Genomic DNA, 53,979 nt, shown 5'->3' on the forward strand with positions numbered 1-53,979 from the left:
AAAACATTCTTCTGCAATGGATTTCCGGACGGCATGGAGCATCCGGATGACCACAAGACCATTTCGACGATCGCGTCCGCTATCCGGTCCCCAACCCATCACGGGAACCATCCCCCACACCAACGCGTGTGGGACGTCTAATTGAAGATTTGCGGCGGTCATGGCCCAGGAGAGACGCCCGGCATCCATTCCGAACCCGGAAGCTAAGGCCTGGCACGGCGATGGTACTGCACCCGAGAGGATGTGGGAGAGTAGCACACCGCCGCATCACACGTTAACAAGAGAGCCCCGATGGAAACAATCCACCGGGGCTCCACTCATACCCACACACTTGACACGGAACCCACAACAACAAGAAACCCAACAAACAATCCACACCGTCTCCATGCCGGGACTGTCCTTTCCGGCTCCGCCCAACTGGAATTCATCGGGTTACCTTAGGTGCATTTATCGTTTCCAGGGTGGGTTCCGGAGGACGGGATGGCGCAACAAGGCGGGTATGCGCGCAAGGTGTCGATGAATATGCACCTAGGAAACGTCGAATATACCTAAGCAATGAAAACGCATGGCCTTTACACACAAAAATCGGAAGAGTCTGATAATCCATCATGATTGCGGTTGGTCCGATCTCCCAAAGAAACCCCAAAAAGATCAGCCCATTCCAGAACCAACGGTCATTGAATTATCAATGAAACTTCGTCGCATACCATAATCCCGCTACAATAAGACCAAAACTGAGAATTTGGACAGGAGCAGCGTATGGGTGCACAGAGCCGAGACGACCGGAGCGTTGAGGCGCTGGTCAAGTCAAAAGCGGTTTTGAACGTACTTGCTGATCATGGGTCTTGCGCCGTCCGCACTATCAGCGAGCTTACCGGTGAACCCATCAGTTCCACCTATCGTCTTTTGGACAATCTGTCTGCCGTTGGCTGGGTGGAGCGTGGTAAGCGTCGTGGCGAGTACCGGCTTGGCATTAATTGTGTTCGCATCGGCGGGCAAGTGGAAAGCCGATTGGACATCCAGCAAATCACGCGCCGGGCTTTCCGCGCGCATCGAGCCCAATTCGGTGTCTGGGCGTTGTTCGTCCGCCGACGCCTACGGTCCGTATGCATTGAAACCCGCACGCGTGAGGAACTGCAAAGCTACAGCCAGCTGGTGGGCAATAGTCTGCCCCTAAGCATGGGTGCGCCATCGCATGTACTGACCGCATGGCTGCCATCCGACCGATATGAACAGCTGCTTGAGCACTACGCCTACAACAACGAGCTTGGTGGCACGTTCTCCACGATGCGAGCCACTGCAGTGGACTGCGCCCGGACCATTCGTGAGTGTGGATTCGCCTACGATGTGGGCCAGACGATGGCTGGTTCGGTGACCATCAGCGTGCCGGTGTTCAACCATGCCGGGGAGATTCAGGCCGCAATCGCACTCGGTGGTCTTTCGCGTTCGCTGATAATCGATCTTGAAGAAGCCGGACACGTCGCCGGACAGCCAGATCACAACAATCAGGCCCCCGGCAGCAGCATGATTGAACTGGTCAGGTCGGTGGGCGCGGAAGTGTCGCGTGGATTGGGCTTCACCGGCGTCTACGCGAATCGGAAGGAGGCCTGACGATGGCTGACAAGCAACACGGACCCCGAGAACAGCGTGACCAGAAAGAACCTACCCGCGCCTTGGATAAGGCCAGCCGCGTCATTGAGGCGTTGGCCGCTGAAAGTGGTCTTGCCCCGGCGGATATTGCCGACGCTTGCGATATTCCACGTTCGTCTGTGTACCGAGTCCTTGACGGCCTTGTGGATGTGGGCTGGGCAACCGCCGATGATGACGGCAACTATACGCTGTCCCTCGATTGGCTTCGTCTGGCGGATGCCGCACGCGCATCACGCACCGAATGGGACGGGGTGTTGCCGGTGATGCGGTCAATCACCGCGCGAACTGGCATGACTTCGTTCCTTACCGTTGCGTCCGGCGACGAAACCGTGTGCGTGGAGTGTGCGCAGGGCCATGCCATCGATTCAGTGATTCTGCGTCCAGGTCGAGTACTGCCGTTGCACGCAGGTGCTGCAGGCCGTGTCACGCTCGCCTATTTCGATGACGATGCGATTGAACGGTACTTGGCTCGCGCTCCATTCCCGGCATACAACGAAAACACCCTGGTGACGGTCGAGCAGCTGCGCGACGACATCGCCGAGACGCGGTCTCACGGGTATGCGCTGTCCGACGAAGACGTGACGCTCGGCATCGGCGCCGTCGGCGTGCCGATTCTGGACCCGGCAGACGGTCATGTAATCGCTGCCCTGTCCGCCGGTGGATTTGTGGATGAAGTGCTCGCCATGCAGGAATCCTTTGCCGAACTGTTGCGAGAGGGTGTCAAGGCCATACAGGACGCGCAACATCACTGAACTGATTCGCTGAAGTTGGACGCACGCCGGGCTGCTCCGGTGTTATTCCGTCATGCGGCCGAGGGCGATGGCGGTGGTGAGCACGTACGCCTCGCGCGGGTCGGTGGCGTCCCAGCCGGTGGATTCGGCCGCACGCTTGAGACGGTATCGAATGGTGTTGGGATGGACGTTGAGCTCCTTGGCGGTCGATTCCAACGACCCACCGAATCGCAGGAACGTGGAGACGGTGAGCAGCGTGGGATCGTCCGGTCCGGCGGCGGCCAGACTGCCGTAGACCACGCGGACAAGCTCGTCGCGGGCATCCTCGTCGCCGATGAGCGCGCGCTCGGGCAGGGCATCGTCGGTACGCAGCGGGCGCGGAATCTGCCGTACCGTGGCGGCCAGCGCCGGCGCGGCCTTGAGACAGTACAAGGCGGCGCGCAACGTATGCATCGCCCCTGAGGCTGCAGCGCGGGACGGGCCCAACGCCAGCGGACGGTCGTCGGCGAACGCTGCCGAGACGGTGTTGCAGATAACCTCGGGGGTCGCGGCGCCGCTCTGACGTACCAGTGCCACGACTGCGGATGGGGATGTTCCGTCAGCGGCATACTCGGCGGTCAGACAGTCGCCGCCGAAATCGGCCACGATCTTCTCGACATCGCGGCGCGTACGGGCGGCCGAATGCGCCGGATACCCGGCAATGGCGTAACAATCGAATTCGCCGGTGAACCCAAGAATCGTGAATAGGGAGGTTACGCGCTCGTCGGCGATATCGTGGAACAGGCACTCGAACAACACAGTGCGTACGCGGTCAAGGGCGGTTTCGGCATCATCGCCCGTGCGGGCGTCGGTGGCGAGCAGTTCGAGAAAATCGGAAGACATGCCACCAAGTGTAGTCATGGGCTTCCATCCGGCGCCAGACGGGCTATGCGGCTTTCCGGGAGTACCCCCGGGAGCCCAACCACCGCCACCACCTGCGCGGACCGCCGTCACCTGTGCGACCGGCGCAGCTCGCGCCGGGAATCACGCCAGTATGTGAGGGCCACGAACCCGAACACGAAGGCCACCGGCAGCATATGCCGCTCGAAGTTGTTGGCCGGCGCGGTGATCATCACGCCCATCAGCAGCAGCAGCGGAATATGCGTCATCAGCGTGAGCCAACGACGGCGAATCACCTCGGCCGCGCCGATGAGCAGGGTCAGCACCACGTAGAAGTTGCCGTGCGTGAACCAGCCGATCACCGGGATACGGCCCCAGCGTTGGGTGAATTTGGCCACCTTCTCACGCCATTGGTGGTTATAGGACTTGATCCATGTGGAGTTTTTCTGCACGTAATCGCTGGTCACGTAATAATCCATGGAGACATACGGCAGATCGGTGACGTTGAAGTAGCCGAAGCACTTGGCGAGCAGCGCATCCAGGGCGATGACCGGATTGTCCTTGACGATTTCGAGCCATGCCTTGTTGAATCCGTTCATGTCCTCGGGGGTGACGGTGCGCCACTTGTAGCTCACTTTCTTGGCCTGGATGCCGGAGGACTTCACCGGGTCCGCGTCCTGCTGGAAGTAGGCGTCGGCCATCTGGTCCAGATTGAAGACGGGGGAGAGGTTCTTCTTGGCTTCGGCCGAGATGCCGTCGGGATTGCGCTTGGCCACGCGGGCGATCTGCTGCAGCTGCACGCCGCGGCTCTCGATCGGGTCGCCGCCAATGATGGCGCCGGATGAGATGGCGAACGAGATGCCGCCGTGGATCAGCACGGTGGGGATGAGCAGAGCCGCCACGTACGTGGCCCAGCGGCGTCGGTCGGCGATGAGCGCCAGCACGATCTGCAGGGCGATGATGTACCAGGCGTACTTAGCGGAAATCAGCATCACCGATGTGGAGACGACGAAGGCGATGAGGCTGTGCGGCGGCAGATTGAGAACGGCGCTGCGGACGTGGACGCTCGGGTTCCGTCGCTTCGACTGCTTCGATCGCTTCGACGGGCGCCACGTCTGGATGAGCTCGTACCACACGCCGAACCACCACACAAACGCGAAAGCGAACAGTGGCGACTTGGTGATGGAAATCGTGGCGAACACTGCCAGCGGGCAGGTCAGGAAGAACACGATGATGAGGAGGCGGGCCAGCGCGCCGGCGGGAGCGGAGTGGCAGCGGGCCGCGTTGATGGCGACTGCGTTGATCGAGTCCGCGCCGGAGGCAGGCGCTGCGGCTCGTGCGGCGGCCTGATCGGGCTCGGTGGGTCGCCGAAGCCACGGCAGGTTGAGGAAACGGTTCGCGGTGGCGGCGCAACAGAATACGGCGAACAGCATCTGCACGGCGGCCAGCACCACGATGCCGGCGTCGTTCGAGCCGGTCAGGGACCGGGAGAGAGCGGCGGTCGCGCCGTACACAACCGTGAGAACCACGTTGTGCTGGTCGGTCAGGTATGTCGGGTCGGACGGCCACATGTAGTGCGCGGTGGGGTAGATATCCATCGGCACGAAGGAGAAGAAGCCGATGTACGGCTGTTTGAGTCCCGTCCATTGGTTCCAGGCCCAGCTGAACTCGCGGATCTGCGAGCGGATGTCCGCGCCGAACGCGGCGAGCAGGGTGGTGGGTGCCCAGAGCCAGCCAAGGAACAGGATCAGTGCGATCTTCCAGAACCGATTCGTGCCGCGTACGATCCAATGACCGAGCGACGTGAGCCCGCGGGAGAGGGCGGCGGCGATGGTGCCGATGATTGTGCGGAACAGGGGAGCGATGGCATCGGCACCATCGACCGCGTCGTGGTGGGCGTTCGGTGCCTGGGAGGGCTTCGGCAACATGGTGCTCAGGCGCGCGGCGACCAAGGGTAGTACGCGCCCGGTTGCGGCGAAGCGGACCAGCAATCCGATGATGCCGAGATAGATGATGAACGAACCCGCGAAAATGGCGGTATTGGCCCAATTCCAGTGGGCGATGGTGCCGTTGTCGAAATCCCAGTACAGCGGCCCCACAGCGGTGCACAGAGCCAGCCACAGACAGGCCAGTACCGCCAAGGTCCAACGCGCGACCGCCCCCATCCGCCGTGCGATGGGATGGTTGGGCGTTGGACGGGATACGGCGGCAGGTTGCGGGGTGGCTGGTGACGTCATGTATGCCAATGGTAGCCGCACTCGCCAACTGCCGACGTGACTGACGTGACTGATTGCGACTGATGCCGTTGCCGATGGTGCCGATGGTGCTGATGCAGCGTCGCGGTGGGATTCGCCCGGATGAGTCGTATCCGGTGCGATTGTTCCGATGAGAATCCGGTGAGGTGCAGGAGTGGTGGATTCTCGCGATGCGACGTCACCGGTTTCGCGGAAAGTCGCTATCGGTTTCGCGGAAAGTCGCTGGCGGGACACCGGTTGACCCACGCGACCACCCAGTCCTCGGCCGGACCGAGATCGGGGAAGGCGTGGTGGATCACCACATGATTACCCACCGGTTCGGCTTCGACATCGGCCGGCACGCGGTCGGCGGGCATCGCGACCATGGCGTCGAACGGCAGATCCGGGGCTATGCGTACCACGCGCGCCTCGACGCCTTCCGGGACGCCCTCCAATCGTTCCACGTAATCGAACGGGTGGCTGTTGTCTTCGATAAAGCTGAGCATGAAAGGTACCTGCTCTCCTTGAGATGGTGATTCCCGGAGGTATTGCCCGGGGTAATCCGATTGATTGCCAAGCCGTCGTGCGGCTCAGATCCTTCCCGATAAGACACGACCGATAGTGCAAACCATGCATCGCATTGACTGTGACACCGTAGTAGTCGCAGCATGTTTCGGCTGGTGGGTTGCGCTTTGGATGAACAACGACTGTGAAGTTCGGCGGACAAGGCGGTATCGCCCGACCGCTCAATACCTAGCGTACACGCATATAGTGAGATGTGATTTACCTCACTTGTGAGCGCTCACACAATATCGATGGTGCGAAATGATTGGTTTTGTGCGGTTTTCGATGGGATAAGGGGTGATGATTCGCGGTATCGGGGGTAATGTGACTCACATGATTATTGCTTTGAACGCTGCAACGCCGCAGCTGACGAAAACGAATGATGCCGCCGATCAGGTGGTGGCCGTGGCCGAGACGGATTCGACCAACGCTCTGGCAGGCCGCCTGATTGCGGAAGGCACGTTGACATTGCCGCCGACGGAGGTGGGCGGACGGCTCGCCGTGGCCGTGGTGGCCGCGGACCGCCAGACCGCGGGTCGTGGCCGCAACGGACATACCTGGGTGAGTCAGCCCGGCCGCTCGTCGACGGTATCGTATGCCGTGCGTCTGCCGCGTGCCATCGCCACGGATGAGACGTTGAACGGGTGGTTGCAGATGATTGCCGGGCTGGTCACCCTGGATGCGCTCAATGGCGCGATTCGGGAGTTCGGCGCCGAAGCCGATCAGCCGGAGTCGCTGCTGGAGCTCAAGTGGCCCAACGATATCTACTGCCACGGTCTGAAGCTGGGCGGCCTGCTATCCGAATTGGTGATGCTGCCGGCGAATGGCGATGCGAGCGAGGCGGGCGGGGCCGACGATGTGGCGATCGTCTTCGGCGTCGGGCTCAACCTGATGCTGGGTGCCTGCCGTCTTCCCACGCCGCAGTCCACGTCGTTGCAGCTGCATGTGCATGACCTGCCCCCGTTCGAGGAGCTGCGTGACGCGGTGGCCGCGCGTGAGGTGGAGGGATTCCGTACCCGTCTGACCGCATTCGTTGCCGATCCGCACGGTCAGGCCAAGGAACTGCGCGAGGAGATGAAGACCGTCTGCTGGGCGCGCGGGCGTCAGGTCGAGGCGCACTTCACGGATGGCTCGACGCTGACCGGCGAGGCGATTGGTCTGAACGATGATGCTTCGCTGATTCTGCGCACGTCGGATGGCGTGGAGCATACGGTGCGTACGGCCGACGTGGGTGTGCTGTAGGCGCGACGCCGATTGTTGAATCGTCGGGTGACGCGACAGTCGATTAGCGCGACCGTCGGGTGACAACAGACGTCGCCGGTGCCACTGACGTTGCCGGCGGCCGGAAGAAAGAAAGATAGAGAGACGGGCGGTCCGTCGGTGTGATGCCGGCGGACCGCCCGTTATTTGTTGAGTCCGGGTGTGATTCCGGAATCCGTCTAGTGGTCTGTCTCTCCCCCAGTCAGCTTCGCTATCAGGCCCCTCGTCAGAGGGGGGGCGATACCACTCAGACAATTACGAGACAGATGCGTGTCCCCGGGTGTGTTCCGGTGGTCGGCTCAGCGGCCGAGCTTGCTCAGGCCGGAGGCGGCCAGTGCGGCCACGACGGCCTTGATGACGTCGCCCACGACGAAGCCCATGGAGGCGAGCGTCACGGTGAACACCGGCACGCCGGTGAGCGTGGACTGTACGGTCACGCCGAAGAAGTAGATCACCACGATGCCGCCCAGCAGCGCGGCCAGCAGGTAGCGGCCGGCGGTCAGCGCGGCGGCTCCCGGCGTCGAAAGATCGGCCTTGCCGCGCAGCAGCGCGATGACGATGATGCCCGGCACCCAGCCGAACAGGAAGCCCGCGCTCGGTCCGACCAGCGCCATCGTGGAGGCGCCTCCGGCGAACACCGGCAGGCCAAGCGCGCCCGCGGCCAGGTACAGCAGCACGGAAGAGGCGGCCTGGCGCCATGTCAGCATGAGGCCGGCCAGCATCACCACGAAGGTCTGCAATGTGATCGGCACCGGCGTGCCGGGGACCGGAATCTCACCCGCCGCCGCGGCCAGGTACAGCAGCACGGCGAAGAGTACGGGCTTCCAGGACGCGGCGGCGATGCGGCGCGGAACGGAGACGGCGGAAACGGCGGATGCCGCGGTGTGCGAAGACTGCATGATGTGATTCCCCCTACTGTGAACGGCTCGATGTGAGTCTCGATATGCGTGTCGATGGATGCGATCCGCCATGGCGGATGTAATCCGGGAGCCTTCCTCCAACTACGGTTGCCATCGTAGGGATGTGAGGTTTCGTTCGTTTTCGTGTCAAGTTACAAAATTATTGACTCCGGTTTGTCGGGAATTGACGAATCGACCGCAAGCGTCAATGGTCGGGGATGGTGAATGGCATGTGGCAAAACGTTGCAACCGTGCGGTTTTGGAGCCATCGCCCACCGTGGCTACGCCTGCGAAACCTACGGATGCGTTTGTTGGTAGCCTACAAAACGGCGTGAGCTGTTTTGTGCGAACGGGCCTTGCTGCATGATGGCGAACGCACCACAATTTGACGCTATGGCTCATACTGTCAAAAAACTGCTGATCGCGAACCGCGGTGAGATCGCGTTGCGCGTGGTGCGTACGGCCAAAGAGATGGGGATCAAGACCGTAGCGGTCTACGCCGAACAGGACCGCGATAGCCGCTATGTGGACATGGCCGACGAGGCGTACCTGCTTTCCGGCGACACCTACAAGGACACGTACCTCAACGAGGACCTGCTCATCGACATCCTGCACCGCACCGGTGCGGACGCCGTGCATCCTGGTTACGGGTTCCTTTCCGAGGTGCCGAGCTTCGCGCAGAAGGTCGAGGAGGCCGGCGCGGTCTGGGTCGGCCCGCATCACACCGCACTCGTGGACCTCGGCGACAAGATCACCGCGCGCCGCGTGGCCATGCGCGCCAAGGTGCCGCCGGTGCCGGGCCTGTCCGAGCCGGTGGAGGACATGCGCACGCTGCTTGACTTCGCGCACACCCACGGCTATCCGATCATGATGAAGCGCACGGATGGCGGCGGCGGCCATGGCATCACCGTGGTCCACGACGACGAGGAGCTGCGCCGCTTCTATATGAACCACGACGCGCTGCAGGGCGGCGACCTCAAGGAATACTTCATCGAGAAGTTCATCGACAAGGCCCGTCATGTGGAGACCCAGTCCGGCCGTGACTCGCACGGCAACTTCACCGTCTATTCCACCCGCGACTGCTCGCTGCAGCGCCGCAACCAGAAGCTCGTGGAGGAGGCGCCCGCGCCCTTCCTGCCCAAGCAGATCACCGACACGCTTGTGGAGTACTCCCGCCGCCTGTTCACCACCGTGGGCTACGAGGGCCTGGGCACCTGCGAGTTCATGGTGACGCCCAACGGCAAGGTGTACTTCCTCGAGGTCAACCCGCGCCTGCAGGTCGAGCACACGGTCTCCGAGGAGGTGTCCGGACTCGACTTGGTGCGCGAACAGCTCACCATCGCCGCCGGCGGGGAGCTCACGCCGGCCCCCGAGCCGCGCGGTCACAGCTTCGAGCTGCGCATCACCAGCGAGGACCCCGCCACCAACCTGACGCCCGGTTCCGGCACGCTCGAGCGCATCCAATGGCCGGCCGGCCCCGGCGTGCGCATCGACACCGGTGTGGAACAGGGCGACACCATCTCGCCGAAGTTCGATTCGATGATGGGCAAGGTGATCGTCACCGCCCAGAACCGTCTCGATGCCGTGGCCCGTGTGTGCCGCGTGCTCGACGAGCTCGTGATCGAGGGCGTGCCCACGCCTATCCCGCTGTTCAAGGAGATCTTCCGCAACGACGACTTCACCGCCGAGCATGGGCATCCGTTCGACGTGTCCACCAAATGGCTGGAACGCACGTATCTCAACCGCGAGCCCGACTCCGCCCGCGCCGGACAGCCCGCATCGCTCGCCGGCGCGGCGGCCGGTGGCGCGGCGGAGGGCGGCGATAAGGACCGCAGCGAGACGTTCGTCATCGAGATGAACGACCGTCGCGTCAAACTCACCGTGCCGCTCGACATCGTCGAGAACCTCACCGGCTCGGCCCGCGCCCGCGGCGCCCGCCGCCCCACCCAGCCGTTGCGCGGCGCCGGGTTGCACAACGTATCGTCCGCGAACAAGGCCGCGAACGACGGCGCCAAGTCCGGCATCATCGCCTCGCCGATGCAGGCAGTGGTCACGCGCATCAACGTGTCCGAAGGGCAGCAGGTGGCCAAGGGCGACCTGCTGGTGGTGCTCGAATCCATGAAGATGGAGAACTACGTGTACGCGCCGGCCGCCGGCGAGGTGAAGAAGATCTTCGTCGGGCCCGCCGATGGCGTGGAGGCCGGAGACACGCTCGTCACGCTTGACGTGACCAAGAAGGAGGCCGCCAAATGACCGACATCATGGATTCTCCGGCGGTGAAGGCCGCGCAGGCCGCAGCAGTGGCCGCCGGAGCCGGAGCCGCGACCGGCAACGTCGGCGTGGGGGATGCCGCCGGAGCCGCCGTGGCGTCCGTGGCGCAGCCGTCCGGCCACCAGCCGTTGCGCGCCGCAGTGGTCAAAGCCGCCGAACTGGCCCGCGCCGCCGAGGAGCGCGCCCGCGACAAGCAGCACGCCAAAGGTAAGAAGACCGCGCGCGAACGCCTCGATCTGCTCTTCGACACCGGCACCTTCGAGGAGATCGGCCGCTTCCAGGGCGGCAACATCGCCGGCGGCAACGCGGGCGCGGCCGTCATCACCGGCTTCGGTCTGGTTTATGGCCGTAAGGTGGCCGTCTATGCGCAGGACTTCTCGGTCAAGGGCGGCACGCTCGGCACCGCGGAGGGCGAGAAGATCTGCCGCCTCATGGGCATGGCCATCACCCTGAAGGTGCCGATCGTGGCCATCGTGGACTCCGGTGGCGCGCGCATCCAGGAGGGTGTCGCGGCCCTGACCCAGTACGGGCGCATCTTCCGCAAGACCTGCGAGGCCAGCGGCTTCGTGCCGCAGCTGAGCCTCATCCTCGGCCCGTGCGCGGGCGGCGCGGTCTACTGCCCGGCCCTGACGGACCTCATCATCATGACCCGCGAGAACTCGAACATGTTCGTCACCGGCCCGGACGTGGTCAAGGCGGCCACCGGCGAGACCATCTCGATGGCCGACCTCGGCGGCGGCGAGGTCCACAACCGGGTCTCCGGCGTGGCCCACTACCTCGGCGAGGACGAGTCGGACGCCATCGACTACGCGCGTACGGTCCTCGCCTACCTGCCGTCCAACGCCGAAAGCCAGCCGCCCGTCTACGCCTACGCCGCCACCCGTTCCGAACGGGACACGGCCAAGCGGCTCGCCACCATCGTGCCCGCCAACGAACGCCAGCCGTACGACATGCTCGATGTGATCCGCTGCATCACCGACTACGGCGAATTCGTGCAGGTGCAGGAGCTCTTCGGCGCCTCGGCGCTCGTGGGCTTCGCCTGCATCGAGGGCAAGCCGGTGGGCATCGTGGCGAACCAGCCGAACGTGCGGGCCGGCATTCTGGACGTCGATTCGTCCGAGAAGGTGGCCCGGTTCGTACGTCTGTGCGACGCCTTCAACCTTCCCGTGGTCACCCTCGTGGACGTGCCCGGTTACAAGCCCGGCTCCGACCAGGAGCACGCCGGCATCATCCGCCGCGGCGCCAAGGTGATCTACGCCTACGCCAACGCGCAGGTGCCGCTGGTGACCGTGGTGCTGCGCAAGGCGTTCGGCGGCGCGTACATCGTGATGGGATCGAAGGCCATTGGCGCGGACCTCAACTTCGCGTGGCCCTCCTCGCAGATCGCGGTGCTCGGCGCGTCCGGCGCGGTGAACATCATCCACCGTCACGATCTGGCCAAGGCCAAGGCCGCCGGGCAGGACGTGGAGGCGCTGCGGGCCAAATACATCAAGGACTACGAGACCAGCACGGTCAACGCGAACCTCTCGCTCGAAATCGGGCAGATCGACGCGATGATCGACCCCGAACAGACCCGTGAGGTGATCGTCGAATCCCTCGCCACGCTCGCCACCAAACGGCGTGTGCGCCGCACCGACAAGCATCACGGCAACCAGCCGCTGTAGTGCGGCAATCCGCTTGGCGGGTCGCCGCGCGAGGAGGGAGACAGCCCGGTGGGCTGTCGGCCGACGGAGCCATCCGAATCGCCAAACGCCGCCAAGAGAACGAGCCCATCGCATCAACCCGACAAACGTACCCAACAGAACATATCCATCACACAACGCAACAAACCTACGCAACAAACCAACAACCCAAGGAATCAAAGGAATCACATGACCACCTTCTTCCTCAACCGACTTGCCGACGAACCGCACGCGCTCGCCTTCGCCGGACAATCCACCCCGTGGCCGGTCGCGCTCGCCGACCAGACCGCCGACCCCACCCTCGCCGAGGATCTGCGCAACCATGCGGCGGCCGCGCACCGACTGCTCACGCCGGTCGCCGCCGACCTGCTGGCCACCACCGGACGCCCGGTCGATTTGTTCGGCTTCACGCCGAACCCGGCCCGCCTCGGCGCGGCCGCCGACGCCACGGTCTCCGTCGAAGGCGTGGCGCTGACCCAGCTCGGCGCGCTCATCGACCTCGAACACCTCGGCTACGACGTGCCCGGTGCACGCCCGGCCGCCGTGCTCGGCCACTCGCAGGGCGTGCTCGCCGTGCATATGACCCGCGCCATCCAGGATGCCGGCTCCATCGAATCCGCAGCCCCCGTGCTTGACGAGATCCTGGCCGTCGCGGCACTGATCGGCGCGGCCGGCACCCGCCGCGTGCGCGAACTCGGCCTCGACGCCAAGTCCGGCGAGGCCACGCCGATGCTGTCCGTCAAGGGCGCGACGCTGGCCCAGGTCGAGACGCTGATCTCCCGCGTGAAGGGCACGGGCCGCGCGCTCGGCCCGATCTCCGTCGCCGTCACCAACTCGGACAACCATCATGTGCTCTCCGGCTACCCCGAGGACCTTGCCGCCTTCGCCGTCGCCGCCGAGCGCGAGCACAAGCATCAGGCCAAGCTGCGCGAGGAGAAGCTGCGCGGCGGCGCCGTCTTCAACCCCACCCTCGAATACCTCGAGGTCACCCTGCCGTTCCACTCGCCGCTCATGGCCGAAGCCGTCGAGCAGACCGTGGAGTGGGCCGCGGCCTGCGGCTTCGAGCAGCGCCGCACCCGGGCGCTCGCCGAGGAGGTGCTGCTCAATCATGTGGACTGGGCCGCACGGCTCAAGTCGCTGCTCGGCGAGGTGAACGATCCCGCCAAGTTGTGGATCGTGGACCTTGGCCCGGGCTCCACGCTCGGCAAGCTCATCGGCAACGTGGTGCAGGGCACCGGCGTGGGCGTGGTCGAGGCCACGACGCTCGCCGAACGCGCCGCCCTCTCCACTCTGGAGGGCGAACCCGAGCGCACGCAGAACTGGAAGACGTTCGCGCCGCGCGTGGTGACCACGCCGGCCGGCGACAAGCTCGTCACCAAGTTCACCAAGCTCACTGGCAAGCCGCCGGTGCTGCTGCCCGGCATGACCCCCACCACCGTGGAGCCGGAGATCGTGGCCGCCGCGGCCAACGCCGGATACTGGGCGGAGCTCGCCGGCGGCGGCCAGGTGACCGCCGAGGTGTTCGACCGTCATGTGGCCAAGCTTGAGGAGGAACTCGAGGAAGGCCGCACGGTGGAGTTCAACGCCATGTTCATGGACCGCTACCTGTGGAACCTGCAGTTCGGCTCCTCCCGCATCGTGCCCAAGAAGCGCGCGTCCGGTGCGCCGATCGACGGCGTGGTGATCTCCGCCGGCGTGCCCGAGCTGGACGAGGCCGTGGAACTCATCAAGAAACTGCAGGCGGACGGTCTACCGTACGTGAGCTTCAAGCCCGGCACCGTGGACCAGATCCGTCAGGTGGTGCGCATCGCCAAGGCCGTGGCCCCCACGGTCATCATGATTCAGGTGGAGGGCGGCGAGGCCGGCGGCCACCACAGCTGGGAGGCGCTCGACGACCTGCTGGCCACCACCTATGCCGACGTGCGCGCCTGCGAGAACCTGGTGCTGGTGGCCGGCGGCGGCGTGGGTACGCCCGAACGCGCCGCCGACTACATCTCCGGCCAGTGGGCCCGCGCCTACGGTCTGCCGGACATGCCGGTGGACGGCGTGCTCGTGGGCACCGCCGTGATGACCGCCAAGGAGGCGCACACCAGCCCCGAGGTCAAGCAGCTGCTCGTCAGGACGCCGGGCGTGGCCGGTGCCGGTGATGCCGCGGAGGCCGACGTGTTCGCGCCGCAGGCTGTGCACTGGGTGCCGTCTGGCAAGTCCGTGGGCGGCGTGTCCTCGGGCCTGAGCCACCTGCACGCCGACATCTACGAGCTCGAGAACGCCTCCGCCGCGTGCGGACGTCTGCTCGTGCGCGTCATGAAGCACCCCGAGGAGCTCGACTCCCGTCGCGAGGAGATTATCGAGGCGCTGGACAGGACCGCCAAGCCGTACTTCGGCGACCTGGCCTCGATGACCTACCTCGACTGGGCCAAGCGCTTCGCCGAACTCGCCTTCCCGTGGGTGGACCCCACCTACGTCGATCGCTTCCAGCATCTGCTGCAGCGCATCGAGGCCCGCATCAGCGGCGTGGACTTCGGCGAGTTCACCTCCCGCCTGTTCGCCGCCGACGGCACGTCCGCCGAGGACGCGGCCGCAGCCGGTCTGCTGACCCGCGACGATCTCGCCGCCGACCCTGCGCCGGCGCTGAACAAGTTGGCTGCGGCATATCCGCAGGCCGCTGAGATCACGGTCGTGCCGGCCGATGTGGCCTGGTTCCCGGTGCTCGTGCGCGAATACCCCAAGCCCATGCCGTTCGTGCCGGTCATCGACCACGACCTGCTGCGCTGGTGGGGCCAGGACCAGCTCTGGCAGTCCGAGGACCCGCGCTATTCCGCCGATTCCGTGCGTGCCATCCCCGGCCCGATCTCCGTGGCCGGCATCACCACCGTGGACGAGCCGGTCGCCTCGATCCTCGGCCGGTTCGAGGCCGCCGCGCTCGAGCGCGTCAAAGATGCCGAGCCGGAGGCGGGCGACGAATCCGAGCGCGAGTCTGATGCCGTGGAGACCGCCGAAACATCCGAGGCTGTGGCCGAAGTGTCAGGCAAGGGCAAGTCCAAGAAGGATAAGAAGGGCAAGGCGAAGGGGAAGTCCAAGGACAAGGCCGTGGACTCCGTTGATATTGCGGATTCCACCGAACCGGACGGCGAGTCCGAGCGGCTGTTCGCCGCGCTAGGCGAGGCCGTAAGTGCCGAGGACTTCATCCGCAAGTCCCCGAACATCTCCTGGGTGGGCCACATCACCGACAACCCCGCCTACGGCACCGCGCTGAACGACCCGCACTACGAGATTCGCGCAGTGGACGAGCAGGCTGGCAAGTACGACCTTGACATCCACCTCGACACCTATTGGGACAACGATCCGGACGGCGGCGTGACCAAGCACGCCGTGCGCGACATCGTCATCCCGCTCATCGTCGACGGCACCGAGACCGGTCGCGTGCCGGTCGTCGATCGCGAACGACTCATCCCGGATGTTTACGCGATGCTCGCCGCCACCGCCGGCATCGGCAACACCGCCATCACCGGCGACAAGCTCGTCGCGATGCCGGAGATCGTGGCGGCCGAGGGCAGGCCGTTTGGCGAGGCTGATGCCTCCTACACGCTGTCCGCGAACCTCGGCTTCGACCATGAGGCGGCCACCGGCGGCGCGCTGCCGACGAGCCTCAAGCCCAGCCGCATCGCGCCGGACGCGCTGGTCGGCCCGGCATGGCCGGCTATCTACGCGGCGCTCGGCTCCGTGTCCGTCAAGGGCTACCCGGTCATCGAGGGACTGCTCAACGCCGTCCACCTCGACCACCTCATCGAGCTTGAGGTCACCGAGGAGGAGCTGCTGCGCCATACCGGTGAGACCGTGGCCCTCACCTCCTGGGCCGAGGATTACTTCGAGTCCGCGTCCGGCCGCGTGGTGACCATCCATGTGATCCACACCGCGTCCGACGGCACGCTGCTGGCCCGTGAGACCGAGCGGTTCGCCATTCGCGGGCGCGTCTACTCCGACGCGCTGCCGGCGGATGCGCCCGAGTTCGGTGGTGCCCTTTTGGATAAGGAAGCGGATGACTCCGTCGCTGAACAGTCCACCGGACTGTCCGACTCCTCGCGCGGCCTGCATATGGTACAGGCCACGCCCCGCCGCCTGCTGCGTCGCGTGAAGGTCACCGCCCCCACGGACATGACCGCGTTCGCCCGCACCTCGGGTGACTTCAACCCGATCCACACCTCGGTGCGCGGCGCCCGCATCTCCGGGCTCCAGGCCCCGCTCGTGCACGGCATGTGGCTGTCCGCCACCGCCCAGCACGCGGTGCAGGCCACCGACGCCAAGGGCGCCCACTACGAGATCGCCGGCTGGACGTACAACATGTACGGCATGGTCCAGCTGGGTGATGTCGTTGAGATCTCCGTGGAACGCGTAGGCAAGGTGCGCCACGGCGGCATGACCTTCGAGGTCACCTGCCGTATCGACGGCCAGCTCGTCTCGCGCGGCACCGCACTGATTCGTGCACCCCGTGCGGCCTTCGTCTACCCCGGTCAGGGCATCCAGAAGCAGGGCATGGTGCTCGACGAGCGCGCCAAGTCCGCCGCCGCCCGCGACGTGTGGGAGCGTGCCGACAAGCTCACCCGCGCCAAGCTCGGCTTCTCGATCATCGGCCTCGTGCGCGATAACCCCAAGGAGCTCACCGCCAACGGTGTCACCTACCGTCATCCGGAGGGCCTGCTCAACCTCACGCAGTTCACGCAGGTGGCGCTCGCCACCGTGGCCTTCGCGCAGACCGCCCGTCTGCGCGAGGCCGGCGCCGACATCTGGCCCGCCTACTTCGCCGGCCACTCGCTCGGCGAATACAACGCGCTGTCCGCGTTCGCCGGCGTGATTCCGCTGGAAACCGTGCTGGAGCTCGTGTTCCACCGCGGCTCGACCATGCATCACCTCATCGACCGTGACGCCCAGGGCCGCTCCAACTACCGCATGGGTGCCCTCCGTCCGAACCAGTTCGGCGTGGACGACGCGCACGTCAAGGAGTACGTGGAATCCGTGGCCAAGGCCAGCGGTGAGTTCCTGCAGATCGTGAACTACAACCTCGCCGGCCAGCAGTACGCGATCGCCGGCACGATCGCCGGTCTCAAGGCCCTCAAGGAGGACGCGAACCGTCGTGCCCGCGAGGCGGGCGGCAAGCCGGCCTTCATGCTGGTGCCCGGCATCGACGTGCCGTTCCACTCCACGCTGCTCAGGAAGGGTGTGCCGGAGTTCCGCGACAAGCTCGACGCGTTGCTGCCGCAGCACATCGACTACCGAGGACGTCTGGTGGGCCGCTACATCCCGAACCTCGTGGCCGTGCCGTTCGAGATGACCCGTGAGTTCGCCGCCAAGATCCTCGAGGTGGTGCCCTCCGAGCGTATCCGCGAGGCGCTGGACAACCCGGCCGTGTGGGACTCCTACGCCGCCGACGACCAGAAGCTCGGCCGACTCCTGCTCACCGAGCTGCTGTCCTGGCAGTTCGCATCCCCGGTCCGTTGGATCGAGACGCAGGCGCTGCTGTTCGGCAAGCGCGCGCAGGGCGGACTCGGCGTCGAGGAGTACGTGGAGGTCGGCCTCGGCAACGCGCCGACGCTCGCCAACCTCGGTGCCAAGACCCTGCGACTGCCCGAATTCGCCGGCGACGACGTGACCGTCTACAACGTCGGCCGCGACGAAGGCCGCGTGTACATGACCGATTCCGATTCGCTCGTGCCAGACGACGACGCGGACGAGTCCGCATCGGCCGCGGCTCCCGTGCCGGTCGAGACCGCTCCCGCCGGCGGCTCCGCCGTTGCCAAGCTGGGTTCCGGGGTCGCCAAGCCGGGTTCCGCCGCCTCGGCTCCCCTCTCTGAGGGGAGCGCCGCTGCCTCGGGCCAATCGGACGGCTCCGTCGCCGGACAGTCCACTGGATCATCCAGCTCCTCGCGCGGCCTGCAATCAGGGCAGGTCGCCGGCGCCGCCGTGCCGGACCTCCCCTTCCACGCCTCCGATGCGATCGGTGTGCTCATGGCCTACTCGGCCAAGCTGCGCCTCGACCAGATCGGCAGCAACGACACCACCGACACGCTGACCAACGGCGTCTCTTCGCGTCGTAACCAGCTGCTCATGGACATCAGCTCCGAGCTCGGCGTGGCCAGCGTGGACGGCGCGGCCGAGGCCACGCTCGTCCAGCTTGCCCAGATCGTCAACAAGGCCGCCCCGAACTACAAGCCGTTCGGCCCGGTGCTTGCCGAAGCCTTGCGCGACCGTCTGCGCTCGCTGTTCGGTGCCGCCGGCGTCAAGCAGTCCTACATCCGCGACCGCGTGACCGGCGTCTGGCAGCTTGGCGAGGGTTGGGTGGCCAGCGTGTTCGCCGCGCTCCTGCTCGACACCCGTGAGGGCGCCAGCTCCCGCGGCGGCGACCTCGCCAAACTGCCGACCGCGGCCGTGCAGTCCAAGGCCGAGGCGGACAAGCTCATCGATGCGGCAGTCGAAGCGGTCGCCCAGTTGAAGGGCATCGCCGTCGCACTGCCCACCGCCGGTGGTGCCGCAGGCGGCGCCGTGGTTGATTCCGCCGCGCTCGACGCCTTCGCCGAGAAGGTCACCGGCGCCAACGGCGTGCTCGCCGCCACCGCCCGGTTCGTGCTGGGCGAGCTCGGTGTGGCCATCCCCGCGCCGACTGAAAGCGAGGACGAGAACGCCGCCGTGGTGGCCGCCGTCGATGCCGAGCTCGGTTCCGACTGGCCCAAGCAGGTCGAACCGCGCTTCGACGCCAACAAGGCCATTCTCTTCGACGATCGTTGGGCCTCCGCCCGCGAGGATCTGGCCCGCGCGTTCTACGAGCAGGACGCTTCGGCACTGAACGGCAGCTTCATCGGACTTGGCAAGGCCATCGCAGCCGAGGCCCAGTGGTTCGCCGACCACCTCTCGGCTTCCCTCGCTGAGAGGAGCTCCCGCGCAGCGGGTGAGGGAATCAGCGAGCTCAAGGTCGCCTTCCAGAAGGTCGCCGCCGAAGCGCTTGAACCCGTCTCCTCCGACGCGAACGCCTCCCGCTTCGCGAACGACATCGCCATCGTGACCGGCGTAAGCCCGAACTCGATCGCCGCCCAGGTGGTCGAAGGCCTGCTCGCGGGCGGCGCGACGGTGATCGCCACCTCTCACAGCTTCAAGCCGTCCGTCAAGGCATGGGCCAAGCAGGCCTACCGCGAGCGTGCCACCGGCGACGCCAAGTTGTGGCTGGTGCCCGCGAACCTGTCCAGCTTCCGTGATGTGGACGCTTTGGTGGATTGGGTCGGCACGGTGCAGAAGAAGACCACCGGTGCCACCACCACGATCCTCAAGCCCGCATACGAGCCGACGCTGTTCTTCCCGTTCGCCGCGCCGCCGGTTCACGGCACGCTCGCCGATTCGGGCGAACTGTTCGAATCGCAGGCGCGACTCATGCTCTGGGGCGTGGAGCGCGCGATCGCCGGGCTGTCCAAGATCGGTGCCGACACCGACGTGCAGCATCGCCTCCACGTCGTCCTTCCGGGCTCCCCGAACCGCGGCGTGTTCGGCGGCGACGGCGCGTACGGCGAAGTCAAGTCCGCGTTCGACGCCATCGTCAACCGCGCCCACGCCGAGCGCGTGTGGTCCGACCGCGTCACCTTCGCCCACCCGAAGATCGGCTGGGTGCGCGGCACCGGGCTGATGGGCGGCAACGACCCGCTGGTCGCGGTCGTCGAGCGCCACGGCATCCACACCTACTCCACCGAGCAGATTGCGGTCAAGCTGCTTGACCTGTGCACGGCCGAGTCTCGCGAGGAAGCCGCCAAGCATCCGCTCGACGTGGACCTGACCGGTGGCCTCGGCAGCGAGCCCATCGATATCAAGGCCCTGCGCGCGGAAGCGGAGGCGGACGCCGCTGGATTGGCTCTCTCTGACGCCGCAGCCGTCGAGCCCTCTGCCTCGGCTCCCCTCGCTGAGGGGAGCTCCCGCGCGGCGGGCGAGGGAAGCGGCGCGGCCGTGGCACCGGCCACCCTCAAGGCGCTGCCCACCCCGATCATCGACAGGCAGGCCCCGGTGGACCTTGCCGACTGGCGGGGCGTCACCGCCCGCCCGGAGGACGAGATCGTCATCGTGTCCATCGGCGAGCTGGGCCCGTGGGGCTCCGGCCGCACGCGAGCCCAGGCCGAACTCGGCATCCATCCGGACGGCCGTGTTGACCTCAACGCCGGCGCCGTGCTGGAACTGGCGTGGAACATGGGCTTGGTCACTTGGCAGGACAGCCCGAAGCCGGGCTGGTACGACACGGACGGCAACCTCGTGCCCGAGGAGGACATCGCCGAGCGCTACCACGACGAGGTCGTGGCCCGCTCCGGCATCCGCCCGTTCGAGACCGGCATGGGCGACGACTACAAGGACGGCGCCGACGAGGAGGAGGCCGAGGTCTACCTCGACCACGACGTCACCTTCTCCGTGCCGTCCGAGGAGGTCGCGCGCGAGTACGTCAAGCTGGACGAGTCGCACACCTCCATCGCGAAGGACGACGAGTCCGGCGAATGGAACGTGACCCGCCACGCCGGCTCGATGATCCGCGTGCCGCGCCGCGCCGCCATGACCCGCACGGTCGGCGGCCAGTTCCCGACCGGCTTCGACCCGACCCGTTGGGGCATCCCGGCCTCGATGGTCGGCGACGTGGACGAGATCGCGCTGTGGAACATCGTCACCACCGTGGACGCCTATCTGTCGGCCGGGTTCACGCCCGCCGAGATCCTCCAGTCGATCCACCCCTCGCTGGTGGCCTCGACGCAGGGCACCGGTTTCGGCGGTATGAAGTCGATGCGCAAGCTCTACCTCGACCGTTTCCTGAACCACGAGATTCCGACCGATATCCTGCAGGAGGCGCTGCCGAACGTGGTGGCCGCGCACGTCATGCAGTCGTACATCGGCGGTTACGGCAACATGATCCAGCCCGTCTCCGCCTGCGCCACTGCCGCGGTCTCCCTTGAGGAGGGCGTTGACAAGATCGCGCTCGGCAAGGCCGACTTCGTGGTCACCGGCGCGATCGACGACATCGGCGTGGAATCGGTGATCGGCTTCGGTAACATGAACGCCACCGCCAACTCCGCCGAAATGTACGGCAAGGGCATCGACGCGCGGTTCTTCAGCCGTGCGAACGATCGTCGCCGCGGCGGCTTCCTGGAGTCCCAGGGTGGCGGCACGATCCTCGTGACCCGTGGCGACCTGGCCTTGAAGCTCGGTCTGCCGGTCGCGGCCGTGGTTGGATTCATCCACAGCTACGCGGATGGCGCGCACACCTCGATTCCGGCACCGGGCCTTGGCGCTCTGGCGGCCGGCCTCGGTGGGCGTGACTCGAAGCTTGTGCGCGATCTGGCCGCGCTCGGCGTCACGGCGGACGACATCGCCGTGGTCTCCAAGCACGATACGTCCACCAACGCTAACGACCCGAACGAGTCCGAGCTGCACAACACGCTGGCCCACGCCATCGGACGTGCGGACGGCAACCCGCTGTTCGTGATCTCCCAGAAGACGCTCACTGGCCACGCCAAGGGCGGTGCCTGCATCTTCCAGGTCAACGGTCTGACCCAGCTGTTCAAGTCCGGTGTGATTCCGGCGAACGCTGCCCTCGACTGCGTCGATCCGAAGCTGGCACGCGACGACCACATGGTCTGGCTGCGCCGCCCGCTGCGCATCGGCGGCGGCGAGGACTCGTACGGCCGCGTCACGCCGGGTCGCCCGGTCAAGGCCGGCTTGGCCACCTCGCTCGGCTTCGGTCATGTGAGCGGATTCGTGGCGTTGGTGCACCCCGGTGCCTTCGAGGCCGCTGTGGCCCGTGCGGATGGCGAGGCCGCGCTGGAGGCTTGGCGTGAGCGGGCCAACGCCCGACTGGCCGCCGGTCGCCGCCGCTTCGAGGAAGGCATGATGGGTCGCGCCGCGCTCTACGAGCCGATCGACAACCGTCGCTTCCACGAGGACGGCCGTGGCTACGACCACCACGAGGTCGAAAAGGCGATGCTGCTGAATCCCGATGCTCGCCTTGGCGAGTCCGGCTTCTACGAAGCCTGACTTCAGGCTTTTGAGGGTCTGACGGTCTGATCGTGGGACAATGGTCCGCGCATCTATTGCTGATGCGCGGACCATTTTGATATATGGAATGTGTTGGTCCGAATCTCAGAACGGTTGCGGTACGATTTGAGGATTTCGGGCTTTTTGGCGCATCGTACCGCGCGCGTTTCGAACGTGAATCCGGACGTGTGCGCAGGATTGGCGGAATTCCGGGCTTTTGTAGATGGCGGTTGCGGTACGAAACGCCGAAAACCCCTGAATCGTGCTGTCGTACCGCGCCACTGCGGTACGACACGTCAAAATACCGATTTTCCCGCATCGTACCGCGATGGCATCGCGATGATGCCGCCGAATGATAATGATTCCGATGCGTGGTGTAGGCCTACATGGGGCTTGTATCCGTGATGGCCTGCTGCGTTCGGCAAGATGACATGATGGGTGGCCTCCGGTGGGTCGCCGGACGAGGTGCGCGTGAGGGGCATCTGCATTACAAGAGGCTGCCCGATCCGGTGAATCTCGATTGGATTACCGTGATGATTGCATTTGCGTTTGCGATTCGCTTCCGGACCAGCCCCTCGTAGCGCAGATACACCCCATTGCGGATGGGGATCGCATTGATGCAGGGCTGTCCATGGGAGCCCGCTCGGATTGCGCCGCAGCGAGGGGGCGGAATGCGAGCCTAGTGGTCCGTCTCTCAATTGTTTGAGTGGTATCGGCCCTCTCTGATGAGGAGGCTGTCATCGAAGCTGACTGTGGGAGAGGAAAAGTTGAACCCCTCAATTATTTAGAGACAGACCACTAGCGGTGCAAAAGGCTCGATTGGCGTTCGCTATGCGGTGTGCGATGAGGCGATCGCGTTTCCGTAATGATGTGGATTGCTCAATAACCAGTGGCTGTTCGGTGTCGGGTGTAGAAGTTTCTACGCGGTGTGTGTGTGTTGAAACAGGTCCCAGATCCTCGCGGGCACTTCCAGATTGTCCTCAGCGCGGTGTGTGCGATGAAAACGGGTCGATTTAGATAGGGTATCTGCGTTGTGAGGGGTACTTGGGGCGGTTTGCGGAGAGGTAACTGCTTTGCAAGGGGTACCTGATGGGCGATATGGCGAGTAGGAATGCCGTCGTTGCAACGCTCGTACTTGGCATATGTACGATTAGGTACCCCTTGCAAAGCAGATAGGTCTCCGGGAAGCGGCGAAAGTACCCCTTGCAACGCAGATATCGCAGATATCCCGCTTGAATGGGCTCGAATTGGGGCAGCAAGGGGCTGGTCAGTAGCTGAACGCCGCGAAGATGCCGGTTATGCTGCGATTCGAATACAGACCAGCCCTCGTGACGTGGCCATCTCGCTCGAACAGGCTCGAATCGGGCGTATCTGCGTTACGAGGGGCTGGTCGCTCCGGCTAATCCCGCCGGGAATGCCACGAAGACGCCAGTTGTGCTTGTTATTCGGATGCGGACCAGCCCCTCGTAACGCAGATAGGCGATTGACAGGCGATTACGTTTCCTCGATACGGCTGATGGGCGCCCGCCGAGAGCGGACGCCCATCCTGATAAGCGCGTGTGCGGTGCTGTGAGCTGAGCAAGACTAACGCGCGCTACGCAGTTCACGCACGACGGCCGAACCGGCGAGCCCGCTGATGGCCGTCTCGGTCCTGAAGTCCGGGGCGTTGACGTTGTCGCAGTCGAAGAGAATTGCGCCTGCATCCTCGCCGTCGTTGACGAACACCTCGGCCACGCCGTGATCGTAGAACACCTCCACCCGCTCCACGCGCTTGGTGGCGGAAACGTAGTCGAAACCGTCGGTCGGCAATCCAGTGGTGGTCAGATGCACCGCGGTGCCGTCGCTCGTCAGACGCAGTGTGGCGTCGGCGACTGTGCCGTCCGGCTGGGTGCGAACGCCGGAGACCAACGTCATCGAGAACGCCGAACCGGCTTTGGGGTGGATGTCCGCATAATACGCGTGACTGGGCGCTGCGAACCGCCGGGTTTCAGCGTCGGTGGCTGCTGCGCCATTTGCGGTGCCATCCGCGCTGCCATCTGCGGTGTTGTTCGTGATGCCGTTCGCAGCCGCGGAGTCCTTGACCGAAATCTCACCCAGCACGTCGCCGATCAGCAGGTCGTAGACCTCCTGAACCGGTCGGGACGTCAGACGGCCGTCCGCCACATGCAGCTCGCGCGGCAGGCTCATCACGCCGTTGGCGTAGTCGTCGCGCTTGATGCGCACGCCGAACCAGTCACACAGCCAGCCGATGGCGATACGGCGGTCTACGGGGGTGCCGTCCGCCGCCGCATGACGGTCGCGGAATGACTGCACCGCGTAGTAGCAGGAGCCGAAATCGCACCAACCGGTATGGTCCACGCGGAACTTCGGGGCATCCGCCGTGTCGCCGGCGATGGCGCCCGTGTACCAGCGGATGGGCTGGAACCGTCCGGAGGCGTCACGCAGCTTCATCACGGACCCGATTGTCACGGCCGTGCCGCCGAGCGAGAAGGCGTCCGGACACTCGTACGTGTACGTTTCGGGCAGGCCGGTCTCGAACAGCAGCGGGCCGGCATAACGCCATTCGGCCTTGTCCAGATCGGTGTCGGTGGCACGGAACAGGGCAAGTGCCGACGTGCGCGTCAGGTCGGGCTGCCACTGGCCGGCATTGTCGAACGGTGAATCGGCGTACCAGAAGGATTCATGGTTCGCAGGTACCGGGGCGGAACCGTCCTCGCCGATGGCGGGTGCCTGTTCGGACGGCAGGTTGCTGGCCACCACGATGGTCGGCGTTCCGGCCAGCGCCGTGCCGTCGAACAGGGTGTCATCGATCTTCGGGTCGCGGAAGTCACGGCCCATGTCTTCCGAAGGGCGGCGGATCACCGTGGTCTCCGGGCTGAAGGTCAGCCCGTCGGTGCTGATGGCCGTCGTCTGTGTCTCCTCCACGGAATCGTGGTCTCCACGGCGCTCCCAATGACGGGTCAGGTAGATGCGGATGGCGCTCGCTTCGTCGCCCGGCACGATACGGCCGTCGGCGTCCACGGTGACGGCCGAACCCGAGAACGCGCCGCCGGCGAGCTTCGGGTCACGCGGCAGGTCGTCCTGCGGCAGCAGCGCGATCGGCAGGTCGGTCCAGTGGAGGAGGTCGCGGCTCACGGCATGGCCCCAATGCATGTTGTCCCACTGCCAGCCGTACGGGTTGAACTGATAAAAGAGGTGATAGTGTCCCTGGAAGCGGCACAGGCCGTTGGGGTCGTTCATCCAGTGCTGCGCCGGCTCGAAGTGGGCGCGCGGGCGGTGCGCGGCGGCGCGCGTGTCCGGCGTGACGATGCGGATGCCGCGCTCCAGCAGGTTTTCGCCGCCGGACAGGTAGGCGAAGCCCAATGTGAGACCGTCGATATGCAGGGTGTAGTGCTCGGCGGGGTCGATGGGCAGGATGATGCGCTTGCGACGCTCGGCGGCGTCGAGATGCGCCTCAAGCGGCGACACGTTCGGATTCGCGGGAGTAAGCCGCAGGGTGGCGGGGGTGTTGCCGTCGCCGTGGTATTCGGCGAACGCCTCGAACGAGGTGTAGCCGTCGGCGTTGATGATGTTGGTCATGGGAACATACTCCTTGAGGTCGGGAATACGGCAAAATCAGGATTGTCGACGGGCGCGTCGTGGTCGTCGGCGCGGTTTGCCGTGGTGGGATGGGTTCGATTGCGGTTGGGGTGGATGGTCAGGCGGGGTGGATGGCCAGATGGGTGACGCGGGGGTGACGTGCCAGCCGATGTGGCTGAGCTGGATGGTTAGGTGGGGTAAGGGTGACGTGCCCGCCGGTGTGGTCGGGGCGGATTGGATAGGGATTGTCGGGTAATGGTATGCACCGTCCGAATATGGGTTATGCCGGATGGGTGAAAAAGGGAAAGCCCATCCGGCAAGTATTGATTTGTGGCGAGGCTGGGGCCGTTGACCTTGGGCTCCTTCAGTCAGCTTCGTTGACAGCTCCCCTCGGAGACGGGAGCCGAGGCGTGGCCCGGAGATTAGGGGAGGTTGGTCTTTGGCGAGGCTGGGGCCTCTCGGTCTGAGGCTCGCTTGGTCTGGGGCTCCCCTCAGTCGCCTTGCTGACAGCTCCCCTCAAAGAGGGGAGCCGAATTCGCAGTTCAGGATTAGGGGAGGTCCGTCTTCGGCGAGGCTCAATTCTGCAATTACGGACTCGCCTCTGGCGAGACTCAGTGCTACCTCGCGACTGTCGTCGCTCGGCTGAGCCTAAAAACAGTCCACCGGACTGTTTTCTTAACGGCTCAGTCCGCAATTACGGACTCGCCTCTGGCGGGTATTGCCTTTGCTTGACTGTCGTCTCGCTCAGGCTGAGAGTCGTCGAAAGCCCACTGGGCTTCCTTTGGACTCTCAGCCCTTTACTCCCGAGGAGGCGATGGAGCTGACGAACTGCTTTTGGAAGAGGACGAAGACGATGATGATCGGAACGGTGATCAGCGAGCTGTAGGCCATGATCTGGCCCCAGGAGGTGGTCATCTGCTGGAAGTACTGCACGCCGATCATCACGGGCCTGAGGTTCTCGGACTGCACCACCATGAGCGGCCAGACGTACTGGTTCCACATCGGCAGGAAGCTCAGGATCACCACGGTGGCGGTGGCCGGGCCGGACAGCGGCATCACGATGCGCGAGTAGATGCGGAACCAGCCGGCGCCGTCCACGCGGGCGGCCTCGTTGAGGTCCTTCGGAATCGTCTCGAAGTACTGCATGTACAGGTACACGGAGAAGGCGTTGGCGATGAACGGCACGATCTGCACCGGCAGAGTGTCGATCCATCCACGGGTGAAGTACAGGCCGAACTGGTCCACCACCGGGCGCGGCAGCTGGTTGACCCACCACAGCAGCGGGATCGCGTACGTCTCGAACGGCACCATGAGCGTGGCAAGGATGAACGTGAAGATGACCTTCTTGCCGCGCACCTCGAGACGCTGGATGGCGAAGGCCGCCATCGAGTTGACGATCACGCCGAGCACCACGGTCACCACGGTGATGATCACCGAGTTCATGAGGAAGGTGGCTGCGGGCACGCGGGTGAAGACCTGCGCGTAGTTCTCGAGCGAGATGTGGCCGACCGGCAGGAACGCCTTGATCGAGCCCAGGTCGGCCATGATCTCGTCGTCGGGCTTCAGGGAGCTGACCACCATGAAGATCAGCGGGAAGGAGAACAGGCAGGCGAACAGGATGCGCACGATCCAGCCGCCCACGGACAGCCGGTTGTGCTTGTAGGCCACTTTCTTGGATTCCTTCGCCGCGCGCTTGTCGTGCGCGGCCATGGTCGTTGCGTTGCTCATCGTAAAATCCTTCTCTCGTCTCTTACTTCTCGCGGGTCAGGTGCCGCTGGATGCCGGTGATCACCATGATGATGCAGAAGAACACAAGAGTGATCGCGGAGGCGTAGCCCATCTCCTGCTGCTGGAAGCCGGAGCGCACGGCCTCGAAGACCACGGTGGTGGTGGCGTCGCGCGGGCCGCCCTGGGTCATCACGTTAATCTGCGTGAACAGGCTCATCGCGGCGATGGTGATGGTGATGAGGATCATGTTGCGCGTGGAGCGCAGGCATGGCCAGGTCACGTTCTTGAACTGCTCCCAGGCGCTGCAGCCGTCCAGTTCGGCGGCCTCGTACAGCTCGCCGGGGATGGTCTGCAGGCCGGACAGCCAGATGAGCATGTGCTGGCCCACGGCCTGCCAGATGGACATCACGATGATGGCGCCCATCGCGGTACGCGGGTCGTTGAGCCAGTCCACGGCCTGCCAGTGACCGAAGGTGAGCTTGGCCATCACCTGATTGAGCATGCCGTCGTTCTGATAGATGAACATCCACAGCAGCGAGACCACCACCATCGAGGTCACCACGGGCAGGAAGTAGACCGTGCGGAAGAACACGGAGGAGCGCACCTGCTTGTTGATGAGCACGGCGAGCAGCAGTCCGAGGCCCGCCTGCACCGGCACGACGACCACGGCGAACACCACCACGTTGCGCAGCGCGAACCAGAACGTCGGGTCGGAGAACAGTCGGGTGAAGTTCTCGATGCCGATGAACCGGGTGGGGTTCGGGCTGATCGTGCGGGCATTGGTGAACGCCAGACCGAAGGCCAGCAGCACGGGGATGCCGATGAACAGCAGCAGAAGGATGGATGCGGGCAGCAGCATCGCCCAGCCTACGGCGTTCTCGTGGCGCTGTTCGGCGGTGCGCTTGTGCCGGGTCGGTGCGGGTGCGGGTGTGGCGACGGGCGTTGCGACGGGTGCGTCGGAATGCCCGTCGATTGCGGCGTTCGTGGCGCTCGCGGAGGTTGCGGTTGCGTTGGTCATGATGATTCCCTCTCAGTTCTCCGGTCAGTTCTTCCGGTAGCCGTCGGCGCCTTGGATGTTGCCGTCGATGTGGTTGACCGCCTTGTCGAGCCAGGTGTCCACGTCGGCGCCGTTCATGATGTCACCGATGGTCTTGCGGAACTCGGTGGAGATGAAGTTGTAGGCCGGGGTCTCCGGGCGCATCTTGACGTACTTCTTCGAGATTTCGGTGAAGATCTGCATGTCGCCGCCGTCCGAGAACTCGGGCACGAGCTTCTGCGCGCCTTCGGTGGTCGGGATGTTCATGCCGGCCTTGGCTATGTTGGCGACGTACTTGTCCTGCAGGGAGAAGCGGATGTAGTCCTGTGCCGCGGCCTTGTTCGGGCAGGACTGGGTCATGCCCACGGTCCAGGAGCCGCCGCCGGTCACCGAGCCGTGGCCGAAGTCGGTCATCGGCATGACCACGATGTCGTCGTAGTCCTTGGCGTACTTCTTGAAGGTGCTCATCGACCAGATGCCGCCGTAAAGCAGTCCGGACTTGTTGTTGACGAAGTCGAGCGCGGTGTCCGAGCCGCCCTTGGAGGAGATGTAGCCCTTGGCCACGAGGTCGCGCATCCAGCGGGCGAATGCCTTGCCCTCTTTGCCGTTGAGCACGCCGTCGGCGCTTTGGTAGCCGTCGCGGTTGATCAGATCGCCGCCGAATGACTGCAGAATCGGAGCATAGGCGTAGGCATACCATTCGCTTTTGTTGTCGGCGGTGCCGATTTCGAACGGGTAGGTCCATTCGCCGCTGGCCTTGAGCTTGGCGAGCGCGTCGTCCATCTCGGCCTTGGTCCACGGTTCGTCCACGGTGGCCACGCGGATGCCGAGCTTGTCGAGCACGGATTTGCGGGCGAACAGGGCCACCGTGGCGTCGAAGTAGCCCACGGTGTACAGGTCGCCGTTCCAGGTGCCCTTGCCGGATTCCATGAGGTCGTCGGCGCGTTCGAGCAGCGCCTCGTCGGTGAGCGGCTCGAGGATGCCGGCCCACGCCCAGTACGGGGTGTTCGGCTGGTCCACGTCCACCAGGCACGGCAGGTTGTTCGCGGAGGATGCGGAGATGATGGAGTCGTTGTACGAGCTCTGCGGGAAGGCTTGCAGCTTGACCGTGGCCTTCTTGTCGGGGCTGGCGTTGTAGTCGTCGATGATTTGCTGGATGCCGGCGAGCTCGGCCTCGCTGCCGGCCGAATGCGTCCAGATGGTGATTTCGTTGGCGTTGGCCTTCGCCGCCGCGCGAGCCGCCTCGCCGCAGCCGCCCACGGTCGCGAGGCTCGCGATGGCAAGCGTCGCGGCGAGTGCGCGGGTGACCGTGCGGTTTCTGGCGGTGCGCCTTGCGGCGGATGCGCGCCTGATGGTGTGGGGCATGATGCTCCTCCTTCTTTTCTTGTTCTTCCTTGAATGGTGAGGGGTAAGTTGTGTTGGGTGTCGAACCGGTTCGATGTTGGAATGTGGACGGTTCGGATGGATAGGTGGTTCGAGTGTGAGGCAGGCGGGTGGGCCGGGAGTGGCTCAGGCGGGTGGGCCAGGCTCGTGGACCGGCTCTTTGCCGAAGGAACCGGGAAGGCGTGGGTAGACGGGGATTCCGGGGATTCAGAATGGGCTATCGCTCAGGCTGGCCACGCACGGGCTGGCCCGCGCGCGGCCAGCCTATGTGCGCTGCGGCCTCATCCAGGACTGTTTGATTCTCAGCTTGCAGTCCAGCTTCGCCGCGTGGTCGGTGAGCGGAGGCAGCGGCACGCGGTCAACGGGATAGCCCTCCTTCGGGAACGGCGCGATCTCGGCCCCTTCAATCATCGAGACCAGCTTGCCCACGGCCCAGTAACCCATCTCGTAATGCGGCAGCTCCACGGTGGACAGCGGCGGGTCGAGCGCCTCGGCGATGACCTGATGGTTGTCCACGCCCACCACGGCGATGTCCTTGCCAATCGCCAGCCCGCGGCGGATGGCCTCCGTGTAGATGCTCCACGCGCGCGTGTCGTTGAAGCAGAAGAACCCATCCACATCGGGATGACGGTCGAAGAACGCGGGCATGCGGGCCGCCGCGTCGCTGCCGGACTCCACGTTGATCATGAGTTCGGGGTCGAACGGTATGTCGTGCGCGGCGAGGGCGTCCACGTATCCCGAGATGCGGCCCGGCTGGGCGATCATGTTGTGGATGGTGCCCACGTAGGCGATGCGCCGGCATCCGGCGTCGATGAGATGGCTGGTGGCCTTGAAGCCGATGCTGTGCTCATCGGGCACGATGCTGGGCGCGTCATCGGTGGCGTCGGTCGAATCGGCGACGACCACCTTGCAACCGCGCAGGGACTGCGGCAAGAGGGTGCGTTGGTTGAACATGCGCGCGTAGATGAATCCGTCGGTGCCGTACTGCTTGAGCGCCAGGATCTCGCGGTCGGAACCGGTGCTCTTGCCTCCGTTGCTGATGCCGACGGTGATGAGCAGGTATCCGAGGGCGCGGGCGGCGTCCTGCGCGCCTTCGATCATGCGGCCGGCGAACGGCGTGGTGGCCACCTCGTCGCTGAGGAACGCGATGATGCGACTGCGGTTGGTGCGTAGGCCGCTGGCGAGTCGGTTGGTGCGGTAGCCGAGTCCTTCGGCGATGCCGCGTATACGCTCGGCCACTTCGGGACTCACGCGTCCGGCGTCATGCCCGTTGAGCACCAGCGAGACCGTGGAGATGGATACGCCGGCTTGGGTGGCGATGTGCTTCATCGTGACCATGCGTTCCCTCCTTGTGGCTGCTTTCGTGTCTGCTCGCGTCTGGTTGCGGTTGCCGGGCGTGCGCTGGTGGTGCGCCGGTGTCCGCGCCGGTCTTGCGGTCTTGCGGTCGTGCGGACCGCTGGCGGGCCTCGAATGTGGGTGTACGGGCTGTTGGTTGGTTATCGGTGCCGTGCGGCGTTGCGGTGGCTTGCGCGGCCTTCGTTGGCTTGTTTGTTGTTAACCAAGTTAAGACGTCAAACGTTTGACTACAAAATGTGTCATTGTCGAGTGTTGCCTTGAATTTCAACGGTTATTTGATTCGTTCTTGCAGGTCAACAATTTGACTGACGTGGGTGGTGTGGTCGGGTTGGAGTGTGATGGTTGGTTGGATTGAAGTGTGCTGACCGGGTCATGCATACCGCCACCGCTTTCGCGCAGTACGAAGAAGGCTCGAGTGTGCGGGCTGTGGTGCAGCCCGGGATGCGTGACCAGGGCAGGCTGACGAAGCGGGCGGACGGCGGCGGCGGTCATCGTGCGTAATCGTGATCGCGCCGCTGCGGCGACCGTCGTTCCGGTTATTGTCATGTAGGTAAGTGTCGTAGTGGATTTCTGCCGATGAGAGGTGCGTATGGGTGTGTGCGGATTGGGCCATGACGTGGTGGATGTATCGGCGTTCGCGACGCAGCTCGCCGAGCCGGGCACGCGCATGCGCGCGCTGTTCTCGGTGCGTGAGGTCCGTCAGGCGTCCGAACGGGCGCGGTCCAAGGGCGACGGCGAGGCCGTGCATCTGGCCGCCAAATGGGCCGGCAAGGAGGCGTTCCTCAAGGCGTGGTGTGAGGCGCTGGGGTCGGCCGACTATCCGTTCACGCTGGACGACTTCCCGTGGCGCGAGGTCGAGGTCCTTGATGATTCGCACGGTGTGCCGCATGTGATGCTCTCCGGTGAGGTCGCGCTCGCGTTCAGAGATGGGGTTGTTGCGCGCCGGGGAGCGGATGCGGGCGTAGCGGCGATCCCGTCCGTCCATATTTCACTGAGCCATGATGGTCCGGTCGCCTCCGCCGTGGTGATCATTGACGTTGGCTGATGTTGCGCTTTTGCGCTCTTGTATTCCTGCGTTTTTCTTTTCTGTGTTCTTGCATTCCTGCCATTCCGGCGTGCCGCGATTGCCGGTATCGAACCGGTTTGATATCGTGTATCCCAACACGCCGGCGACGGATACCGGCGGACAACAGGGACGAAGGAGTTTCCTATGGCTCAAGGTGAGTCAACGCATCAGGCCAAGTCGAACCGCGCAGCCAAGCGTGGCGTCAATGCGACGATTGCGGGTGCCGTGGGCGGTGCTGTCAGTGGTGCCAAAACGGGTGTGCGCGCGACCAAGTCGCAGGTCGCTCCGGCTGCGTCAGTCGGTGTGACGCCTCAACCGCGGAAAACGAGCCGAGCCGCCAAATCCGTCAAATCCGCGGCCGGCACCGTCAAGGCGGCGGCGACCCGTGTCGCCAATCGTGCCGCCGGGAAGCGCCCGGCCCGTGCCGCCGCAAGCCCGGTGTTCGCCGCCCGTCTTGAGTCCCGTAAGGCCGAACTCGAGCGCCTATTCATGAGCCTGTACGACGATCACGACGCCTTCAACGCGCTCGTCGCGCGCATGGCCGAGGCGTACGCCGACCGCCCCGCCGATCTCAAGCGTCTCGACAAGGCCCGCGAGCAGGACCCGGAGTGGTACAAGCGCGGCGACATGTTCGGCATGACCATGTACACCGATCTGTTCGCCGGCGATCTCAGGAAGCTCGCCGACAAGATCCCGTACCTCAAGGAGCAGAAGCTCACCTACCTGCACCTCATGCCGCTGCTCACGATGCCGCATCCGAACAACGACGGAGGGTATGCGGTCGAGGACTTCGACACCGTCGATCCCAAGCTTGGCACCAACGAGGACCTCGCGAACCTCGCCAGGAAGCTGCGCCGCGCCGGCATCAGCCTGTGCATCGACTTCGTGATGAACCACACCGCGTCCTCGCATCGCTGGGCCAAGGCCGCACAGGCCGGCGACCCGGAGTACCAGGACTACTACTTCTGCTACGATGACCGCACCGTGCCGGACGAGTATGACGCGCACGTACCGCAGGTCTTCCCGAATACGGCACCCGGCAACTTCACCTGGAACGAGCAGATGGGCAAATGGGTCATGACCCAGTTCTATCCGTTCCAGTGGGACCTCAACTATCGCAATCCCAAGGTTCTGGTGGCGATGCTGGGCAGCGTGATGCATCTGGCGAACCTCGGTGTGGAGGTGTTCCGCATCGATGCCGTGCCGTACATCTGGAAGGAGCTGGGCACCAATTGCCGCAACCTGCCGCAGGTCCACACCATCGTGCGTATGCTGCGCATCGTGCTCGAATGCGTCTGCCCCGCCGTGGTGCTCAAGGGCGAGGTGGTCATGGCGCCGAAGGAACTCGCCGCGTACTTCGGTACGCCCGAGGCTCCCGAATGCCACATGCTGTACAACGTGTCCATCATGGTAAACCTGTGGAGCGCGCTCGCCAGCCGCGACGTGCGCCTGCTCAAGGCCCAGATCGACAAGCTCGACGCCCTGCCCGAGAACTGCTGGTTCGTCAACTACCTGCGTTGCCACGACGACATCGGTTGGGGGCTGGATGAGGACGTGGAGCGTGAGCTCGGCATCGACCCGCTCAAGCACAAGGAGTTCCTGTACCACTTCTACGAGGGCGCGGTGCCTGGCAGCTGGTCGATGGGCGAACTGTACAACTATGACGCCGTCACCCGAGACGCCCGCAGCTGCGGCACCACGGCCTCGCTGACCGGCATCGAGCGGGCGATCATTACGCACGACCGGCCCCTGCTGGAGACCTCGATTAAGCGTGACCTGCTCATGCACCAGACGATGGCGTTCCTGCGCGGGTTCCCGATGCTCAACTGCGGCGACGAGATCGGGCAGCTCAATGGCTGGGATTACAAGGACGATCCGGATCGTGTGGAGGACAGCCGCAATCTGCATCGGTCGAAGTTCGACTGGACCGCCGCCGCATTGCGCAAGAAGTCCGGTACGCTGCAGAACCGTCTATGGCGTGGCATGGAAGGACTGCGCGAGGAGCGTCACGACCCGTGCTTCGCGCCGGATGCGTGGGTGAGTACGTGGGATACGTTCAATGATTCCGTGCTTGCCGTGGTCCGTAAGGTGGATGGCGCGGGTGACGGGGTTGACGCGGGTGGTGCTGGTGTCGCCGGTGTCGCGGCTGGCGGGGCTGCGGCCCGCGTGGATGCCGCTGGTGTGGATGTGGTCGGCGCGGATACCGGTTCGGCAGGCGCCACGCTGGTGGGCCTGTTCAACTTCTCCGACGAGCCCCAGCACACGCACCTCAACGCCAGTGACGGCATCATCGCCGAACCGTTCGACGTCGATCTCGAGCCGTACGAGGCCCGGTTCGTGCGGCTGTGAGGCGTGCGTGGACTGAGTCGGATTGCGCTGACTGCGCGGTGCCTTTCGTGGGGTCCTGGCAGACGGTAAGTACGCGTCTCGTCGAAGGTCGCGCGTACTTACCGTCTCTATTGGGCTCATCAGGGACGGTAAGTACGCGACTGCTTCGTTACGCCGCATACTTACCGTCTGCTGTGACCGTGTTGGAGACGACGAGTGCGCGATTGCCCTGTCATTCCGCATACTTACCGTCTGCCGATGAGCTCCATTATGCTCGCCGCCGGTTGCGACGCCCGAAGAAATGTGTATAATGGCCCAAGTCGCCAAAAGCGACGACCACACGCGGATGTAGCTCAATGGTAGAGCCTCAGTCTTCCAAACTGATTACGCGGGTTCGATTCCCGTCATCCGCTCCACTCGAAAAGGCTGGAAACCCAACGATTTCAAGGGTTTCCGGCCTTTTGTGTATCTGCTTGCAACGCCGCATACTGCTGCGCCATGATGCAAAATCAAGCGCAGAAAGGCAAGATAGGGCGACCAATAGGGCGACTAATAGGGTCGCCTCTGACCGACAGTTAGGAAGAGGCGTTGAAGCCCACATCGAACAAGATATCGGAACCGAATGTGGTTGTTGGGTGTTAATGATGAATCGCTGAGTGACTACTACTACGTAGCGGGTGTTGATGCCTTATAAATAGCGTAATGGCGCGGTCTCATCTGCTTGATGACGCCGGATTCGTAGGGGACAGCTTCATCGGGGAGAAGTGCACCTCGCCGCCTACGAGGATTCCCGCAATCTCGCTTCCAACATCGACGAATGACGCGAGCATGGGGCATCCAGAAATCAGGACTGGTTCAAAACCATTGGAAACATTGACTTAGACCATTCCCTGACGTCGGGAAAATAATCGGGAATGATTTCAATCGTCTAGAATTTATACTGTTTATATTATAAACAGTTTTGTTTGACTTATTCCTCTCTCTATTTTATAGTTTCTATAATTTATAGGTCAAATCAGGAAAGAATGCTTGGACAATGGGCATGGAATATAGGAGTTTGGCACGGGTATTTCACGCCGATAGGACGAACAACGCCTTCAACAACCATGCGAAGCTTGCTCGGCAACGGCTCGAGGCGGACTCCACATTTAGGACCGGGGTCGTCACCCCTCTGGGCGAACTGTTCGCCGCCGCGCCACGCGAGACATCCCTGCTCGTGGAGAAGGTACTCCTCGCGGAGCGGCGGATATCCCGGCTCTGGAACCAGTTCCCCGGCGTCATGCGCTGGGACTACATACGGCATTCCATCAGCGAGGAACTGTTCGCGACCAACGAGATGGAAGGCGTACGCAGCACCCGCAAGGAAACCCGGGAAGCCGTGGCCGCGGCCGAAAAGGCCAGGAAGGGAGGCGACGACGCCAAGGCCAGGTTCAGTGAATTTGCCAAACTGTATCTGCACCTCACGGACAGGGACTCCGCACTGCCGTCAGGGATCGCGGACATCCGCGACATCTACGACAAGGTCGTGCTAGACGAAATCGACAAGAACGACAAGCCGGACGGCGAGCTGTTCCGGAAGGGCGACGTGGAGATACAAGGCCCTCGCGGGCTCGCAATCCACAACGGAGTCACAGGCGAAGGCAACATCAGCGCACTTCTCACCAGCATGATCCATCTCGCGACCTCCGACGAGATTCCCCGGCTGACGGCGGCCATTATGTCGCATTTCCTGTTCGAATACATTCACCCGTTCTACGACGGCAACGGCAGGACAGGTCGGTACCTCCTGGCCCTATACCTGAACCACGACCTGACCGTGCCCACCGTGTTGTCGCTGTCCCGCACCATCGCGGAAAACAAGAACGCCTACTACAAGGCGTTCATGGAAGCGGAGGACAAGCTGAACTGCGGCGAGCTCACGTTCTTCGTGAACACCATCCTCGGGTTCATCCAACGGGCCCAGGACGAGCTGATCGACGAACTCGAGGTCAGGGTCGACCGGCTCGGCAAAGGCGAGGCGGTTTGTGACCAGCTTGAACGGAAGCACGGTCTGTCCGCGAAAGCGGTCTCGATACTGTACGGCGTGATCCAGGAGGAGATGTTCGACTCGTCCAAGTCCATGACGCTGGACGATGCCGCATATCATATCGGCCTATCCAAGCAGAGCGCGAGAAAGTATGTGGGGGAGCTCATGGACATGGGCCTTGTCATTCAATCTGGGAAGCGCCCCCTGAAGATACGGGCATCGGAATCGTTGAAGGGCATCCTCGATGCAGGAATGAGAGAGGACGGCGGAGAACACGGCGACAAAACCCAACAACAAGAAGAAGCAGGGGCCGACCGGGAAGACGACTCCAGAGACTCCTCCCGCAACCTGTAGACGAGCTGACTTGAATCTTGTGCATGGCGCTGTCTCGCGACTTCATCGCCCCCGCAGCACAACCGCGAGTACCATATAACCGATACGTAATGAACGAACCGGCGGCGGTCGGCGGCGATAGCGACAACGGCCGCCGCGATGGGACAGGACGGGGGATGTATGGCGCGTGCCAACAAGACCGCGGATGCTCTGAATTCCAACATGACTGAACAGATGGCTGAGATGTCTGAACAGGGGGATGTTGCAGTACGTCAGGACGTGACGGAACCCAATAATGTCGAGGCCGCGCCTGACGTGACTTCGCCTGACGCGACTCCTGTAACTGCCGCATCCGCCGCCGCTGCACCCGCATCCACTGCGTCCGCATCCGCTGTTGCGCCAGCCTCCGTTGCATCATCCTCCGCGACGCCCGCATCCGCCGCCGAGTCTGAACTCGCCCAGCTCATCAAACCAACACTGCCCGACGCGCCCGTCGAACCGAACGAAGCCGTCGAGGTGGTGGGCGGTAAAGTGGAGACCGTCGAGGTTTCCAAGCACCCCGACCCCTCCATCCCCGAAACCGACCTGTCTCTGGCAGACATCGAGCGTCGCCGGTCGCATCCCGTGCGCTGGGCGGTCCTGATTCTCGCGGTGTTGGCCGCCATCGTAGGCCCCTACTGGTTCGGCCGTTCGTTGGCCGTCAACGACACGCTGACCGTCACCGCGGCACTCGGCGGCATCGACCCGCGTGGCATTGCCCTTGTGGGATGGTCTACGGTCGTCATCACCTATGTGGGATTGGCGATGGCGGTGGTCGTCTCGCCGTCCTGGCCCTGGCTGGTGGTGTTCGTGCTGGGACTGGCCGCCGAGCAGTTCGTGGCGGGCCTGAGCATGCTCAACCTCAATTTCTGGTACTCCACATACGTGGTGTACGGCGATCAGGCGGGATTGGCGAACGCGGCGAACGTCGGCATCATCGCCGCTGCGATCGGCGTCGCCGTGTATGCCGTGATTTTCGTCGGGCTTCTGGTGGTCATCAAGAAGACCTCGCCGCTTAACGTGCTGACGAAAAGCTGGGCGAGCTTCATCCTGTACTTCGCGATTGAGGCACTCGCCCTGTTTGTGGTGCTGTTCGGCGGCGTGCTGACCACCGTATGACCGTATGACTGTATGTCCGACCGTATGTCCGACCGTATGACGTGAGCGCGTCAAACCGCGCTCTCTATTCGCCTCCATCCACCTCCGTCCGCCCCTCGACCTATAGTTTTCATTTGGCGTGATTTCGCCCGCGGATAGAGAGCGTTTCGGGTACACCCACCCGAATCACCGCGCAACGAACACAATTAAGGAGGATGCCGTGGCACTGACGGCTGAAGAAAAGACCCAGATTATCAACGAGTACGCGACGCACGAAGGTGACACCGGCTCCCCGGAGGTCCAGGTGGCCCTGCTGTCCAAGCGCATCTCCGACCTGACCGAGCACCTCAAGCAGCACAAGCACGACCACCACTCCCGTCGTGGTATGCAGCTCATGATCGGTGATCGTCGTCGTCTGCTTGACTACCTCAAGCGCGTGGACATCAACCGTTACCGCTCCCTGATCGAGCGCCTGGGCCTGCGTCGATAATTGAAGACTTCCGCCCGAGCACCTAGGATGGTGCTCGGGCGTTTTGCATATCGCCAGCCAACGGCAACAACGGCAAGAGGGTTATGAGGATAGGCCGGAAGACGGCGGCCGTGGGCACCGAAGGTGCCGGGAGTGAACAGGCCGTCGCGGACCGCAGGCTCATGGACGCGCGAGTACATCGAGTACATGAGGGCTGTGGACACGAGGATCGGCCGATAAGAGAGCCCGAATGAGACGGGTTGACACGAGGGGCGGAGGCCAGGGGGTCGCCGCCGACGAGGGTATGTGACGTCCGCTGAAGAGGACAATCGCGGTGCATGCGAGCTTCGGTCCAGTCGCATCGGCGCACGGTCGGGACGACCGGGGCGCGGAAGAACCGAAGACGAACCGGTATCGGGCGGCCGGAAGGCCAGACGCCCGGCACGCAGCCGCGGACAGTATGTAGGAATAACAGAAAACAGAAGGAGGAACCCTATGGAGGGTCCCGAAATCAAGGCCGTTGAGGCCGTCATCGACAATGGATCGTTCGGTAAGCGCACGCTGCGCTTCGAGACCGGCCGTCTTGCCCAGCAGGCCGACGGTGCCGTCGCCGCCTATCTGGACGACGATTCGATGATCCTGTCCACCACCACCGCCGGCTCCAGCCCGAAGGAGAACTACGACTTCTTCCCGCTGACCGTCGACGTCGAAGAGAAGATGTACGCCGCGGGCAAGATCCCGGGCTCGTTCTTCCGTCGTGAGGGCCGTCCGTCCAGCGAGGCCATCCTCGCCTGCCGTATCATCGACCGCCCGCTGCGCCCGCTGTTCCCGCACACGTTGCGTAACGAGGTGCAGGTCGTCGAGACCGTGCTCGCCGTGAACCCGGACGATGCGTACGATGTCATCGCCCTGAACGCCGCTTCCGCCTCCACCATGATCTCCGGTCTGCCGTTCTCCGGCCCGGTGTCCGGTGTGCGTCTGGCGCTGATTGACGGCCAGTGGGTCGCCTTCCCGCGCTGGAGCGAGCGTGAGCGCGCCGTGTTCGAGATCGTGGTCGCCGGCCGCGTGATCGACAACGGCGACGTCGCCATCGCCATGATCGAGGCCGGCGCCGGCAAGAACGCCTGGCATCTCATCTACGACGAGGGCCAGACCAAGCCGGACGAGACCGTCGTGGCCCAGGGCCTTGAGGCCGCCAAGCCGTTCATCAAGGTGATCTGCGAGGCGCAGAACGAACTCAAGGAGAAGGCTTCCAAGGCCACCAAGGAGTTCCCGCTGTTCCCGGAGTACACCGAAGAGCTGTACAACCGCATCGACGAGATCGCCCACAAGGATTTGGACGAGGCCCTCTCCATCGCAGAGAAGCTGCCGCGTCAGGACCGCATCCACGAGATCAAGGAGCACGTGCGCGACGTGCTCGCCACCGAGTTCGAGGAGATGGACGACGTCGAGAAGGACAAGGAGCTCGGCAACGCCTTCAAGGAGCTGCAGCGCCAGATCGTCCGCCGCCGCATTCTGACCGAGGACTACCGCATCGACGGCCGTGGCCTCAAGGACATCCGCACCCTGTCCGCCGAGGTGGACATCGTGCCGCGCGTGCACGGTTCCGCCCTGTTCCAGCGCGGCGAGACCCAGATCCTGGGCGTCACCACGCTGAACATGCTCAAGATGGAGCAGCAGATCGACGCGCTGTCCGGCCCGCAGTCCAAGCGTTACATGCACAACTACGAGATGCCGCCGTACTCCACCGGTGAGACCGGTCGCGTCGGTTCCCCGAAGCGTCGTGAGATCGGCCACGGCGCCCTTGCCGAGAAGGCCCTCGTGCCGGTGCTGCCGAGCCGTGAGGAGTTCCCGTACGCCATCCGTCAGGTCTCCGAGGCCATCGGCTCCAACGGTTCCACCTCCATGGGTTCCGTCTGCGCCTCCACGCTGAGCCTGCTGGCCGCCGGCGTGCCGCTCAAGGCCCCGGTCGCGGGCATCGCTATGGGTCTGGTCTCCGGCGATGTGAACGGCGAGCATGTCTACAAGACCCTCACCGATATCCTGGGCGCTGAGGATGCCTTCGGCGACATGGACTTCAAGGTGGCCGGCACGTCCGAGTTCATCACCGCCCTGCAGCTCGACACCAAGCTCGACGGCATCCCCGCCGACATCCTGGCCGCCGCCCTGCAGCAGGCCCACGAGGCCCGCACCACGATCCTCGAGGTCATCAACGAGTGCATCGACGGCCCGGCCGAGATGAGCGAGTACGCGCCGCGCATCCTCACCACCTCCGTGCCGGTCGAGAAGATCGGCGAGGTCATCGGCCCGAAGGGCAAGATGATCAACCAGATCCAGGAGGACACCGGCGCCGAGATCGCCATCGAGGATGACGGTACCGTCTACATCTCCTCCGAGGGTGGCGAGGCCGCCGAGAAGGCCAAGCAGATCATCGACTCCATCGCCAACCCGCATGTGCCGGAAGCCGGCGAGACCTACAACGGCAAGGTCGTCAAGACCACGTCGTTCGGAGCGTTCGTGAACCTGACCCCGGGCACCGACGGTCTGCTGCACATCTCGCAGATCCGCAACCTGGCCAACGGCGAGCGCATCGACTCCGTCGAGGACGTGCTCAAGGAAGGCGACACCGTCGAGGTCGTCGTACAGGGCGTGGACGACCGTGGCAAGATCTCCCTGGCCATCCCCGGCTTCGAGGATCAGGACTCCGGCGCCGCCCGCGGTGGCCGTGGCGGCTCCCGTGAGGACCGCGGCGACGATCGTCGCGGTGGCCGTGGCTCCCGCGATGACCGCCGTGGCGGCCGTGGCCGTCGTTCGGCTGATCGCGATGATCGTGATTTCGATCGCGATGATCGTGATGATCGTGACGACCGTCCGCGTCGTCGTCGTTCGGATGACCGCGATTTCGATGATCGTGACGATCGTGATGATTTCGATGATCGTCCGCGTCGTCGTCGTTCGGCCGATCGTGATGATCGTGATTTCGATCGTGATGATCGTGATGATCGTGACGACCGTCCGCGTCGTCGTCGTTCGGATGACCGTGATTTTGATGATCGTGACGATGATCGTCCGCGTCGCCGTCGCTCCTCGGATCGTGATGACCGTGATGATCGTCCGCGCCGTTCCTCCGGTCGCGGCCGTGGCACCGACCGCAACCCGCGCTACGCCACTGACGACAACTACGACGATTACCGCGCCGACCGTGAAGAGCGTTCCGAGCGTCCGCGCCGTCGCGTCCGCCGTGACTTCGATCCGTTCGAGGACTGAGGTCCACCCGCGGATGCTGCGCTGACGCTTGTAGCGCGCCATCAGTTCACTCCGCCTACGGACAGCCCGCCGGGTTGTCCGTTTGACGGCTTGGCATTCGAGGACTGATGTCCTCGCTATGCACACGCTACGGCTGAGTGACACTTTGGCTTGTAGCCGTTTCAATTAAGGGCAGTCCTTCATGGGCTGCCCTTTTTGGTACTTGCGACATGGCGGGAGATACCCTCTGCGTGCGTGCGTTCGTCTGGAGCTGCGATAGTAATCCGAATATGGGGCTAGTATGCTGCGTCAACAATTCGTTGAAGAATTCACTACCCCTCAGTTCCGCTTTGCGGGCCAGCTTATCCTGCAAATATGGCTGCGATTTGCGCGTGGTTTGCTGGCTCGCCTGTCGGCTCACAGTGCATCCATACTCGCAGGACGGGTTGGCGGTGAATGCCTTGGGAAGAGACAACAGCTGAAATCCTCAATTACGGGCGAGACAACCTATCAGTCCGCGTCATAACGCGACATGGTTCGTGTCCTGCGTATCCCCATCAGGTCTGGCTTCCCGCCGGCTTGCCGTGATTTGAGGGGCGGAGTAGCAAGGCCGAATGTGCCAAGTACACTCGTCGGTAATGCTGATTCATCAATGGACGTGACGTACTGGTGATTCGTCAATATCGGAAACGCGGAGGCAAGAGCGGGACGCAAGTGCATTTCGGCTGCTTTTGCACTTGCGTCCCGCTTCCACTGTGCTCACCTATTTGAGAAGTTCTTGAAACTGGCGGAATTTCAAGGGTTTTGAATTCTTGTTAGTGGGACGGAAGTGCAATTTCGCCGGTATTGCGTTTGCGTCCCGAATTCGAGTGGGACGGAAGTGCAGAATCGCCAATTTTGCACTTGCATCCCGATTCTGAGCCTCTGTGCTCACGGCAGCCAGCAGACAGACGGTAGCCTCGTGGAAGCCGGATAGGGCTGTGGCATATGGAGACCTTGTGCGAGTCGTGGAGCACTTGCCGAAATTCAGCGGGCGGAAATCGTGCATACGAGCATTGATGCTGATGCAGCCGGGCTCGGATTCTCCGAAGGAATCCGAACTTCGGCTTACGTTGCAGGCACACGGCATACCACGGATGACGTTGAACTACACGGTCCCGAATATGGCCTTTGCTTCAGGAGCTCCCGTCACGGTGGATTTTGCATGGCCTGAGCACAAGGTTGCCATCGAATACGATGGCGACCACCACCGAACCGATAAGGCGCAGTGGCGGCGCGATCAGGACAAGCGAAGCAAACTGCTGGGGCGGGGATGGCTGGTATTCGTTGCGACGGCGTCAAACCTTGCGGATGCGGATGCACGCGCCGAATTCGCCTTCCGTGTTGGTCGCGCCTTGACCTCGCGCGGAGCACAAGTCGACTTCCAGCTGACAGCATTGCCGCTCGAACAATTGGCTCCGTTGCCGCGCGTCATCGACTGGCAGTTGCTGCGATCGGCGTAGGGTTCTCGAGACGATGGGCCTACTCGTAGTATCGTTGGACTCAAGAAGGGTCCCCGCACGAAGGAGCGCACATGAGCGTCGGCCTGATTATCGGCATCGTTGTCATCGTTCTCGTCATCGCCATCATCATCTGGGCCATCGGCGCCTACAACAATCTCGTCACACTGCGCAACCGGGTGAAGAACGGATGGGCGCAGATCGACGTGCAGCTCAAGCAGCGTGCCGACCTGATTCCGAATCTCGTCGCAACCGTCAAGGGGTACGCGGCGCATGAGAACGCGGTCCTCAGCCAGGTGACCGCCGCCCGTGCCGGTGCCGTGGCCGCGGCAACCGATCCGAACGGCACTACGGCGCAACGTGCCGAGGCTGAAAACCAGCTTTCCCGCGCATTGCTCAACCTGCAGGCGACGGCCGAGGCCTATCCGGCATTGCAGGCCAACCAGAACTTCATGGATTTGCAGGGCCAGCTCAAGGATCTGGAGAACAAGATCGCCTACGCCCGCCAGTTCTACAACGACGTGGTGCTGAAGCTCAACACCGCCATCGAGACCGTGCCCACCAACATCATCGCCGGTCTCTTCCACTTCGAGCAGGCCCAGTATTTCGAGGCCGACGAGCCCGCCCGCCAAGCGCCTCAGGTCGCGTTCTGACGCCGCGGTTCCGGCCGGAGATAGATGATGATGGGCATGTGACGTTGGCGACGGAGTCACGATAGGGAAGGGAATCATGGGAAAGCGATTCATCCGCGCGGGTATCCTCAGCGTCATCATCACGCTGGTGATGGCCTCCATCTTCGCCGTGCTCACGTTCGCACCCAGCATCGCCGATGACGCGGACTTGAGTTATCGCACGCTCGACTATGACGTGAACGTCACCACTTCCGGCGATCTCGAGGTCACGCAGCACATCGACGTGAAACTCAAGCAGCGCGAGGACGGCGACGGCAACGTCAAGCCATGGAAGCAGCTGTACCAGCAGTACCGGCTACGCGCGGACAACCTCACCGACATCACGGACATCAGCGTCACCAACGTCACCAGCGGGACCGACTATGCGCAGCAAAGCGAACCCCGGTCGCCCAGCGACGTGTCGGACGAGGCTTGGGATTCCGATTACGCCAACCGCTGGTACATCGCGGATGTGACCGCCGGCGACTATGCCCCCAAACCATATCATCCGGGCGAGGACGGATTCGCCCCCGCCGATACCGCTGATTCAGTCAAAACCGTGGAAATCGGCTGGAACATACCCGCCACCGACGAGGCGGACAGCATGAAGTTCGACGTGCGCTTCACCATGCATGACGTGGCCACGCAGTGGGATGACGTGGCGGCCTTCCAGTGGGAGCCGTTCGGCCGGTCGAACCCGGTGCCGATCGGCACGGTGAGCGGCACCGTGCACTTCCCCGCAGGCGTCAGCGTGAACGACTCTTGGGCGTGGCTGCACACCGAGCGCACTTCGGAAACGGCTCGTGCCGCGGACGGCGGCCTCACCTTCAAGGCGTACAACATCAAGTCCGGCGACTATCTGGATCTGGTGGCCGCCTACGCCGTCACCCCGAACGGCAACAGCGGCATCGCCCGCACACGCGCAGGCGATCATCTGGATGCGCTCAAGCGCAGTGAGGCCGAGCAGGAACGGCAGTGGCGTGAGAGCCAGCGCAACGCGGCCCGCGCGCGACTCATTTTCTGGATTGCCACGGTCGTGCTCGGCGCGGCGCTGTGTGCGTGGGGACTGTATGCCTCCATCACCAGCAACCGTCGCGCGAAGTACCGTGGCGAGCTGGAGTATTGGCGTGACCAGCCCGGCATCAGTCCGGCCGCCGCCGCCAAACTCGTGGACGTGGTCGAGCCGTCCAAGACGTCCCTGTCCAACCGGCAACTCACCGCCACGTTGCTGGCACTCGCGGTGAAGAAGGCCATCGCCATCTACCCCGGTCCGGCGGACATGTACCGCGGCATCGACATGAGCACGGCCACCCCGCTGGCGCTGAGCCATATGATCGACGGCGATCCAGGCCGTCGGAAGGCCGCTGCAGCCACCAGTACCATCGTGATTCTGCCGGTGGCGCTCGATGACCGGTCCAACCGGGAGCAACTGGGGCTGAGCGAGTCCGAGGACGCGCTGCTGCACCTGCTCAGCGTGATCTCCAAGCGCGTCGGCGCGCCCGTGTTCGACCTCAAACAGATGCGGGCGGCCTGCGTCGGTTGGGACGACGGGTATCTCGAGCTCGGCAAATTCACCGGCGCGTGCGGCATGGAATACGCGCGGCTCAACGCCTCCCGCTCGCGGGCATGGCAGTGGATACTCGCCGGTACGCTCGCCGCGGTGCTCGGTTTCGGCGCGATGCTCGCCAACGTCATCATCGGGTACGGCATGGTCGGCCTGATTACCGGGCTGCCGATATTCCTTGTCGGCCTGTTCTGCGCGACCTCCGGCGCGATGCACGAGCTGACCGATCAGGGACAGCAGCTCGCCGGCCGTTGCCTGGGCCTCAAGCACTATATGCAGGACTTCTCCAACTTCACCGACCGCGGTACCGCCGACTTGGCGCTATGGGACTGGTACATGGTCTACGCCGCAGCCTTCGGCATCTCCGAACAGGTGATGCGTGAGCTCGCGCGCGCCTATCCGCAGGTATCCGACCCGCGTTGGCTCGATGACAATGCCGCCGATTCCATGTTCTACTGGACCTACCGGCCGTACGGTTGGGGTGCTTGGGGTGACGACCGGTACGGGCGCGGGGATTCGCGCGGAGACGGGCTTGGTGCTGGTGGACTTGGCGCTGGGGCTGGTGCCGGGGCCGCCGGTGGACTCGACGGACAATTCGGCGCGACCCCGTTGTTCGGCGGCAGCTCCTATGCGCCGGGATTCGGTGATTTGGGCTCGCAACTGTCCGCAGGCTTCGCCGACATCACCTCCACCATCGATGCCGCCGCGCCGTCCAGCTCCGATTCCGGCGGCGGCATCGGCTTCGGCAGCGGTGGCAGTTTCTCCGGTGGCGGCTTTGGCGGTTCGTCTGGCGGCTCCGGCGGCGGCTCCTTCGGAGGTCGGTGATTTTCGATAGGTGATTTTCGATATGAAGGGGCAGCGCGGTGATTTAGTCCGGCCGGTGATGTGGCGTGCGGTTCCGCTGGGCTGAAATCTGTGGCAAGACGACACTTGGCAGATGATTCCCGGTCACCAAAGGCGGGTTCTGTCCGCAGTGCGGCGGTTCAAATGGTGCAAATGGCGTAGGCGTTGCCAGCGATCCACAGGACAGTATTCCACTCAGCGCCTGCCAATTCCCATGGTGTAGGGATTGGCACATGATGTAGGGATTCCGCTGTGGCGTAAAGGCCAGAAATGGCTTTATCCCGCCATTATGTAGATTTCGTGTCCCTACACCATGCGAAAGTCCCTACACCATGGGGCACACTATGGGCACGATATGCCGGTTACGGGTATGGATAGGCAATGGTGTAATGCTATTTCTGTACTAGGGCTTGAAGAATATCTTCTTCATGAGGCAATACCGATTCCTCAAGCGGCTGGCTGTAAGGAATAGGGGCAAAGCGGGCTCCGATGCGAACGATTGGTGCCTGCAGCCATTGGAACGCATGTTCTGCAACTTCTGCGGCAATTTCGCCGCCGACACCACCTGTCCGAATTGCTTCATGGGCAATAATCAATCGGCCGGTCTTCTTGACCGACTGATAAATGGTTTCCATGTCTAGCGGAACAATGCTGCGTAAGTCAATTACTTCAGTACTCACGCCATGTAGTCTTTGCGCTTTATCAGCAGCGGCAAGAGCGTGCGTCAGCATCATTGAATACGAGACCAGTGTTACGTCAGTTCCCTCTCGTACGACTTCAGCCTTGTCGAGGGGAATGATTACTTCATCATCAACGGGCCCAGTAACAGGGAATAAGCCTTTGTGCTCGAAGAAAATCACCGGATTGGGATTTCGAATGGCCGCCTTCAGTAAGGCTTTTCCTGTCTGCGGACTGGATGGGATGACAACTTTAATACCAGGAATCGATACGAACCATGATTCCAATGATTGAGAATGCTGAGCGGCGGCATGACTCATGGAACCATCAGGAGCCCTCAGGACAAGTGGAAGGTGCGCCTGTCCTCCGAACATGTAGTGCGCTTTGGACATCTGATTGAGAATCTCGTCCATCGTAATACCGATGAAATCTGCAAAATGCAGATCGATGACTGGCTTTGTTCCCGCCATGGCCGCGCCAACTCCTGCACCAACTAAAGCGGTTTCACTAATTGGCGTATCAAGTACACGGTCACCGAATTCGTCATGCAGACCTGCAAATTGGCCGAAAATGCCGCCCTGTTTAACGATGTCTTCGCCATATACAAAGACATCGGGATCGGCACGCATCTCTTCGGCCATGGCTTCCTTGGTTGCTTGGCAGAATGTGATATTCCTGCTCATAGCGATGCTCCCTGGTCGTATACGTCATCTAACGCCTCATCAGACTGCGGATAAGGGCTGTTTCTTGCGAATTCCAATGCTGCCGATAATTCTTGTTCCACTGCGGCATCTTCAGTGGCAAAGTCCTCATCAGATAGTATTCCGTCCAAGCGCATACGTTCTGCAAAACGGGTAATGGGATCGTTGTGTAACTGGTATTCGCGTACTTCCTCTTGTGAGCGATAGGTTTGTGGGTCGGTGATGAAATGTCCATCAATGCGGTAGGTACGGCATTCAAGAATGGAAGGTCCTTCGCCATTTCTTGCTCTCTCGATAAGGTGTGATGCCGCGTTTTTGACGGAGATTAGGTCATTGCCGTCCACGGTGATACCGGGAATACCATATCCTTGTGCACGTTGCGAGAGGTAGTCGACGTTTTTTATGTCATCAAAACGAGTAGTTGAAGCCCATTGATTGTTCTCGCATACATAAATGACTGGAAGTTTCCAAGTGGCAGCGAGATTTACCGCCTCATGAAAGGTGCCTCGGCTGGAAGCGCCGTCTCCGAAAAAACATACGGCCACGTCGTTCGTGTGCCGTTGCCGTATGGCCAGTGCAGCTCCAGTTGCAATATTGAATCCACCGCCGACCACTCCATTGGCGCCAAGCATGCCTACGCTGAAATCAGCTAAATGCATGGAGCCGCCTTTGCCCTTGCAATATCCGGTGACGCGTCCGAAAAGTTCGGCGAACGATCGATTCATGGCTGCGCCCTTGGCAAGTGTGTGTCCATGTCCACGGTGCGTACTGGTCACATAATCCTTGTTCGTGAGATTAGCGCATACTCCAACCGCAATCGCTTCTTCTCCGATATACAGATGGGCGGGTCCTAGAATTTCCTTGCCGGAAAGCGCCTTAACAGTCTGTTCAAAGCGGCGGATTCTTCGCATGGAACGATAGAGCGCAGCTGCTTCAGTTGAATCAAGTTGAGAGGAAACGTTCATAGTCAATCTTCTTCTTCGCTTATAGAGATCAATGGTTTTCCTGGAACACCGGCACGCATGTCGTTGAATGCTTGCCTGACGTGCTTAAGTGCATGGGTGTTGCCCAAGGCGGGGTTGATGTCCAACCCGCTGGAAAGTAAGTCAAAGCATTGATTCCACGTCCGGGGGATGAGACGTCCCGACGTGCCTACCAGAGTGATTTCCCGGTATAAGATTTCTTCGGAAAGATCCAAGCTGAAGATTCCTTGTGGTAGTCCGACGGAGACGATTCGCCCACCTTTGCGAAGACTGCGAATGGCTTTGAGGACGGCGTGATGAGCATCGCAGCAGTTGATTGCCACGTCAAATACGCCGAAGGTTTTTGAATTGTCGGCATTGTCATTGATGACCGTATTGGCGCCCATGAGCTGTGCGCGTTCGAGCTTGGAATCGAACAAATCCACGGCGGTGATGTGATTTGCACCAAATGCTCGTGCGGCGGCGATGGCGAATAAGCCAATTGGTCCGCATCCGATGATGAGAACATCATTGCCTTGCACGGCAGCCGCGTCTATGCCATGTACTGCGGCGCCCATCGGTTCCATAACCGATCCCTGAACATCGCTGATTGATTCGGGAAGTCTGATGGCGCTATCTGCTTGTACAACGGCATATTGCGCGAAGCAGCCTGGTACAGTTGCACCGAATAACCGCGCGCGTTCGCATAAGTGAGCCCTACCTGCACGGCACTGTGTACAAGCGTTGCATCCGAAGTGACTTTCTACTGCCACGCGCTCGCCGATTCTGCTAGCTGAGACGCCATCACCAGTTTCAATAATTACGCCAGAACATTCATGCCCAATGATGATTGGAGGATTCATACGGGCTTGAGCCCACGAAGTCCATTCTTCAATGTGGCGGTCTGTAGCGCATACGGCTGCTTGGTTCACGCGAATCAGCACATCGCCGTGCCCCGGTATCGGGACAGGGACGGATTCCAAGGATAGGCCCGGGCCCGTATGGGTTTTTACGACAGCCATCATGGTGTCTGGTGTAGTACTCAATCGAGCGTTGCACCTCCATCCACATCGATGGTTTCACCGGTGATGAATCCGGATTCTGGCGATGCAAGAAATGTGATTACTCGTGCGATTTCCTCAGGCTCCGCTGATCGTTTGATGAGCATACCAGCTAGGATTCTGTTTCTTGTCTCATTGCTCATGGCGTCGGTCATCGGTGTGTGGGTGAATCCGGGCATAACTGCGTTAACGGTAATACCGTTTGGGGCGTATTCCCGTGCAGCGCCACGGGTCAAAGAAGCGACTCCGGCTTTGGAAGCTCCGTAGGCGACATTCCCGAGATAGCCTCCGCCATGCTTTGCAGCGATGGACGATATGTTCACGATTCGTCCGTAGCCTTGCTCGGCCATGTGATGCGAAGCGTGAGTGATGTTAAGGAATACTCCTTTAAGGTTTACTGCAAGAATATGATCCCACTCGTGTTCTGTAACATCTTGCAAAGGCTGTTTGAGAATAATGCCGGCATTATTGACGAGAATATCCACGCCGCCATACTGCGCGTTCAATGTTTGATGAATCTGCGCCACATCATGTTCGTTGGATACGTCACCTATCGCAGGAACTGCTTTGCCGTTTCGTGTCTGAATCATTTCGACAGTGGCTTGGGCAGTGTCCGGATTGATGTCATTGACGGCAACGCGGACGCCTTTTGACGCAAGCATAATGGCAGTTGCTCGGCCGATACCGCGTCCGGCGCCGGTAACTAGGGCTGTCTGCTCTTCCCAACGTTTCACTGGTATTAGTGTCTCCTTATGCACGATTGTTACTTGAGCTTGCGATAGATGAGATTGCCGATCAACTGAATAAGCTGAACGAGAATAACGAGTACGATCACCGTACCGTACATGATGGCATCATTGAAGTTCTGATAACCGTAAGTGATGGCAACGGCGCCAAGGCCGCCAGCGCCGATGGCGCCGGCCATCGCGGTCAATCCCAGAATGGAGATTGTGGCCAACGTGACATTAAGAATGATTGCTGGAATCGCCTCAGGAATCATGACCCGACCGATAACCTGCAACGTGGATGCGCCAAATGAGCTGGCTGCGACGATGAGATCATGATCTACAGCTTTGAGACTTCCTTCAAACAGTCGAGCAGTGAACGGAGCGCCCACAGCGACCAGCGGCACAAGTGCCGCTTCCTCTCCGATGGATGTACCGACAATGAGTCGCGTCAGCGGAATAATGGCGACAGCAAGAATGATGAAGGGGAACGAACGCAGGATATTGACGATGATGTCAAGTGCGCGATAGACAACGTTATTTGGGTGGAGGCCACCTGGAGCTGTAACCACCAGTACAACTGCGAGTACAAGTCCGATAGCGGAAGAAAGTACGGTGGCGATGATGACCATGTATGCTGTGGAGCCCAAAGCTGGGAGCATGACGTCGTTGATAATTTTGTCCCAAGGCTGTTCGCTCATAGTTCCTCCCAAGTGACATGATGCTCGTTGAGATATTTTTTGATGGATGCGGTATCCGAGTCTGCGATATTGATAATGACGCTGCCAAGCACATCATCGCGGTACTTGTCGGTCGTTGCCCAGATGAGGGAGAATGGTACGTTCGTCTGGCGGGTCATGGTGCTGAGGAAAGTATCGTACACATGATCGGGGCCGTAGGAAATCCGGATATTAGTGCCGGTCTGAGGAAGAGTCTCCTCTTGTTCCTTATTCTCTAACAGTGCACCAAGGTGTGATGCGTTGTGCACGAATACGTCTTGCACGCTACCTGAGGCCGTAATACGGCCGTCTTCCAACACGGACACATTTTGGCAGATGCGTTTGATAACCTCCATCTGGTGTGTGACGAGGATGACTGCGATGCCGCTTTGCTCGTTGATTTCGCGTAGCAGGTTGAGAATTGATGCTGTTGTTTTCGGATCAAGCGCCGAAGTGGCTTCGTCGCAGAGAATAGTTTTAGGATTTAAGGTTAGTGCACGGGCGATGGCTACACGCTGCTGCTGCCCACCAGATAATTCACGGGGCCGCGAATCAAGCTTATTCTCCAGTCCGACGATTTTGGCGTATCGGCGGACCTTTTCGTCGATATCGTTCTTGTTGTAATGCCACAAGCGCATCGGCAATGCAATATTGTCATATACTGTTTTGCGCTGCATTAGCGAGAAGCTTTGGAAAATGAGTCCGATATTACGTTTGAATGCACGGGCCTGCTTGCCGTGACCGCGCTCGCTGACTTCGGTGCCTTCGACCTTGATACTACCTGAGTCATATGGTTCCATGCCGTTGAGGCATTTCAATAGTGTAGACTTGCCTGCTCCACTCAGGCCGATGATGCCATGAATTTCCCCATCTTGGATGGTCAGATTGACGCCTTTGAGTACAGGAGCTGCGCCGTAGCTTTTTACCAAATCGTGTATCTCAATCACTTGCTTGTCTCCTTTCGTGATTCGCGCATGGAAGAGCGGCGGTCGTGGTTCGTGCGCCGCCGCTCTTTATTCCGACTGCCTACCAGAGTGGGACTACTGCTTCCTTGAATTCTTTGGCCAGCTCCTTCTTGATGGCGTCAGTCTTGATGGCATTGGTGAACAGCTTCGCATTCTCATCATTGCCCGAGCCATTCTTGTATGCGACCACTAAAGAGTATTTGCCGCTATCCGTATCAGATTCCTTGCCAAGTGCCGTTGCCGGATCGATGCCGCCTTGAGTTGCGGAAATTGAGTTGATGACTGCGGCATCGGCGTCGTCAAGGCCCTTGACTTCTTTCATCACGTCAGTTTCCGTGATTATTAGGTTCTTTGGATTGCTGGTGATATCCAAGGTTGACGGCACATCTACGCCGTCCTTTAATGTGATCAAATCATTCGTAGCGAGAGTTTTCAACGCACGGGCACGATTCGCTGCGTCATTGGGAACCAGTATGCTTGCTCCATCTTGCAGTTGCTCAAGACTTTTGATTTTGCTGGAGTAGATGCCCATATAGTATGTGAACACGCCCTTGGGGTCGTATGCCTTGAGCTGCGTACCGTTTTTCTCGTTGAACTGATTGAGATAGACATTATGCTGGTAGAAGTTGAGGTTGATGCTTCCTTCCTGCAGTGCAGTGTCGGGGGTGACGAAGTCATCGAACACTTTTATCGTAACGGTCTTGCCGGAATCTTTGTTCTGCTTGTCGAACTCAGTCTTGATTGCCTCTCCCAAATCCTTGTAAATCGGAGAGACGCCTACGATAACTTCTTTGGAGTCAGCGCTGGCTGCGGTCTGGCCACAGGCGGATACGCTGATAAGACTAATGGCTACGAGTGCGCCGGCCGCGATTTTCTTCAACTTGCCAGTGAACGACATGGGCAGGTTTATCCCTTCTCTTACTTTCCTCTTGATTCTGTTGTCGGCTTTTAGATGCGATGGACGTGAAGATTGATCCCCAATTAATCCTCGTTGTTCCAAACAGGAGCAACTCCGCGATCCTTAAACACCTGTTCGGCGACGGTCACTGCATTCTGTACTTTCGGCCAGCCAGCGTAGGGGAGCAGCTGCAGGAACGTTTCAATAATCTCGTTGGGAGTCCAACCGACGTTCAAGGCTCCGTTGATGTGCACTTTGAGCGCCAGTGCGGTATCGCCTTGAGAAGCCAATGACGAGATAACTGCCAATTGCTTGTATTTCACGTCTAGACCGGGACGTGTGTAAATATCCCCGAACGGAAACTCAGCGATATAACGGGTCAGATCAGGGGCGACTTCGGCGAAAGAGTCAACTACGCCTTCTCCCGTGCCTCCAATCACCTCTTCCAGTTTCTTACGTCCGCGGATGAAGCGTTCTGAATGCTGTACGGCCATGATGTTTCTCCTTGCTTGTCGCTGTGGCTGGTCACGTTGGAGAACACCTTATCGGAGCGTCCGGTGTGGAGTATTCGGTTAGTGATGGTTGAAAGGGGTTATAGCGCGTTCAAGAAAAGCCATGTCAAACGCGGCATGAGTTACGGTCATAAAGTGGTTCTATGGACTGTCATAATCAGTCTCAGTAGCAGTATTCCAGTATGTGAGACCGGAATCCTGTTGGCGTTAGACTTCAGTAATTTACGATGCTTCGCTGCATCGTTCTCCTGATAAACGAAAGTATAGATTGATCATTTCT

30 protein-coding genes, 1 tRNA gene, 1 rRNA gene and 2 pseudogenes are annotated in these 53,979 nt (G+C 62.3%); 17 read left to right on the forward strand and 17 right to left on the reverse strand.

Annotated elements, in window-relative coordinates; all coding sequences use genetic code 11:
• Positions 1-150 precede the first annotated feature (150 nt).
• From rrf to BG22_RS07530, 3 genes are all read left to right on the forward strand, one after another.
• Positions 151-268 (forward strand): 5S ribosomal RNA (gene rrf, locus BG22_RS07520).
• 491 nt (positions 269-759) lie between these two features.
• Positions 760-1,611: an IclR family transcriptional regulator gene (locus tag BG22_RS07525; protein ID WP_140494568.1), complete on the forward strand. Its 852-nt coding sequence runs from the start codon at positions 760-762 to the stop codon at positions 1,609-1,611.
• A gap of 2 nt (positions 1,612-1,613) precedes the next feature.
• Positions 1,614-2,402 carry an IclR family transcriptional regulator gene (locus BG22_RS07530; RefSeq protein WP_140494570.1) on the forward strand — a complete coding sequence of 263 codons (789 nt, stop codon included), beginning with the start codon at positions 1,614-1,616 and terminating at the stop codon, positions 2,400-2,402.
• A gap of 42 nt (positions 2,403-2,444) precedes the next feature.
• Here the strand turns inward: BG22_RS07530 and BG22_RS07535 are convergent, their stop codons facing one another.
• The 3 genes from BG22_RS07535 to BG22_RS07545 all read right to left on the reverse strand — a co-directional run bounded on the left by BG22_RS07535 (position 2,445) and on the right by BG22_RS07545 (position 6,000).
• On the reverse strand, positions 2,445-3,263 hold the full coding sequence (locus BG22_RS07535) for a CdaR family transcriptional regulator (protein WP_140494572.1): 819 nt from the start codon (positions 3,261-3,263) through the stop codon (positions 2,445-2,447).
• A 107-nt stretch (positions 3,264-3,370) separates the two neighbouring features.
• Positions 3,371-5,497: a DUF6020 family protein gene (locus BG22_RS07540; protein WP_181163448.1), complete on the reverse strand. Its 2,127-nt coding sequence runs from the start codon at positions 5,495-5,497 to the stop codon at positions 3,371-3,373.
• Positions 5,498-5,715: 218 nt separating this feature from the next.
• Entirely contained in the window at positions 5,716-6,000 is a 285-nt protein-coding gene (locus BG22_RS07545) for a hypothetical protein (RefSeq protein WP_094668199.1), read from the reverse strand.
• Positions 6,001-6,391: 391 nt separating this feature from the next.
• Between BG22_RS07545 and BG22_RS07550 the strand changes: the two genes are divergently transcribed.
• Positions 6,392-7,300, forward strand: a complete 909-nt coding sequence (locus BG22_RS07550; protein WP_140494576.1) for a biotin--[acetyl-CoA-carboxylase] ligase — start codon at positions 6,392-6,394, stop codon at positions 7,298-7,300.
• Between the two features lie 317 nt (positions 7,301-7,617).
• Here the strand turns inward: BG22_RS07550 and BG22_RS07555 are convergent, their stop codons facing one another.
• A complete protein-coding gene (locus BG22_RS07555) occupies positions 7,618-8,217 on the reverse strand; it encodes a biotin transporter BioY (protein WP_094668201.1) in 600 nt (199 codons plus the stop codon).
• A 393-nt stretch (positions 8,218-8,610) separates the two neighbouring features.
• Here BG22_RS07555 and BG22_RS07560 point away from each other — a divergent pair, with 393 nt between their 5' ends.
• The 3 genes and pseudogenes from BG22_RS07560 to BG22_RS07570 all read left to right on the forward strand — a co-directional run bounded on the left by BG22_RS07560 (position 8,611) and on the right by BG22_RS07570 (position 22,214).
• Positions 8,611-10,470, forward strand: coding sequence for a biotin carboxylase N-terminal domain-containing protein (locus BG22_RS07560; protein ID WP_094668202.1), 1,860 nt, complete (start codon positions 8,611-8,613; stop codon positions 10,468-10,470).
• 125 nt (positions 10,471-10,595) lie between these two features.
• Positions 10,596-12,152: pseudogene (locus BG22_RS07565) on the forward strand (acyl-CoA carboxylase subunit beta); the annotation flags it as partial.
• Between the two features lie 207 nt (positions 12,153-12,359).
• The gene (locus tag BG22_RS07570; RefSeq protein WP_140494580.1) at positions 12,360-22,214 is read left to right on the forward strand and encodes a type I polyketide synthase; all 9,855 of its coding nucleotides are present in this window, start codon (positions 12,360-12,362) and stop codon (positions 22,212-22,214) included.
• Positions 22,215-23,798: 1,584 nt separating this feature from the next.
• Here BG22_RS07570 and BG22_RS07575 read toward each other — a convergent pair.
• The 5 genes from BG22_RS07575 to BG22_RS07595 form a co-directional block, all read right to left on the reverse strand.
• On the reverse strand, positions 23,799-25,793 hold the full coding sequence (locus BG22_RS07575; protein ID WP_140494582.1) for a glycoside hydrolase family 32 protein: 1,995 nt from the start codon (positions 25,791-25,793) through the stop codon (positions 23,799-23,801).
• Positions 25,794-26,582: 789 nt separating this feature from the next.
• Positions 26,583-27,521, reverse strand: a complete 939-nt coding sequence (locus BG22_RS07580; RefSeq protein ID WP_181163449.1) for a carbohydrate ABC transporter permease — start codon at positions 27,519-27,521, stop codon at positions 26,583-26,585.
• Positions 27,522-27,543: 22 nt separating this feature from the next.
• Positions 27,544-28,539, reverse strand: coding sequence for a carbohydrate ABC transporter permease (locus BG22_RS07585; protein ID WP_258186273.1), 996 nt, complete (start codon positions 28,537-28,539; stop codon positions 27,544-27,546).
• Positions 28,540-28,563: 24 nt separating this feature from the next.
• Positions 28,564-29,922: an extracellular solute-binding protein gene (locus tag BG22_RS07590; RefSeq protein WP_140494584.1), complete on the reverse strand. Its 1,359-nt coding sequence runs from the start codon at positions 29,920-29,922 to the stop codon at positions 28,564-28,566.
• Between the two features lie 282 nt (positions 29,923-30,204).
• Positions 30,205-31,278: a LacI family DNA-binding transcriptional regulator gene (locus BG22_RS07595; protein ID WP_140494586.1), complete on the reverse strand. Its 1,074-nt coding sequence runs from the start codon at positions 31,276-31,278 to the stop codon at positions 30,205-30,207.
• Between the two features lie 607 nt (positions 31,279-31,885).
• Here BG22_RS07595 and BG22_RS07600 point away from each other — a divergent pair.
• The 10 genes and pseudogenes from BG22_RS07600 (at position 31,886) to BG22_RS07655 (ending at position 46,460) form a co-directional block, all read left to right on the forward strand.
• Positions 31,886-32,341: a holo-ACP synthase gene (locus tag BG22_RS07600; RefSeq protein ID WP_140494588.1), complete on the forward strand. Its 456-nt coding sequence runs from the start codon at positions 31,886-31,888 to the stop codon at positions 32,339-32,341.
• Between the two features lie 165 nt (positions 32,342-32,506).
• Entirely contained in the window at positions 32,507-34,711 is a 2,205-nt protein-coding gene (locus BG22_RS07605; protein ID WP_258186274.1) for an alpha-amylase family glycosyl hydrolase, read from the forward strand.
• 321 nt (positions 34,712-35,032) lie between these two features.
• Positions 35,033-35,106: transfer RNA gene (locus BG22_RS07615), tRNA-Gly, on the forward strand.
• Positions 35,107-35,726: 620 nt separating this feature from the next.
• On the forward strand, positions 35,727-37,070 hold the full coding sequence (locus BG22_RS07620; RefSeq protein ID WP_140494590.1) for a Fic family protein: 1,344 nt from the start codon (positions 35,727-35,729) through the stop codon (positions 37,068-37,070).
• Between the two features lie 456 nt (positions 37,071-37,526).
• A complete protein-coding gene (locus BG22_RS07625) occupies positions 37,527-38,207 on the forward strand; it encodes a hypothetical protein (RefSeq protein ID WP_140494622.1) in 681 nt (226 codons plus the stop codon).
• A gap of 199 nt (positions 38,208-38,406) precedes the next feature.
• Positions 38,407-38,676 (forward strand): 30S ribosomal protein S15, encoded by a 270-nt coding sequence (gene rpsO, locus BG22_RS07630; RefSeq protein ID WP_033891585.1) that lies wholly within the window; start codon positions 38,407-38,409, stop codon positions 38,674-38,676.
• A gap of 474 nt (positions 38,677-39,150) precedes the next feature.
• Positions 39,151-41,922 (forward strand): polyribonucleotide nucleotidyltransferase, encoded by a 2,772-nt coding sequence (locus BG22_RS07640; protein WP_140494594.1) that lies wholly within the window; start codon positions 39,151-39,153, stop codon positions 41,920-41,922.
• Between the two features lie 902 nt (positions 41,923-42,824).
• Positions 42,825-43,403, forward strand: a pseudogene (locus BG22_RS07645) (hypothetical protein); the annotation flags it as partial.
• Between the two features lie 71 nt (positions 43,404-43,474).
• Positions 43,475-44,053, forward strand: coding sequence for a LemA family protein (locus BG22_RS07650; RefSeq protein ID WP_140494598.1), 579 nt, complete (start codon positions 43,475-43,477; stop codon positions 44,051-44,053).
• Between the two features lie 76 nt (positions 44,054-44,129).
• A complete protein-coding gene (locus tag BG22_RS07655) occupies positions 44,130-46,460 on the forward strand; it encodes a DUF2207 domain-containing protein (protein WP_140494600.1) in 2,331 nt (776 codons plus the stop codon).
• Positions 46,461-46,870: 410 nt separating this feature from the next.
• On the opposite strand, the gene BG22_RS07660 is transcribed toward BG22_RS07655, so the two are convergent.
• From BG22_RS07660 to BG22_RS07695, 8 genes are all read right to left on the reverse strand, one after another.
• Positions 46,871-47,839, reverse strand: coding sequence for an alpha-ketoacid dehydrogenase subunit beta (locus BG22_RS07660; protein ID WP_140494602.1), 969 nt, complete (start codon positions 47,837-47,839; stop codon positions 46,871-46,873).
• Positions 47,836-48,822, reverse strand: coding sequence for a thiamine pyrophosphate-dependent dehydrogenase E1 component subunit alpha (locus BG22_RS07665; protein ID WP_140494604.1), 987 nt, complete (start codon positions 48,820-48,822; stop codon positions 47,836-47,838). The genes BG22_RS07660 and BG22_RS07665 overlap by 4 nt, the downstream gene beginning before the upstream one ends.
• Positions 48,823-48,824: 2 nt before the next feature.
• The gene (locus tag BG22_RS07670) at positions 48,825-49,844 is read right to left on the reverse strand and encodes an alcohol dehydrogenase catalytic domain-containing protein (RefSeq protein ID WP_140494606.1); all 1,020 of its coding nucleotides are present in this window, start codon (positions 49,842-49,844) and stop codon (positions 48,825-48,827) included.
• 17 nt (positions 49,845-49,861) lie between these two features.
• On the reverse strand, positions 49,862-50,614 hold the full coding sequence (locus BG22_RS07675; RefSeq protein ID WP_181163450.1) for an SDR family NAD(P)-dependent oxidoreductase: 753 nt from the start codon (positions 50,612-50,614) through the stop codon (positions 49,862-49,864).
• A 29-nt stretch (positions 50,615-50,643) separates the two neighbouring features.
• Complete coding sequence (locus BG22_RS07680) at positions 50,644-51,306, reverse strand: methionine ABC transporter permease (protein WP_140494609.1); 663 nt, start codon at positions 51,304-51,306, stop codon at positions 50,644-50,646.
• Positions 51,303-52,271 (reverse strand): methionine ABC transporter ATP-binding protein, encoded by a 969-nt coding sequence (locus tag BG22_RS07685; RefSeq protein ID WP_140494611.1) that lies wholly within the window; start codon positions 52,269-52,271, stop codon positions 51,303-51,305. Before BG22_RS07685 ends, BG22_RS07680 begins: the two co-directional genes overlap by 4 nt.
• Before the next feature lie 79 nt (positions 52,272-52,350).
• Positions 52,351-53,187, reverse strand: a complete 837-nt coding sequence (locus BG22_RS07690; protein WP_140494613.1) for a MetQ/NlpA family ABC transporter substrate-binding protein — start codon at positions 53,185-53,187, stop codon at positions 52,351-52,353.
• Positions 53,188-53,270: 83 nt separating this feature from the next.
• The gene (locus BG22_RS07695; protein ID WP_140494615.1) at positions 53,271-53,681 is read right to left on the reverse strand and encodes a carboxymuconolactone decarboxylase family protein; all 411 of its coding nucleotides are present in this window, start codon (positions 53,679-53,681) and stop codon (positions 53,271-53,273) included.
• Positions 53,682-53,979: the final 298 nt, after the last annotated feature.

It is taken from the genome of Bifidobacterium sp. UTBIF-78, assembly GCF_006408945.1.
GTDB classification, from domain to species: Bacteria; Actinomycetota; Actinomycetes; order Actinomycetales; family Bifidobacteriaceae; genus Bifidobacterium; species Bifidobacterium myosotis.

Coding starts and splice junctions, on each gene's coding strand:
- BG22_RS07525 (WP_140494568.1), top strand. CDS start 760: ATGGGTGCACAGAGCCGAGACGACCGGAGCGTTGAGGCGCTGGTCAAG.
- BG22_RS07530 (WP_140494570.1), top strand. CDS start 1,614: ATGGCTGACAAGCAACACGGACCCCGAGAACAGCGTGACCAGAAAGAA.
- BG22_RS07535 (WP_140494572.1), bottom strand. CDS start 3,263: ATGTCTTCCGATTTTCTCGAACTGCTCGCCACCGACGCCCGCACGGGC.
- BG22_RS07540 (WP_181163448.1), bottom strand. CDS start 5,497: ATGACGTCACCAGCCACCCCGCAACCTGCCGCCGTATCCCGTCCAACG.
- BG22_RS07545 (WP_094668199.1), bottom strand. CDS start 6,000: ATGCTCAGCTTTATCGAAGACAACAGCCACCCGTTCGATTACGTGGAA.
- BG22_RS07550 (WP_140494576.1), top strand. CDS start 6,392: ATGATTATTGCTTTGAACGCTGCAACGCCGCAGCTGACGAAAACGAAT.
- BG22_RS07555 (WP_094668201.1), bottom strand. CDS start 8,217: ATGCAGTCTTCGCACACCGCGGCATCCGCCGTTTCCGCCGTCTCCGTT.
- BG22_RS07560 (WP_094668202.1), top strand. CDS start 8,611: ATGGCTCATACTGTCAAAAAACTGCTGATCGCGAACCGCGGTGAGATC.
- BG22_RS07570 (WP_140494580.1), top strand. CDS start 12,360: ATGACCACCTTCTTCCTCAACCGACTTGCCGACGAACCGCACGCGCTC.
- BG22_RS07575 (WP_140494582.1), bottom strand. CDS start 25,793: ATGACCAACATCATCAACGCCGACGGCTACACCTCGTTCGAGGCGTTC.
- BG22_RS07580 (WP_181163449.1), bottom strand. CDS start 27,521: ATGAGCAACGCAACGACCATGGCCGCGCACGACAAGCGCGCGGCGAAG.
- BG22_RS07585 (WP_258186273.1), bottom strand. CDS start 28,539: ATGACCAACGCAACCGCAACCTCCGCGAGCGCCACGAACGCCGCAATC.
- BG22_RS07590 (WP_140494584.1), bottom strand. CDS start 29,922: ATGCCCCACACCATCAGGCGCGCATCCGCCGCAAGGCGCACCGCCAGA.
- BG22_RS07595 (WP_140494586.1), bottom strand. CDS start 31,278: ATGGTCACGATGAAGCACATCGCCACCCAAGCCGGCGTATCCATCTCC.
- BG22_RS07600 (WP_140494588.1), top strand. CDS start 31,886: ATGGGTGTGTGCGGATTGGGCCATGACGTGGTGGATGTATCGGCGTTC.
- BG22_RS07605 (WP_258186274.1), top strand. CDS start 32,507: ATGGCTCAAGGTGAGTCAACGCATCAGGCCAAGTCGAACCGCGCAGCC.
- BG22_RS07620 (WP_140494590.1), top strand. CDS start 35,727: ATGGGCATGGAATATAGGAGTTTGGCACGGGTATTTCACGCCGATAGG.
- BG22_RS07640 (WP_140494594.1), top strand. CDS start 39,151: ATGGAGGGTCCCGAAATCAAGGCCGTTGAGGCCGTCATCGACAATGGA.
- BG22_RS07650 (WP_140494598.1), top strand. CDS start 43,475: ATGAGCGTCGGCCTGATTATCGGCATCGTTGTCATCGTTCTCGTCATC.
- BG22_RS07655 (WP_140494600.1), top strand. CDS start 44,130: ATGGGAAAGCGATTCATCCGCGCGGGTATCCTCAGCGTCATCATCACG.
- BG22_RS07660 (WP_140494602.1), bottom strand. CDS start 47,839: ATGAGCAGGAATATCACATTCTGCCAAGCAACCAAGGAAGCCATGGCC.
- BG22_RS07665 (WP_140494604.1), bottom strand. CDS start 48,822: ATGAACGTTTCCTCTCAACTTGATTCAACTGAAGCAGCTGCGCTCTAT.
- BG22_RS07670 (WP_140494606.1), bottom strand. CDS start 49,844: ATGATGGCTGTCGTAAAAACCCATACGGGCCCGGGCCTATCCTTGGAA.
- BG22_RS07680 (WP_140494609.1), bottom strand. CDS start 51,306: ATGAGCGAACAGCCTTGGGACAAAATTATCAACGACGTCATGCTCCCA.
- BG22_RS07690 (WP_140494613.1), bottom strand. CDS start 53,187: ATGTCGTTCACTGGCAAGTTGAAGAAAATCGCGGCCGGCGCACTCGTA.
- BG22_RS07695 (WP_140494615.1), bottom strand. CDS start 53,681: ATGGCCGTACAGCATTCAGAACGCTTCATCCGCGGACGTAAGAAACTG.